General features: G+C 44.2%; 34 protein-coding genes and 2 pseudogenes (1 of these 36 running past the window's edge). 33 read left to right on the plus strand and 3 right to left on the minus strand.

All coding sequences use genetic code 11. The features are described 5' to 3' along the window. Positions 1-803, minus strand: an 803-nt coding sequence (locus J2Z48_RS14130) for a collagen-like domain-containing protein (protein WP_503128554.1), incomplete at its 3' end; no start/stop codon positions are given. Between the two features lie 441 nt (positions 804-1,244). Between J2Z48_RS14130 and J2Z48_RS14135 the strand changes: the two genes are divergently transcribed. From J2Z48_RS14135 to J2Z48_RS14150, 4 genes are all read left to right on the plus strand, one after another. Then, on the plus strand, positions 1,245-3,962 hold the full coding sequence (locus tag J2Z48_RS14135) for a DNRLRE domain-containing protein (protein WP_307254577.1): 2,718 nt from the start codon (positions 1,245-1,247) through the stop codon (positions 3,960-3,962). 66 nt (positions 3,963-4,028) lie between these two features. Further along, positions 4,029-9,707 carry an RHS repeat-associated core domain-containing protein gene (locus J2Z48_RS14140; RefSeq protein ID WP_307254578.1) on the plus strand — a complete coding sequence of 1,893 codons (5,679 nt, stop codon included), beginning with the start codon at positions 4,029-4,031 and terminating at the stop codon, positions 9,705-9,707. Positions 9,708-9,741: 34 nt separating this feature from the next. Next, positions 9,742-10,314, plus strand: a complete 573-nt coding sequence (locus J2Z48_RS14145; protein ID WP_307254580.1) for an imm11 family protein — start codon at positions 9,742-9,744, stop codon at positions 10,312-10,314. A gap of 108 nt (positions 10,315-10,422) precedes the next feature. After that, the gene (locus J2Z48_RS14150; RefSeq protein ID WP_307254581.1) at positions 10,423-10,962 is read left to right on the plus strand and encodes a hypothetical protein; all 540 of its coding nucleotides are present in this window, start codon (positions 10,423-10,425) and stop codon (positions 10,960-10,962) included. Between the two features lie 215 nt (positions 10,963-11,177). On the opposite strand, the gene J2Z48_RS14155 is transcribed toward J2Z48_RS14150, so the two are convergent. Then, complete coding sequence (locus J2Z48_RS14155) at positions 11,178-11,534, minus strand: hypothetical protein (RefSeq protein WP_307254582.1); 357 nt, start codon at positions 11,532-11,534, stop codon at positions 11,178-11,180. Between the two features lie 319 nt (positions 11,535-11,853). On the opposite strand from J2Z48_RS14155, the gene J2Z48_RS14160 reads away from it, so the two are divergent. From J2Z48_RS14160 to J2Z48_RS14235, 18 genes and pseudogenes are all read left to right on the plus strand, one after another. After that, complete coding sequence (locus tag J2Z48_RS14160; protein ID WP_307254584.1) at positions 11,854-12,060, plus strand: hypothetical protein; 207 nt, start codon at positions 11,854-11,856, stop codon at positions 12,058-12,060. Between the two features lie 613 nt (positions 12,061-12,673). Beyond that, positions 12,674-13,510, plus strand: coding sequence for a pyrroline-5-carboxylate reductase (proC, locus tag J2Z48_RS14165; protein ID WP_307254586.1), 837 nt, complete (start codon positions 12,674-12,676; stop codon positions 13,508-13,510). A gap of 149 nt (positions 13,511-13,659) precedes the next feature. Next, on the plus strand, positions 13,660-15,033 hold the full coding sequence (gene gabT, locus J2Z48_RS14170) for a 4-aminobutyrate--2-oxoglutarate transaminase (protein WP_307254588.1): 1,374 nt from the start codon (positions 13,660-13,662) through the stop codon (positions 15,031-15,033). Between the two features lie 38 nt (positions 15,034-15,071). Next, complete coding sequence (locus tag J2Z48_RS14175; RefSeq protein ID WP_307254590.1) at positions 15,072-21,611, plus strand: non-ribosomal peptide synthetase; 6,540 nt, start codon at positions 15,072-15,074, stop codon at positions 21,609-21,611. A 41-nt stretch (positions 21,612-21,652) separates the two neighbouring features. After that, positions 21,653-22,918, plus strand: coding sequence for an MFS transporter (locus J2Z48_RS14180; RefSeq protein WP_307254592.1), 1,266 nt, complete (start codon positions 21,653-21,655; stop codon positions 22,916-22,918). Between the two features lie 97 nt (positions 22,919-23,015). Beyond that, positions 23,016-23,198 carry a hypothetical protein gene (locus J2Z48_RS14185; protein ID WP_307254593.1) on the plus strand — a complete coding sequence of 61 codons (183 nt, stop codon included), beginning with the start codon at positions 23,016-23,018 and terminating at the stop codon, positions 23,196-23,198. 403 nt (positions 23,199-23,601) lie between these two features. Next, complete coding sequence (locus J2Z48_RS14190; protein WP_307254594.1) at positions 23,602-28,701, plus strand: non-ribosomal peptide synthetase; 5,100 nt, start codon at positions 23,602-23,604, stop codon at positions 28,699-28,701. 80 nt (positions 28,702-28,781) lie between these two features. Further along, a pseudogene (locus J2Z48_RS15805) lies at positions 28,782-30,122 on the plus strand (condensation domain-containing protein); the annotation flags it as partial. Between the two features lie 72 nt (positions 30,123-30,194). Continuing rightward, positions 30,195-31,691: pseudogene (locus J2Z48_RS15810) on the plus strand (amino acid adenylation domain-containing protein); the annotation flags it as partial. Positions 31,692-31,775: 84 nt separating this feature from the next. Next, complete coding sequence (locus J2Z48_RS15815) at positions 31,776-35,999, plus strand: non-ribosomal peptide synthetase (RefSeq protein WP_442342012.1); 4,224 nt, start codon at positions 31,776-31,778, stop codon at positions 35,997-35,999. 288 nt (positions 36,000-36,287) lie between these two features. Beyond that, positions 36,288-37,211, plus strand: coding sequence for a GHMP family kinase ATP-binding protein (locus J2Z48_RS14200; protein WP_307254596.1), 924 nt, complete (start codon positions 36,288-36,290; stop codon positions 37,209-37,211). Positions 37,212-37,216: 5 nt separating this feature from the next. Further along, positions 37,217-38,245, plus strand: a complete 1,029-nt coding sequence (locus tag J2Z48_RS14205; protein ID WP_307254597.1) for a PLP-dependent cysteine synthase family protein — start codon at positions 37,217-37,219, stop codon at positions 38,243-38,245. A 23-nt stretch (positions 38,246-38,268) separates the two neighbouring features. Further along, complete coding sequence (ltaE, locus tag J2Z48_RS14210; RefSeq protein WP_307254599.1) at positions 38,269-39,315, plus strand: low-specificity L-threonine aldolase; 1,047 nt, start codon at positions 38,269-38,271, stop codon at positions 39,313-39,315. A 29-nt stretch (positions 39,316-39,344) separates the two neighbouring features. Next, positions 39,345-40,376, plus strand: coding sequence for a 2-ketoarginine methyltransferase (locus J2Z48_RS14215; RefSeq protein ID WP_307254601.1), 1,032 nt, complete (start codon positions 39,345-39,347; stop codon positions 40,374-40,376). A gap of 4 nt (positions 40,377-40,380) precedes the next feature. After that, the gene (locus tag J2Z48_RS14220; RefSeq protein ID WP_307254602.1) at positions 40,381-41,541 is read left to right on the plus strand and encodes a beta-methylarginine biosynthesis bifunctional aminotransferase; all 1,161 of its coding nucleotides are present in this window, start codon (positions 40,381-40,383) and stop codon (positions 41,539-41,541) included. A gap of 722 nt (positions 41,542-42,263) precedes the next feature. Next, positions 42,264-43,301 carry a UCP032817 domain-containing protein gene (locus J2Z48_RS14225; protein ID WP_503128555.1) on the plus strand — a complete coding sequence of 346 codons (1,038 nt, stop codon included), beginning with the start codon at positions 42,264-42,266 and terminating at the stop codon, positions 43,299-43,301. 45 nt (positions 43,302-43,346) lie between these two features. Then, on the plus strand, positions 43,347-44,012 hold the full coding sequence (locus tag J2Z48_RS14230) for an AIM24 family protein (RefSeq protein ID WP_307254606.1): 666 nt from the start codon (positions 43,347-43,349) through the stop codon (positions 44,010-44,012). A 5-nt stretch (positions 44,013-44,017) separates the two neighbouring features. Next, entirely contained in the window at positions 44,018-44,461 is a 444-nt protein-coding gene (locus J2Z48_RS14235; protein ID WP_307254607.1) for an NUDIX domain-containing protein, read from the plus strand. Between the two features lie 64 nt (positions 44,462-44,525). On the opposite strand, the gene J2Z48_RS14240 is transcribed toward J2Z48_RS14235, so the two are convergent. Further along, the gene (locus J2Z48_RS14240) at positions 44,526-45,257 is read right to left on the minus strand and encodes an alpha/beta hydrolase (RefSeq protein ID WP_307254608.1); all 732 of its coding nucleotides are present in this window, start codon (positions 45,255-45,257) and stop codon (positions 44,526-44,528) included. Positions 45,258-45,415: 158 nt separating this feature from the next. Between J2Z48_RS14240 and J2Z48_RS14245 the strand changes: the two genes are divergently transcribed. From J2Z48_RS14245 to J2Z48_RS14295, 11 genes are all read left to right on the plus strand, one after another. Next, entirely contained in the window at positions 45,416-47,365 is a 1,950-nt protein-coding gene (locus J2Z48_RS14245) for an AMP-binding protein (RefSeq protein WP_307254610.1), read from the plus strand. A 313-nt stretch (positions 47,366-47,678) separates the two neighbouring features. Next, positions 47,679-48,431, plus strand: a complete 753-nt coding sequence (locus J2Z48_RS14250; protein WP_307254612.1) for a sigma factor — start codon at positions 47,679-47,681, stop codon at positions 48,429-48,431. Continuing rightward, positions 48,428-49,486, plus strand: coding sequence for an anti-sigma factor domain-containing protein (locus tag J2Z48_RS14255; protein ID WP_307254613.1), 1,059 nt, complete (start codon positions 48,428-48,430; stop codon positions 49,484-49,486). Before J2Z48_RS14250 ends, J2Z48_RS14255 begins: the two co-directional genes overlap by 4 nt. 204 nt (positions 49,487-49,690) lie before the next feature. After that, positions 49,691-50,437, plus strand: coding sequence for an enoyl-CoA hydratase-related protein (locus J2Z48_RS14260; protein ID WP_307254626.1), 747 nt, complete (start codon positions 49,691-49,693; stop codon positions 50,435-50,437). 20 nt (positions 50,438-50,457) lie between these two features. Further along, positions 50,458-51,246, plus strand: a complete 789-nt coding sequence (locus tag J2Z48_RS14265; RefSeq protein ID WP_307254615.1) for an enoyl-CoA hydratase/isomerase family protein — start codon at positions 50,458-50,460, stop codon at positions 51,244-51,246. Between the two features lie 98 nt (positions 51,247-51,344). Continuing rightward, positions 51,345-52,451, plus strand: coding sequence for a Glu/Leu/Phe/Val family dehydrogenase (locus tag J2Z48_RS14270; protein WP_307254617.1), 1,107 nt, complete (start codon positions 51,345-51,347; stop codon positions 52,449-52,451). Positions 52,452-52,480: 29 nt separating this feature from the next. Further along, a complete protein-coding gene (gene pdhA, locus J2Z48_RS14275; RefSeq protein WP_307254619.1) occupies positions 52,481-53,539 on the plus strand; it encodes a pyruvate dehydrogenase (acetyl-transferring) E1 component subunit alpha in 1,059 nt (352 codons plus the stop codon). After that, positions 53,527-54,513 (plus strand): alpha-ketoacid dehydrogenase subunit beta, encoded by a 987-nt coding sequence (locus J2Z48_RS14280; RefSeq protein WP_307254620.1) that lies wholly within the window; start codon positions 53,527-53,529, stop codon positions 54,511-54,513. The genes pdhA and J2Z48_RS14280 overlap by 13 nt, the downstream gene beginning before the upstream one ends. A 2-nt stretch (positions 54,514-54,515) precedes the next feature. Next, positions 54,516-55,787: a dihydrolipoamide acetyltransferase family protein gene (locus J2Z48_RS14285; RefSeq protein WP_307254621.1), complete on the plus strand. Its 1,272-nt coding sequence runs from the start codon at positions 54,516-54,518 to the stop codon at positions 55,785-55,787. A gap of 221 nt (positions 55,788-56,008) precedes the next feature. Further along, positions 56,009-57,253, plus strand: coding sequence for an MFS transporter (locus tag J2Z48_RS14290; protein WP_307254622.1), 1,245 nt, complete (start codon positions 56,009-56,011; stop codon positions 57,251-57,253). A gap of 120 nt (positions 57,254-57,373) precedes the next feature. Further along, on the plus strand, positions 57,374-57,671 hold the beginning of the coding sequence (locus tag J2Z48_RS14295; protein WP_307254623.1) for a cytochrome ubiquinol oxidase subunit I. Its footprint extends 1,046 nt past the window's final position; only the first 298 of its 1,344 coding nucleotides appear in the window; it begins with the start codon at positions 57,374-57,376; the stop codon falls past the right edge of the window.

Raw genomic sequence — 57,671 nt, forward strand, 5'->3', positions numbered from 1 at the left:
GTCACACCGTCAATGCCATCAGTGCCCGATGGCCCTGTTGATCCAGTTGGTCCTGGAGTCCCAGCGCCGGTCGGCCCTGTAATGCCATCAGCGCCTGTCGGTCCCGTCACACCATCAGTGCCCGATGGCCCTGTTGATCCAGTTGCCCCCGGAGTCCCAGCGCCGGTCGGCCCTGTAATACCATCAGCGCCGGTCGGTCCTGTCACACCGTCAATGCCATCAATGCCCGATGGTCCTGTTGATCCAGTTGCCCCCGGAGTCCCAGCGCCGGTCGGTCCTGTAATACCATCAGCGCCGGTCGGTCCTGTCACACCGTCAATGCCGTCAATGCCCGATGGTCCAGTCGGCCCTGGAGTACCAGCTCCCGTAATACCGGTCGGTCCAGTTACTCCATCAATGCCCGTTGGCCCAGTCGCTCCAGTTGCCCCCGGAGTCCCAGCCCCTGTTGGTCCCGTTACGCCGTCAATACCTCTACTCCCAGTTGCCCCCGTCGATCCAGTTGAACCTGTAGACCCAGCGCCGGTCGATGTTGATCCTCCGATGGGTCCTTGAGGTCCTTGGGCACCCTGTAAGCCTGTTGGTCCTACTACTCCGTCTATACCAGTTAGACCAGTTAGGCCAGTTCGTCCCCTACCTTGAGGTCCTCTAGGTCCTTTTGGTCCTTGAGGTCCACGGAGTCCATATCGACCCCGGCACCCTTTAGGACCCTTAGGACCTTGAGGTCCTTGAGGTCCGCGTCGACCTCTGTATTTTCTAGAATAACCATGTAAGAAAGGAAGGATATATCTCCTACGTTGGCTCATCTCCTCACTCCTAAACTTTTGATATAACAGGATACGAATTCATAGCAGGAAGTGATATAAATAAATGACTATTTTTTATGTTTCGAGGATGAAACAATAGGGTCATAGACCAACGTCTGTCTGGTATCCCCATTGCTGAACACAAATAAATAATCCCTGCTCTATTAAAGAACAGGGAATTTCGTTGTACTATATTTCAGCAAGGAATCTACTACCATCCTCCTCGCCCTTTTTTGCTAGTCTACATATTTGTACATGCTTTTAAACAGAGAATCACTTACTGCAAGCGGACCACCTTGAACAAAGATCTGATCGATTCCTCCATTTATTCTTTATTGACGATTTTTCATATTTTTATTGACGAATTATTGTAAAATGAAATATATTTTTAGTGTATTTTAAACAATTTTATATATATCTATGAAAAGGGGAGTATCGAGGATGAGAAAGAAGAAACGAATGTTTCTCCGTAGAATGTTATTAATGATAATGTCATTTTTTATATTCTTTGGAACAGCATTCCCTACTTCTACCCATGCAGCTGATTTTGCTAGTACGACGTATAAAGCTGCTGAGTGGGGTTTTCTATCTGTTTACATGAATGCGAAAGATGCATGGAACAAGATGACGGATCAGTGGACCGTAGCATCGGAGAAGAGTAATGGAAGTAAGGAACTTACCGAGAATCAGAAGAGTCTACCAGTAAAAGAAACTACTCCTAAAGGAAAGAAGGTGGAAGATCCTAAGAGGACTAAGGAGTTAGTGGAACAAAGGAAGCTAAATGCGAAGTTCTACGAGCTTTCAGATAGTCGGATTGAAGCGGAGATAAGCTCAGATCCCGTCCACTATCGAGATTCGAATGGAAAATTACAAGATATAAAAAATGATATCTCGAAAGCGAACCAAAAGGGATATGTATATAGTAACGAAAAAAATCAATTTAAGACGTTCTTTAGCGATAGAGCAAATGAATTAGTCAAGATTACGAGTGGAAAACATGCTATATCGATGGGATTAAAAACTCCAGATAAATCGCAAGCCTCCCCGACTGTAAAAGGGAACATCATCTCGTTTCCAGATATCTTGAATAAAAGTAAAATCGAATATCAAACTGAAAATAGCAAAGTAAAAGAACGGATTATCTTAAACTCGAAACCAGAGAATAATGTATTTGACTTTGTACTAGAAACAGGCGATTTAGAGCCAAAGGTACAATCAGATGGTACGATTTTATTTGTAGATAAAGGCGATGTTGGCGTTTTTAAGATTCCAAAGCCATTTATGTACGATAGTAAAAAAGAAGAAGATTCTCCTTATGGCTATGCTTGGAGCCATGATGTGAAGCAAGAAATTGTACACGTGGATGGTAAAAACATTTTACGTGTGACTGCCAATAAAGAATGGTTAAGCGATAGTAGTAGAAGTTTTCCAATTATTTTGGACCCCACATTAGAAATACAGCCAACTCCAGGTCACGGAGCCCAAAGTAGTAAAGATACGATGATTAACAGTTCCTCACCTACCACAAACTATAATGATAACTGGAAACTATCTGTAGGTGCAGATTCGTCGCAAACTTCACGCTCTCTTGTTAAATTTGATACTTCTGTTATTCCATCAGGAAGTAAGATTGATTTTGCACAGGTACAGCTTTATTACGATCAAAACTTCTGTTCGGGTTGTAAGGATACGGACCACGATGTAACCTTTAGCCTTCACCGAGTCCTTCAAGACTGGAATCCAGCCGAGGCTACTTGGAAGGAAGCGAAGAAAGGGGAGGCGTGGAAAACGCCAGGTGGAACGTTTCAGTCTAATGTAGAAGCAAGTACGTACGTGTTAGATAATACTGATTCAGATGGAGTCACGAAGAATGGTACATGGAACTTATCTTCCAATGTATCAGGCGGGGTCAATGGTAGTTATCATGCGGCACAGCCAAATGATAAGAGTGCGACTAACACCTTCACATGGAAGCCATACCTGAATGAAAGTGGAACATTTAATGTCGCGGCATCAAACGTAAAGGCATCCGACCGTGCGACTTCTGCCCCGTATACCATTGTTCATAATGGCGGGACATCGAAAGTCTACATCAATCAACGGACTGCCGATACCACCTATCAATGGCTCGGGCAATTCAAATTTGCCGCTGGAGATAGTCACAGTATCACGCTTTCTAACTATGATTCGAGTAAAAAAGTAGATGGAGCCGTGATTGCTGATGCGATTCGTTTTACTAAGGTAGCCGAAGTGGACAAATCCGCCAACGTGAATAACCGCTGGCATGATTACACAGCGCGCGACCTCGTTCAATCTTGGGTCGATGGAAGCCAAGAAAACTATGGAGTCCTCATCAAAGCGAAGGATGAATCGAAAAAAGTAGGAGGCGTGCGGTATACGGCCAGTCAGAACTACGATGAAAACGCCGTTCGACCGAAGCTAAAAGTAGTTTACGGTAAGCCATCCGTTTTACTATCGGAGCCTACTAAGATTTATGCCAACGGTGCAGAATTGAAATGGACAAAGTATAGCCGTACTGACTTTGTGGAGTACCAAATCCATCGAAGTACAGATCAGGCTTTTATCCCAGACGAGACTACCCTTGTCGCACCGATTCCGAATCAAAATACACTTACTTTCACCGATACCACAGCAACGCCAACACCTTCTTATAGCAGTAATCCATTTGGACGAGCCTATTTCTATCAGATTGCGGTGAAAACAGTAGACGGCACCATTGTTCCCTCTACGACTCAGCTTGTCCGGCTACCTAAATCGGGTATGACCATTCAAGTCTTGCAAAATGCTATTGATACTACTATATCGAGTGAGCATAAAAATACGAGCTTTAACTATCTAGATGAAAAAGGGAACCCGTGGGCATCCGTAGGGAACAACAGTGCGACATTTGGCAACACCCGCTCTCTTTACAAGTTTGACCTCTCTTCCATTCCTAATACAGCGAAAGTGGTCGATGCTGACTTTAGTCTGTGGAGTTGGCAACGGGATAGCACAGGTACAACCAATGCTATCTATAACGCGCACTATCTATGGAAGGATTTTGAATCAGTTCCCAAGACCACATGGTCCAGTCACAATGATGCCTTTCATAACTCGGTTCTCGATTTTGTTACCAACGTTACCAATGATCCTAAGTGACTCAATTGGGACGTCACGTCCGCCGCTGCCAGATGGGTCAAAGATGGTTCGAGCAATAGAGGTCTCATGATTCGCCAAAGTGACGAAGGAAGCAAGACAGCGAAAGAAAAACTACTTACGGTTAGTAGTGAGATGACCCTAGCTCCACAGCTGAAGCCGAAGCTAAAGGTTGTCTATATCGATAAAAAAGCCGCTAATTCATACTACGCACCAAAAACGCCTACTACGATGAAGGCAGGCGAAACGTATCCTGTGGAGATTACTCTCTCCAACCCGACGGATACCGCATGGAGCGGTAGTACTGATTCTCTTGGTTGCCACTGGGCATTACCGAATGGAACCGATCGCACCACCGAAGATAACTGTGTCGGGGCGCAATTTAAGCCGATTGATGCGAACGGCAATGAGTCTGTTACCACGGTCAATATCCCAGCGGGGGACACGATTACCGTTCGAGGAAATGTAAAAGCTCCTGCCATTAGCCAGCCGAACAAACTCCGTGAGGGGTTAGTCCTTCAGTGGGATTTGAAATTAAATGGCACATGGTTATCCAAGAGTGCAGATCCGATTCCTACTCTTAACCAGTTTGTTATGGTTGAAGACCCAAATGGAGCAAAGGATTTAGGGAATGACGATAATCATGCTTCCACAGATGAAGCAACAGGTACAGGCAGTAGCGCGAGCATGAACTTATATCGCGGAAATGCCAACTTTAGCTATTCTGTTTTTAGCAACCCATCCCGCGGCGATTTTATAAGCTCTGTGGACCTTACGTATAACAGTTTAGACACGAGTGATTCTGTGATCGGAGCGGGTTGGTCTCTTGATACCTCTAGTTTCGTTCGCCTCGGATCTTCGATGGAAGACCTAGTCTATATGGATAAACAGGGTCAAATTGTACAAGGCTCTATGAATCTATCAGATAGTGATGGGACAAGCCATACCTTTACATGGGACTCCAAAGCAAAAGAGTTCAAGTCTCAACCGGGAGATGAGCTGTACCTTCAATATCTACAAGGTGGTTCCAGTAGTAAGAAATGGGTGATTACAGAACCGAACCGTAGCCAATTCTTCTTTGATGAAAAAGGATACATGACGGAGGCATCCGATCAAACGGGGAACCTCCTTAAGTACACGTATGAGGAGAGAGCCGTTAACAATAAGCCTGTGAAGATGCTCCGTTACATCACAGATGCAGCGGGCAGGCAAACCGTAACCATTGACTACAACGACAACAACAAAGTCTCTCGGATCAAAGCAGTTAAACCAACTCTGTCCGATGTACCACAACAAGTAGTTGAATTTACCTATGATGCATCGAACCGCTTAGTGAAATTTACTGACGGGGCAGGGACCGATGTAGCGAAGTCGTACGAGTTTGTTTACGACTTGCTTTCTACTAACGTAATCAACCAAATCAAGGACCCAAAAGGAAACATTACCAAGTTTGACTACTATACGGATGGCGAGAACAAGCACCGTGTGAGTAAGATGACCAACCGGAAAAACGAAGTCATCACGTACACGTATAACGATAAAGAGAAAGAACGGATTGAAACCGACCTAAAAGGAAATTCCACCAAGTATCTCATGGATGATAAGGGGAACCTCATCAAATCTACCGATGCGAAAGGGAACGTGACAGAGTATCAGTACGATGCCAATCGAAACCTGACGTGGAAAAAAGACCCGAATGGAGCTATTACGACTTGGACCTATGATGAACTGGGTAATGTTCTAACCATGACTGACCCAGTCAATAATGCCATCTCGGACACAAGCAAGCGAAAATTCGTCCGCTACAATTACCAGTATTCGATGAATAAGCATGTAGCCGAATTGATTCAAATCACTTCGCCAGAAGGACGTGTTACGAAGAATACCTATGACACACTGGGTAACCTGATTTCGGTCGAAGATACCGAAGGAAATAAGACAACGACCGCTTATTACGGAAATACCGATCTTGTCAAAAGCATCACCAATGCCAACGGAAAAACCACAACCTTTGGCGATCCGGATGCACCCGACTTTGGCTACGATGTGACAGGAAAGCCGAAGAAAGTGACGAATTCCTTAGGAGAGACGACGCTCACCCAGTATGATGATTTTGGACAGGTGATCTCATCTACCAATTCGCAAGGAAAAACGTCTACTTTCAACTTCGACGTCTTCGGTCGTCCACTCGATTCCAAAATACCGAAGGATCAGGCTAAGGGAGAATACATTGTCAATCCAGCACCCGTCTATGATGCCAGTGATAATGTAATTGAGAAAACAACCCCAACGGGTGCAAAATTCCGCTACAAATATGATGAATATGATCGAATGATCGAAGAAATTGAACCGAAAGACAATCCAAGCGATCCAGAAAAGAAAACCACGTATTTCTATGATGTACTTGGGAATCTGGTCAAAGAAGTGGAGCCGAAAGGGAACCTCACTGACGACCCAGACGACTATACCACCAAGTATGAGTACAACGAGCTAAATAAACTTGTATCGATAACCAATAGTCAAGGGTATAAGATTACCTATGAATATGACTCTGTCGGAAATCAAGTGAAAGTGACCCAGCCAAAGGGAAACCTCACTCCTGACAATCCGAATGACTATGTCACCACCACTACCTTTGATCTAAACAACAATCCGATCAAAGCAACGGACATTGATGGAAAATCGATTGAAACCGTGTACGATGCAGACGGCAAGACCATCGAAAACAAAGATAAACAGGGTAATGTTCACAAAGTCTCGTATAACATCCGAGGGCTTGTAGCAGAAGAGCAGACCCCCTATCAGTCAGGAAAGACCCGAACCACTCGCTATACGTATGACAAACTGGGCAATGTCACTCAAGTCGATCCACCACGTGGAACCGCTACACCGTATGCTGACGACTTCGTGCAAAAGAAAACCTACGATGATCTCGGTCGTGTGAAAGAAATCATATTCCCACGTGATCCGAATAGCCCGAACCCACGCTTCAAGGAAGAGCAGAAAATCATCTACAACTATGATGAAGTGGGCAACGTCACGTCGGTTAGCACCCCGCCTTCCGAGGGACAAACCGAGCGTAACGTCTCTACCTTCACCTATTATGACAACGGCTTGCTGAAAACCGTTACGGATGGCTGGGGTGTAAAAACCACCTATGATTACAACCAAATCGGGAGCCAAGTAGAACGTGTTGTAACCAGTTCCGATGGGAAAGTCGAACGGAAAATGACGTGGGATTATTACCAAGACGGCAAACTGAAGAAAAACGTAGATGAAGGTCTACAAAACAAAGGTAGCTCAGCAGATACCGAGCGGAAACAGTTTGAGTATGTTTACGATATAAATGGCAACATTCTTTCCATGAAAGATTCCAGTAGCAACAAAAAAGTAGACGAATATCGTACTGCCTACACCCCTCTCAACCAAGTGAAAGAGGTACAGGAAGTCGTAGATGGCATCGTCAAACGAGGGATCCAATACGACTACGATGTTCACGGGAACTTGCTCAAGCAAGAGTACTCGGACAACATCTCCGAATACAGTTACAACGGCTTGGATCAAGTAACACAGTTCTCACAAAAGAAATCCGCTCAGGACAACAAACCGCAAATCTACAACTATCAGTACACGGTGAGCGGAAAGACCAAGCAAGAAACCAAGCCAAATGGAACCGTAACCGATTATCAATACAACCTAGACGGCTCCATGGCACAATGGGAAACCAAGAAAACAAATGGGACATCCTTACAAAAGCATACCTATGAGTATGACTTGCATGGAAACCCAACCAAGGATGTTTATACCGGTCTCGATGCGAACAACAAGACGATCAATAACACGTACGCATACACCTACGACCCACGAGATCGCCTCGTCCGCTATGACAAATCGGGAACCCAATCCTCCACAGAGGAATATGTCCTCGATGCGAATAGCAACCTCGTGCAAAAAACGAAGGACGGTGTACTCTCCACCTACAAATACGATAAAAATCGTCTTATCGAGGAAACCGAAGCAGGGCTTGCATCCAAGTACATCTACGATGCAATGGGTCGTATTGAAAAGATTACGTCCGATGGGAAAGACAAAGAAACCTTCGTCTATGACCAATTTGATCGTACCGTCGAGCATACGAAACTAGACAAAGATAAAGCTACCACCATCAAATCCCGTTTCACCTATGACCCACTCGATCGAACTACTTCTAAAGTAGAAAAAGCAGGTACAGATAACGAAAAGGCAACTGCTTTTAACTATCTAGGTACAAGCGACCAAGTCCTATCAGAAGAAGTCGCCGGTAAGATGACTAGATCCTACACCTACTCCGCATGGGGCGAGCGGATGACCATGCTAAAAGAGGATACGAAGGAGCTTTCCTACTTCGAAGCAGGGAACCGTGGCGTTGAGATGCTCACCGACGAGCAGGGAAATGTCCGTTCCACATACGGATATACGCCTTATGGTGAAGACGATAAGGACATGTTTACCGGTGTAGACAAGATCGATGCAACCAAGCCCGATCAGGACATGTACAACCCATTCCGCTACGAAGGCAAGCGCTGGGATCCAAATACCAAGTCCTACGACCTCGGATTCCGTGATTATCGCCCGGGAGAAGGAAGATTCCTCAGTAGTGACTCCTATAATGGAGCCGGTGCACACCTAGCTCTTATGATGGACGCAGGAAACTACAACCTGTACGGCTACGCTGGAGGAAATCCGATTTCCAATAGTGACCCAGATGGTCATTTCTGGGGCGAATTATGGGACAAAGCCAAGTCAGCAGGAAGCGCTATTGTTTCAGGCATATCTGAAGGTGTTTCATGGGCTTATGATAAAGTTTCCACAGGAATTAAAAAGGCTTACAATACCGTTTCTTCTGGTGTGAAAAAAATCTACAATAAAGTGAAGAGCGGAGTTAAGAAAGTTTACAACAAGGTCAAAAAGTTAGCAAAGAAAGTCTACAATACCGTCAAGAAGGCCTATAATAAGGTTAAGAAAACGGTCAAAAAGATTGTGAACAAGGTCAAGAACTACGTCAAAAATGTGGTCAAGCCTGCCGTCAAGAGAATCGTTAATAGCGTCAAGAAAGCGGTTCAGTCTGCTCCAAAATCGGCTTCGCAGTTTATTAGAGGGGCTAGTGATAGGGCGTTTAGTAATACTCTTACCTTTGGAATTGCAGATATAAGTGACCCTCACGAAGAAAAGGGGTTAGCCTATCATCTAGGAGCAATAGCAGGAGATGTCCTCACCATGGTAGGTGGCATATCTGCCACAGTTGGTGGTGGAGGCGAAGTCATTGTAGCCTGTGGAACAACTGCATGTGCCGCCGCCGCTCCAGGTGCCGCCGCAGCCTCTTGGGGTGTTGGTGCTACAGGTGGCGGAGCCAAGAATCTTGGTCAGGATATTTCCTCTTTGATCAATATGTTTTCTAGTGGTGGAGGCTCTAAGCCTATACAGGTTCACCACTATGTAACAAATAAAAGTAAAACCTATACACCCAAAATGAAAGAAATTACAGATAAGTATGGACTTGATTTAGATGATGCTTGGAATAAAGAGGCATTGCCACATCAAGGAAGACATCCGTATGCTTATCATGATCATGTTTTATCTCAATTGGAAAAATTTGATGGTATTGCGAAAGGGGATAGAAATACATTCTTGAACCTATTTGAAGGTCTTAAAAGTGAAATAAGAACGAATCCTGATATGCTGTATAAAAACTATTGGAGAAATCAATAAGATTTCTCCAATTACTAAGCGGTGGTGAATGTTGATGAAGTATTACAAAGTGTTAACAAGTGATAAAGGTAGTGAGGATATCATTGTATGTTACTGCAGTGATAGTGGTGGATTTGAAAGTTATGAGTTGAAGGAAGGGAAGTATGTTGACTTTCAAACTGAAAAAGAAATAGTATTCAACTTCGATCCGGCTGAAGGGAAATGCTCAACTGATTATTTAGTATGTGACAAAAATTGGTTTCTTGTGTCCGAGAGAGTGAAGATGGTGCTTGATTCATTGGAAGAACGTGGAGTGCAGTATATCCCTGTTAGAATTTACAATAAAGAGACAGATGAGAGCTTAGGAGGATATTCTGTGGCGAATGTGGTCAATGTCCTAGATGCTTTAAATCTGGAGTATTCAGATTACAGTATATTTGAATATGGTGAGAACCAGAAACTGGTTTCTGTGAAAAAGTATGCTTTGAACAGACAGTGTTTGGAGAATAAGCATGTTTTTAAATTACATGGTGATGAGTTTCCTTTGTTCGTGTCTGAAGAGTTCAAGAAAGAAGTTGAGAAGAATAAACTGACTGGGTTTGATTTTTTAGAGGTAAAGGTAATTTGAGCCTCAATAACCTCAAATCTTGATGGTTGCAAATGGAATGTTGTGGAGGGTAGAGTCAATTTAAGGCTCTTTCTTCACTTGTTTCCATAGATTGAAGGAGGGGATGAATTGAGTATATTTAAGTATCTGCATGAATTTCAGGAAGATATTTTATTCTTAGATGCGATCCAACAGGTAGAATGTAAATACTATGATCTATGTGTTGACTTTGCGTCAAAGGAAGATGCAGAACGCATCAAAGCAATGAATTTAGAAACGTACAAAGGAGAGTTAGAAACGTCTTTGTTGCAAGCAATGAAGTTGTCTAAGAAGAAACAGGCTAGGGCTATATATTATGAATATGATCTTGATAATAATTGGGACAGCCATTTCTTCCTTTGTAGTGACTATCGTCCTCTTGCTGAACAAGATGATGATTGGGCTTGTGATTGGGAGGATGTAGTCAAAGGGCCATATCTACCAGAATTTGCTAGAATTTACTCTGAGAATGGATTTGATTCTTCTAGAAAAGCAATCGGAATTACATTGTATTTAATTGCTAGAACTGTATGCGCATTCGCGAGTGTTTGTTATGGAACAGACAGGAGTGTTCCTCTATGTATTGGATTTCATGATCAAGATCCTATAGTACGGATTAATACGGATTAAAATTATTAGTTTGCATTGGCGGGCTTCTTCATGTAGAGGAAGCCGTTTTTCTTATATAACCATTAGTTTAGAAAGAGATTCTGTGGTTAGAAAGGATCCAAGATATCAGATGGAAAGAAGATGAGACGTTCTATAATCCATTAGGAGTATTGCTTTTGAAACCACTAGAAGATGAAGAGAATCCACTATGAACTTTATAGTGGATTCTCTTCATACTATCTCCGCAGGTCATTGGCAACAAATGAATTAAATAATGAATGGAAGAGATCTCCAGAAATTGAACTTACTGCGATCTCTGGTTTTGAATTCATAGCTTCATGGAGTTTTTCTACAGGGTCTATTGACAGGAGATTTAGAGAAAGCTTTGTGGCTAATTTAGTTTTCGACTTTCCGACTTCAATGTACTCTTCATTAGATTGAAGATAAATTAGAGTCTTTCTCATCTCGGCTAGTTGACCCTCTCCTGAAAATTTAAGTAAATCTGTCCAAAAAGGACAGGTAATCAAGATAAGAATAAACTCATCAAAACTTTTGGCAATTTTTCCTGCTGCTCCCTCAGAGCTTATATACACGACTGGTCGTTTCTCGATATTGCCTTCTCCCCATAAAGTAAAGAGACCGTCTGTACCGTTTTTGGCGATGATAATAGCTTGATCATCAACGACTATGTCTGACTCTAGTTCAATTGAATAAGGTTTAACAATTTCAAAGTCATAGGGCCATGCAAGTAGATTTGTAGCTTCAGCATCACTTGCTATTTTGTTGTATAAATTTGGAATTTCTAAATTAATTACCTCCCATTAAGTACGAACAAATTAATATTCCCATTCTACCATGAGTTAGTTAGAAATTGTGAATGTAATAGCTGAAACTTTGTTAGGAGCGGAGGTAGTGAAAGGGCCAGATTTGCTGGAGTTTTCTAGAATCTACTCTGAGAATGGATTTGATTCATCTAGAAAAGCAATTGGAAATACCTTATATTTAGTTGCTAGAACGGTATGTTCATTTGCTAATGCTTGTTATGGAATAGAGAGGACCATCCCTGTATGTATTGCATTTCATGATCAAGATCCTATATTACGGATTAGTAGAGATTAAAATTATTAATTTGCATTAACGGTTTCTCAATTTTGGGGATTCCGTTTTTTGTTTTTAATAAACCATTAAATGGAAATTAACAATTAAGTAGTATGATGACTACACTACTAAGTATGAGTACAACGAGCTAAACAAACTTGTATCAATAACCAGTAGTCAAGGGCATAAAATTACGTATGAATATGATTCTGTCGGAAATCAAGTGAAAGTGACCCAGACAAAGGGGAACCTCACTCCTGACAATCCGAATGACTATGTCACCACCTGTTGTCATTGCTTCAGCAGGTAATTTTTTTGTATTTTTTTCTATGAACCGGTAAGTTGACGATGAGGGGAGCGAAGTATGTTATTTACTATGAAAATAAAATAATCAAAAATAATGTTTGTTTAATTTATAAAGAAAATATAGAATGTTACATATAGATGTTTGGAGATTCGTAATCGAATTCCTACTTATTTTACAAAATGTTTGCAATCATATATGTATGGAAAACACAATCCGCCATTGTCCATGATGGCGGATATAAAATGTAATCATCAGGATAATAGGATGAAGGGCGTTCTTCTATGCTGGAATGGAACTAGGGAATTCAGTTGGTAGGATGTAAGGATATTGAGTGGATGGAGAGGGTTATTTGTGAAGAGGTACCGCGTTTTAGTAATCGGTGCAGGGAGAATGGCCGAGGCGATTTTTGCTGGATTGTTACGTACACAAGTGGAACATGTAGAGGGAATTGTGGTAACGAATCGCAATAATTCGGCTCGTTTGATAGAGATAAAAGAGAAGTATGATGTGACGGTGACTCATGATTGGCGGGAGTATATTGAGTCTGTGGATGTGGTGTTACTATCTGTGCCGCCACAACAACATCGTGAGTTATTGACTGAGATTGCCCCGTATATTCGTAAGCAGTTAGTGATAACGGTAGCGGCGGGTATTGGGCTTGATTTGTTAGAAGAACTTCTACCGATGAACACGCCTATTGCATGGGTTATGCCAAACACAGCTTCTCGTATTGGCGAGTCCATTTCCTTGTATACATGTGGACAACATGTCAGCCCAGATCATCGTAGGATGCTGGAGGTCATCGTGGCCGGGATTGGTGAGGCAGCGGAGTGTACTGAGGAGCAAGTGCACAACTTGACTGCGATTACGGGAAGCGCTCCGGCGTTTTTATATCTTTTTACAGAAGTGCTAGAAGAAGTCACTCAGGAATATGGTGTAAAACCCGAAATGGCTCGCAAGCTAGTCGTCCAAATGTTATTTGGCTCTGTGGCAATGCTGAAGCAAGGCGAAGAACCAGCCAAACTGCGTGACGATGTGACTACCCCAGGAGGCGTGACGGCGGCCGGGATAGAGGTACTAGAGAAGCGCGGATTCCACGATATTCTCCGTCAAACGATCTATGCCACCAATTCACGTGCCCGAGAGATGTTAGATCAATCATAAAATCAATCAGGCTAAAGAAGGACGGAGCGGACTAAGCCAGATCCACCAACCACTAGGGGGTGCAAAAACTGAAGAAAAGCTTACCATAGTGAGCTTACCACGACTCATTTGAACCACAGGTCAACTAGAACCACAGGAGGAAACCAAACATGTCTTTCATACAACTGAAAACAGAACTACCAGGCCCGCGCTCCCAAGAATGGATGGAGAGAATGTATCAATCCGTCGGAAAAGCCAAAGCCGAAAAAACACTCGTACCCGCGATCATTGACCACGCAGAAGGCGCATTAATTAACGACATTGATGGGAATCGATTCATTGATCTTGCTGGCGGTGTCGGTTCACTAAACGTGGGGCATAGTCATCCTCTTGTTGTACAGGCGATTCAAGAAGCAGCTACACGCTTTACCCATACCGATTATACCGTTGTACCTTACTCTTCCTATATTGAATTGGCTGAAGAGCTATGCCGCCGAGCTCCGGGTGACTTTTCGAAGAAGGCAGTCTTCATGAATTCAGGTGCGGAGGCTGTGGAGAGTGCGATTAAAATTGCCCGGAAGGCTACAGGGAAGAAAGCGATTATCTGTTTTGATGGCGCGTTTCATGGTCGTACGATGATGGCGCTTACCCTTACTTCCAAGGTCCGTCCGTACAAGGAAGGAATGGGACCTTTTGCGCCGGATGTGTATCGTGTTCCGTTTCCATATGTGTACCGTTGGCCGGGTTCTCCTTCTGAAGAGGAAGTGTGTCGGCAAGCGTTGGAATATCTGGAGAATACGTTTTCTACACAAGTATCGCCCGATGAGACTGCCGCGATCATCATGGAACCGATTCAAGGAGAAAATGGCTTTATCGTTCCACCAGCAGGCTATTTGAAAGGCGTGCAAGAGATCTGCTATAAATACAAAATATTGCTAATTTGTGATGAAGTACAGACAGGTTTTGGGCGAACGGGCGAGTTTTTAGCTTCTACCATCTTTGGAATTGAGCCGGATTTGATTACGCTGGGTAAATCCATTGCAGGTGGTCTTCCGTTATCCGGAGTGGTGGGGCGTACAGAGCTTCTGGATTCTGCGGGGGATGGCTCCATAGGCGGGACGTTTGTAGGAAATCCGGTCGCTTGTTCAGCGGCATTGGCTGTTTTGAAAGTGTATGATGCTGAGCAATTGGGCGAACGTGCGAAGCAGATCGGGGAGCAGATCGTTGAAGCGTTGATGCGATTTGCGGAACGTTCGATGATGATTGGTGAGATTCGTGGGATGGGTGCGATGCGTGCGGTTGAATTGGTACGAAACCAAGAGACGAGAGAGCCAGCGACTGAGGAGACGAATCAAATTATCAAGCGTTGTTTAGCTCGTGGTGTGATTATCTTTAAAGCTGGATTACATGGGAATGTGATTCGCTTCTTAACACCTCTGGTCATTACTCCGGAACAACTAGCTGAAGCGCTACAGGTGTTGCTTAACACGATGCGAGAAGTAGAAGAAGAGTTTACCCCTGGTAAGGAAATAACGGCTGTATAGTTTGTTTCATAAGTACGTTTCTGAACGGAGGAGTAGGATTGGAAAAGGATTTCCGCCGAGATCAATGGTCGTTATCGAAACAAGAACTTCTCGCTAAGATCCTAGAAGGCAAGAAAAGCTTATCGAAGGAGGAATCGATTCAACGTTATGAAGGAGACCGAGTTCCAGTCTCTTTTGCACAAAAGCGTTTATGGTTTCTAGATCAATTGTATCCGGGAAGCCCTGCATATAACGTTACGTATACGATGCGCCTTCGGGGTGTATTTCATATAGAGGCAATGCGCCGGAGTATCGAGGAGTTAGTAGCTCGACACGAGGGATTGCGAACTACCTTTCATAAGGAGCATGATCAACCATTTCAAGTAATTGCGGAAAAGGTTGAGTTAGCCATGCCGTGTGTGGATGTAACGCATATGCCTACAGAAAAGCGTGAAACAAAGGCGATGCAGCTCCTTTTGGAAGAGATGAAAACACCATTTGTTTTGGACAACGGTCCCTTGATTCGTGTGGTGTTTGTGAAATTGGATGAGCAGGACCATTTCTTCCTCCTTAATATTCATCATATCGTTTTTGATGGATGGTCAGCTGGAGTCTTTTTTAAGGATCTATCCACGCTTTACGAAGCTTATAGTAGAAGACAAGAGCTTGTCCAGCTACCGGAGTTGCCTCTTCGATACGTGGACTATACACATTGGCAACAAAACTGGTTCAAAGGTGGAGAGTTGGATCGTCAGCTTGAATATTGGGAAGAGCAACTGGGTGGAGAGTTACCTGTGCTCAATTTACCGTATGATCGCCCGAGACCCACTCAGCAAACTTTTCAGGGATCTTTGCAACATTTTACGATTCCTGCCTCCTTGTTAGAGAAATTGAAAGAGTTGAGCCAACAAGAAGGGGTTTCGTTGTTCATGACGTTGTTATCTGCCTTTAAAGCATTGATGTATCGTTATACCCGGCAGGAAGACATCTTAATAGCCTCCCCGATTGCGAATCGGACGCGAAGTGAGTGGGAGAAGGTTGTGGGATTCTTTGCAAATACGCTGGTTCTACGGACAGATTTGTCAGGGACACCGTCATTTCGAGAGTTATTACAACGGGTTCAGCAGGTGACACTTAGTGCCTATTCAAACCAAGATGTTCCGTTTGAGCAGATCGTGGAAAAGCTGATGCCGAATCGGGATTTAAGTATGAATCCGATATTTCAGATTATGTTTAATTTTGTAGATTTGCCAGAAGAAACTCAGTTCCATGGTCTGGAAACACAATTTCTCGATATCGATAATGGCACAACTAAGTTTGACTTCGAAGTCCAATTAACGGAAAACAAAGATGGGATCCACGGAAGGTTTGAATATAGTACGGATTTGTTCGATGAGTCAACAATTCAGCGTATGATGGCGCATTACCATACGCTATTAGAAGGAATCGCCCAAGATCGAGAGCAATCGATTGCTGAATATAACTTGCTACAAGAGGAAGAGCGACATCTGCTGTTACATGAGTGGAATGAAACCGATGCCGATTATCCAGCAGATATGTGTTTACATCAATTGTTTGAAGAGCAAGTGGAGAAAACACCTGATGAGATAGCGGTGATTTTTGAGGGGAAGTCGACTAGCTATCGTGAGCTGAATCAGAGGGCGAATGGATTTGCACAGCGTTTGCGCCAATTGGGTGTGGGAGCAGAGGTGAAGGTAGGGGTTTGTCTAAGGCGTTCGTTAGAAACAGTTGTGGCGGTGCTCGGGATTTTGAAAGCGGGCGGAGCGTACGTATCGCTTGATCCGAATGAGCAAACGGAACGACTTCAGCACTTCATGGAGGATGCACAGCTTTCTCTCATCATCACCAATCAACACTTGGATTCGGTTATTCCGGACTCTACTGTGCCGAGGATCCATATCGATCAGATGTGGAATGAGCTAGAGCTTCTGGACGAGAATGTAGTGAGTAGGAATCCCGATAGTCTGATTTATATCGTATATACCTCGGGCACTACAGGGAAACCCAAAGGGATTGCGATGACGCATCGTCCCTTGATGAATTTGATTACGTGGCAGACAAAGAAGTGGATTCATCCTGCGAAGGCGCGTTCTCTGCAATTTTCAAGCCTTGGCTTTGATATGTCTTGTTTCGAGTTTTTTACCACTTTTATAGCTGGAGGGACGCTTGTCATTCCAACAGATGAGGAGCGGAATGATCCCGAGAGATTGTTAGCATTGCTGACGGAAGAGAGAGTGGAACGTGCTTACTTTCCGTATGTGGCGCTTCAACAGTTGGCTGAGTTGTCGTTGCAAAGCAACAGCAATGTGATGTTAGCGATTAAACTCAGGGAGATCGCGGTGGCAGGGGAACAGCTCCGTCTTTCGCCCAATATTGTTGATTTTCTGAAGCGGCTGGATGGCTGTGTGCTTCATAATCACTATGGTCCTTCTGAAGCACATGTCATAGCATCTTACCCTGTCATGATTGAGGAGGAACAGCGAGTTCTTGCCCCCGTTGGCCGTCCCATTGCCAATACGAAAATCTATCTTCTAGATCAGCAGATGAAACCTGTCCCAATTGGTGTGTCAGGTGAGGTGTATGTAGCAGGTGTCTGTTTGGCAAGGGGATACATCAATTTGCCGGATAAGACGGAAGAGCGATTTGTAAGCAATCCATTTAGCACAGATCCACATGCAAAAATGTACCGAACGGGGGATTTAGCTAGGTATCTTCCGGATGGCAATATTCAATTCCTCGGTCGGGTGGATGACCAAGTCAAAATTCGTGGCTATCGAGTTGAGCCTGGGGAGATTGAAGTCGTTCTGCAAAAGGCTCCAGCTATCCAAGAAGTGATCGTCATCGCGAAAGAAGAAGCACCGGGGCGTATGGAACTGATTGCCTACTATGTGGCGAGTCAAAAGCTAGAGAGCGAGGAATTGAGAACCTATCTGCTAAGCAAACTTCCCGACTACATGGTGCCTGTTTTTTATGTTCAATTGGAAGAAATGCCGTTAACCTCAGGTGGTAAGGTGAATCGAAGGGCTCTCCCTGAGCCAGATCGGACCTCAGGCCATCAAGCAATGTGGCAGGAACCAGAGACACCCGTTGAACAGAAATTAGCCCTTATTTGGGAAGAGGTGCTAGGGCGGACTGCGGTGAGTCGTGAGGATCACTTTTTCCGTTTGGGAGGTCACTCGCTTTTGGCAACGCAAGTGATATCCCGGGTACGTACCCGATTTCAGGTCGAAGTCCCGCTTCGGTTAATCTTTGAAGTGCCGATTTTAAAAGATTTGGCAAAGCGTATCGAGCAAGAGGTAGCGCAACAACCATTATCATCAAAGGAAGCGATTCAGCCGTATCCGAGAGAACACACTATGTTAGCCTCTTATGCGCAACATCGTCTGTGGTTTTTAGACCAATTGAACCCAGCAAGTACAGCTTACCATATGCCGTATGCGGTTCATCTACAAGGTCATGTTGATATAGAAGCAATGAGGCGGAGTGTGCAAATGCTGGTCGATCGGCATGAAGGTCTTCGTACTAACTTTGTAAAGAAGGATGATCAACCGTTTCAAGTGATTGCGGAGAAGTTGGAATTAGATATGCCTTGCATTGATGTAACCCATCTTCCGAAAGAAGAACGTGAAGCTGAAGCGATGCGTCTCCTTGTGGAAGATGCCAAAGCTCCGTTTGACTTGCAACAGGATCCGTTAATCAGGGTGAAATTGATTCGCTTAGATGAGCAAGCGTATTTCGTTTCGATTCATTTTCATCACATCATTATGGATGGTTGGTCAGCAGGGATCTTTTTTAAGGAGCTAGCAGCTCTCTATGAAGGAGAAATCCTGCAAACAAAGGTACATTTGCCAGAGCTAGATCTTCAATATGTGGATTATGCAGAGTGGCAACGGGAGTGGTTACGAGGAGAAGTGTTAGAGAGTCAGCTGAAGTATTGGGAGAAGCAATTGGATGGGGAATTGGCTGTTTTAGCCTTGCCATATGACTACACACGACCTTCTAAGCAATGGTTCCATGGGGATGTACACTATTTTACCCTTCCGGCATCGCTTCATCAGAAGCTAAAAGAGTTGAGTCAACAAGAAGAGGCTTCGTTGTACATGACCTTGCTGGCGGCTTTTAAGGTTTTGGTGTATCGCTATACCCATCAGGAGGACATCGTAGTTGCCGCCCCGATAGCCAACCGGACTCGTAGTGAGTGGGATGGAGTTATTGGATTTTTCGCCAATACCGTTGTCCTGCGCACGGATTTGTCCGGGATTCCCTCTTTCCGCGAGTTGCTACAACGCGTTCGTAGGATGACGTTGGATGCGTATTCGAACCAAGATGTGCCGTTTGAGAAGGTTGTCGAGAAGCTAATGCCGAATCGCGATGTAAGTATGAATCCATTGTTTCAAGTGATGTTTAACTATATTGAATCCACCTATGAAACGGAGTTTTACGGGCTGAAGAGTAAGTTTGTCGATGTGGATAATGATACAGCAAAGTTTGATTTTGAAGTGCAGATCATGGAAACGAGCGATGGAATAGAAGGAAGGGTGGAGTATAGTACAGATTTATTCGATGGTACATCGATTGAGCGGATGATTATGCACTATCACACTCTTTTGGAAGAGTTAGTGGTAGCTCCAGAGCAGTCGATTTTGGAGTATAACTTGCTACAAGCGGAAGAGCGACATCTGCTGTTACACGAATGGAATCAAACAGCGGTCGATTATCCAGCTGATCGATGCCTCCATCACGTGTTTGAGGAGCAAGTGATTCGAACGCCGGATGAGGTTGCTGTTATCTTCCGAGATGAGTCGATTACCTATCGTGAGCTGAATCAACGAGCGAATGGACTCGCCCAACGATTACGCCAGTTTGGGGTAGGGGCTGAGACGCGAGTAGGGATTTGCCTGAGCCGATCGATTGAGATGGTCGTTAGCGTACTTGCGACGTTGAAAGCGGGAGGGGCTTATGTCTCGCTTGATCCACAAGATCATAGAGCACGCCTTCAATATATCGTTGAGGATGCACAGCTGATTCTCGTGTTGACCCAGATGGAGTTAGATTCCCTTATTCCGAGCACAACGGCAGCTCAAAAAGTGTACCTAGATCTCATTTGGGACGAATTAGATTGGAACGATGAGAATAGGGATAGTTGTACTCCGGAGAATCTGATGTATCTCGTTTATACGTCAGGATCGACGGGTAAGCCTAAAGGGGTTGAGTTGACACATCGAGCGATGGTGAATTTGGTAACGTGGCAAAAAGAAAAATGGGTACATTCCCAAAAAGCGCGAGTTCTCCAATTTGCTAGTTTAAGCTTTGATATGTCGTGCCTCGAGTTTTTTGCAACGTTTGATACGGGATCTACCTTAATCCTGACGAGTGAAGATGATCGTACGGATCCAGAACGATTGCTATCATTGTTATCTGAGCAAGAAGTGGAGCGTTCTTATTTTCCTTATGTAGCCTTGCAACAATTGGCCGAAGTGGCAATTCAGCGGGACGTGTTAGACCTCAAGTTGCGTGAGATTTTGGTAGCGGGCGAACAGCTGAATCTCACCACGCAGATCGTCCAATTTTTAAAGCGACTTGATGGTTGTGTACTTCATAATCACTATGGTCCTTCGGAGACACATGTGGTCACAACTTATCCAGTATGTCCCTTCAAGGAGAAGCGAACTCTTCCGCCGATTGGTAGACCGATCGCCAATACAAAAGTGTACATCTTAGACAGTAAAATGCGCCCTGTCCCGATTGGAGTGCCAGGTGAATTATATTTTTCGGGATTTTGTTTGGCGAGAGGGTACTTTCATCAACCAGAAATGACCCAAGAAAGATTTATCATGAATCCGTTCAGTGGAGATCCGAGCGAAAAACTATATAAAACCGGTGATCTAGCCCGCTATTTGCTAGATGGAAACATCCAGTATCTGGGTCGCGTCGATGATCAGGTTAAGATTCGTGGATACCGGGTCGAGTCGGGAGAGATTGAAGTGACGATGCTGAGGTATCCGGGCTTGGTGGAAGCCGTCGTTGTGGCTCGAACAGACTTATCCAGTAGAATCGAGCTGGTTGCTTACTATGTGGCGAATGAGAAAATGGATCCAGACTCGGAAAAGATAAGATCCTACCTAGTAAGCCAATTGCCCGATTACATGGTTCCTACCTTTTATATTCAACTTGCTGAGATGCCGCTAACATCAAGTGGTAAGATCGATCGACGCTCGCTTCCTAAGCCTGATCTCAGCGCCAACAACCACACGGCTAGATGGACAGAACCAGCAACACCGATCGAACAAAAACTAGCCTTGATCTGGGAAGACGTACTCGAACGCACCTCCATTGGTCGTGACGATCATTTCTTCCGCCTAGGAGGTCACTCCCTCTTAGCGACTCGCATCATTTCCCGTATCCGCCGAGATTTCCAAATCGACGTGCCTCTGCAACTCATCTTTGAGGCACCTATTTTAAAAGACTTGGCGATCCGCATTGAACAGGCAACGACAACAGCAGGCAACGCACAAGCCCCGCGTGCCATCAAGCGCCAACCGAGGAAAATCAATTCTCGAATCAAGAAACAGCCGTAAAGGACCATTAACTCATCTACGCAGAATAGGAGGTACTCAAGATGAGAAAATATTCGTTTGGATTACTAAAACAAGCTGACTTCCGTAACTTTTGGCTTGGATACACCATTTCCATGTTTGGTGTCCAAATTACACTAATCGCTTTACCGTTAGTAGCAGCCATTAGTCTAGGAGCAACCCCACTACAGATGGGGATCTTGCAAGCAGTCGAGTTTTTACCGTTTTTAATTTTAAGTCTATTCGTTGGCGTATGGGTAGACCGTAAGCCAAAGCGGCCGATTCTAATCGTGACCGATATGTTGCGAGCCGTGATTTTATTAGGAGTCCCAGTATGTATGTACTTTGATGTATTAACCGTGCCTGTCTTATATCTCATTGCCGGGTTAGTAGGGATTAATACCGTGTTCTTTGACATTGCCCATACTGCGTATCTCCCTTCCCTCGTTAAACGGGACGAATTAATTGAGGGGAATAGCAAATTGGAGTTTAGTAGTTCCAGTGCAACTACCGTTGGTCAAAGCTTGGGTGGGATTGTCATCCAGCTGCTTTCTGCTCCGTTTGCCATCTTATTTAATGTGGGGACGTATCTGTTTTCTGCTCTCTTTTTAAGCTTTATTAAGCAGAAAGAGGTTGTGGTGGAAAAGCCGCCAGAAGAGCAAAACATGTGGACTGAGATTCGAGAAGGCACCTCTTTTGTTTTTAACAATAGAGTGATTCGTCCGATCTTGATTGCAACTGTGATCTTTAATTTATTTACCTATTTCATTGAGCCGATCTTTATTCTGTATCTAACTCGTTCGCTGAAACTGGAACCAATCTATATTGGTTTGATTTTTGCTATGTCAGGGGTAGGGGCCCTCTTGGGAGCTATGATCGCCGGACCTTTTGCTAAGAAGCTAGGCGTTGGGAGAGCACTTGTTGCTTCGTTACTTATCGCAGGAGTCGTCTCACTTCTAATCCCACTTGCTACATTCTTGCCTCTGATCCCAGCTGTTATCCTGATTATGACGATGTATTTGATTGATGCGGCGATGGTGATTGTGTACAACATTAACCAACGAAGCCTGCGGACTGCGATTACACCAGATCATCTGCAAGGGAGAATGAATGCATCGATTCGTGTGTTTGCGATGGGAGTTGTTCCGATCGGTGCGTTGCTGGGTGGTTGGTTAGGTGGGGAAATCGGGACGACACCTACGCTTATTGTAGGGGCAGTTGGGATTATGGTTTCGGCTATTTTCATTCTTTTTTCAACTGTGAGAAGGTTGAAAAAGGCAGAAGAGGTTATAGCGGAGGAATTAGGATAGTGGTTTTGAAAAGCGTAGTTTCAAAATGATAGAGAGAAACAGAGAGAGTAGGCTTTATCGGGTGTTTGTAAGTTTACGGTTGGAGTAGGCTTACTGATTGATGGGTCATTGGACGATCGAGGGCAGGAGGATCTGTTCGATTCCTGCTCAAATACCGATCCAGCAGGGAAGTAGAACTCTCCGCTTCGCAATCCGTAGCCTAGGGCAGGTGCAAAACTCGCAAAGTACGCTCAAACATGTTGCACCAAAAAGCGCCCTACACTACGGATCGCTACGCTAAGTAGGATCGCTAACATCGCACGGAATCGAACAGGCCACCCTCCCCATATATCATACTCTCTGCCCCCCTCAACAGCTTGGTGGAGGGAATGAAGATTGATCAAATGAGAAAAGAAAAGGGACGATGTATCTGCCTGCTAGGATGTTAGTGATTCGAATCAATCTCAAGATCCCAGCAAATGAGAAAAGAGTAGAGGCAATGTATCTGGCCACTGCAATGTTAGTGAGCCTACCTAGCGCAGTCCTTCGAAGCAGACTTGCTTTTCCACATCCTTGCAGGCTCACTATTGAGCTGTGGACAGATACATGCCCCGGTCTTACTCCATAGCAAATCCCATCCCTATCTCTTAAGAAATCAAAATCACACGAATTTGCATCATATACAAAAATCGAGGTGTTCTTCCTTGGAACAGCATCAGTTGATACAACAAATGATGGCATGGAACGATACAAAAATAGACTTCCCTCAGATTTGTTTACATCAAATGTTTGAACAGCAAGCCCGACAACGTCCCGATCAGATCGCAGTTGTCATGGGTAGCGAGCAGATTACCTATCAACAACTAAACCAACGCGCTAACCAATTAGCCCATTATTTACAGCCATTCGGTGTAGGTCCAGACGTACCCGTTGGAGTATGCATGAATCGCTCGATCGAACTTGTTATCGCCTTACTGGGGATCTTAAAAGCAGGTGGCGCCTATGTTCCAATCGATGTGGAAGCACCCACTCGCAGAATCGAACAAATTTTGACCGAAGCAAAGGCTCCCGTCTGCTTATCACAGTCAGAGCTTAAAGAATCGTTACCAATCTGTGAGGTTCAGCTTGTATTCGTAAACGAGTTGGAGGATAAAATCGCATCCTTTCCAACCGAGACATCTCCTGATTCAGGAGTTGGACCTGAGCATGCTGTCGCCATCTACTATACATCTGGATCAACCGGTCGCCCCAAAGGAGTTATTAATCTCCATAAGGGCTGGGGGAATAAGATGCACACCCTGCAACGTCGCTTCCAACTACAACCAGAGGAAACAATCCTGCATAAGACGACGATTACGTTTGACGATACAGCGATCGAAATCTTTTGGACCCTGTCGGTAGGAGCACGCATTGCCTTGATCGAGCCGGGATTACATCGGGATCCGGAAGCGATTGTGGATGCATTGATTCATTACCAAGCATGTGGTCTCCTTGCTGTGCCAAGCGTGTTAAATCGCGTGATGGATGTGATGGATCACAAAAAGAAGCTCCAACTATCCAAGTTTCGTTTTGCCTATGTAGGGGGTGAGACGCTGACCTCGAGCATGGTACGTCGTCACGCTGAGCTACTGCCAGGCAAGTTGTACAATACGTGGGGAGCCACGGAAGTATCCGTTGATTCGACGATCCATGAGTGTTCGGAAGCTGATTATAACGAAGAAGGGGCCGTCTGCATCGGTAAGCCGGTTGATAATAATCGTGTCTATATCCTAGATGGAAACATGCAACCAGTCGATGTGGGGATAGTAGGCGATTTGTATATTGCTGGGATCGGTGTCGGAAAGGGCTACATTAACGATCCGGAGAGAACGGCGAAATCATTTATGGAGGATCCGTTTGTATCTGGGGAGATGATGTACCGTACAGGCGACCGTGGGATTTTTCGCGAAGATGGTTCGATTAAATTTCTGGGAAGGGAAGACTTCCAAGTTAAAATTCGTGGAATCCGTGTAGAGTTGGGAGAGATCGAAGCGACCCTTTTGAAACATGAGAAGGTAAAAGAAGCGGTTGTGCTCCTACGTGAAGATACTCCTGGTAATAAGCGATTGGTCGCTTATGTAGTGATGAAAGCGGACCAAAGTGAGGGGGATAAACACGAACTACGAGAGCATCTGAAAGAATGGTTGCCTCTTTATATGATCCCGCATTTTATGATGTTTCTAGAGAAATTGCCCCTAAATCAGAATAGTAAATTAGATCGGAAAGCGCTCCCAACACCTAGTAGTACGCGCCCCGATCTGGGAACGGATTATATAGAGCCTCGCAATGAAATGGAGTCCTATTTAGCGGGTGTTTTTGAAGATGTTTTGAAGATGGAAGAAGTGGGCGTTTACGATGATTTCTTTGAATTAGGCGGGGACTCGATCACAGCTACATTGGTGATGACTCGTCTGCGACTAACGATTCATCCGAAAATTCCCTTGAAAGTGTTGTTTGATCTTAAACATATTGCTGGTTTGACCCATTATTTTCAAGAGAATGGATGGAGTCTTATATTAGAAGGTATTATGGGACTCCAACGGGTAGATCGCGATCAGGAGTTGCCACTCTCTTTTGCACAAGAGCGGTTATGGTTTATTCATAAGTTAGACGAAGAGAAGCCAACGTATAATGAGCCTGTAGCGTATCGTATTTGCGGGGATTTGCAGATACCCGCCCTGCATAAAGCGCTCTGTGAAATGGTCCAACGTCACGAAAGCTTACGCACCACTTTTATCACGATAGGCGATCATCCGGTTCAGTTTATCGCTCAGGAAGAAAAGGTGGAACTTCCTCTAGAGGATCTCTCGTCAGTTCCAGCAGGTGAGCGAGAAAAGACTCTGCAAATGGGACTAACCAAGGAATCACGCATCCCGTTTCGTCTGGATAAGGCTCCGCTCATGAGGTCGAAATTGTTCAAGATGGATACGGAAGAATACGTGCTATTTATTAACATGCATCATATCATCACAGATGCATGGTCGGGTGTTCTTTTCTTGGAAGAGCTAGGCATTTTGTATGACGCGGTGCTAAAAAAGAAACCGAATCCAATGGATGAACCATCGTTCCAATATGCAGATTTTGCCGCATGGCAACGAGAGTGGTTACAAGGGACGACATTGGAAGAGCAAGTTGATTTTTGGAAGCAGGAACTTGCGGGAGAACTTCCCGTTCTGCAATTACCAACCGATTATCCTAGACCCGCTGTACAAACGTTTGAAGGGAACCGCTTTACATTTCATCTGGATGCGGAGTTAGTTGATCAGATTAAGCAACTGGGGCAACAAAATGAAGCATCAGCCTATATGGTGTTGCTCGCTGCGTTTAACATTTTGTTACACCGCTACTCTAGACAGCCAGATATCTTGGTTGGTTCACCCATTGCGAACCGGAACTACCCTGGATTAGAGCAGATGATTGGCTTTTTCGTTAATACGATCATCGTTCGAAGCGAGTACTCAGGTGATTGCGCTTTTCATGAATATGTAAATCAGATGAAAGAAAAATGCCTAAATATTTATAACCATCAAGATGTTCCGTTTGAGCAATTGGTACGTGAGCTTCAGCCTGAGAGGAATCCTGCTTATTCTCCATTGGTACAAGTGGTGTTTGCCTTTCAAAATAATTTAGAAGAAGTGCTTCATCTAACCGACTTGCAAGTTTCTCCGGTAAATGTAAACACACATACAGCTCGGTATGATTTGACGTTATTCTTGACGGAGACGAAGCAAGGGAAGTACGCAGGGATTTTTGAATATAATACTGCCTTATTCAAACAGGAGACCATTGAGCGATTATGTGAGAATTTTACCACTCTATTGAAAAAAATTGTTGCGGATCCCACACAATCCTTAGCCCAGCTCCCGATTACTTCCGAGAATCAGCGCACAGACATACTGAAATGGAACGAGACTCGTGTGCCATTTCCGGAGAATGGCACGCTACATGAATCGATTCAAAAACAAGTGGAACGAACGCCAGATGCCCCAGCGGTTGTTTTCAAAGGAAAATCGTTAACGTATCGCGAGCTAGATGAATGTGCAAATCAATTGGCTCACTACTTGGTAGAAAAAGGTGTGGGACCTAAGCGTGTTGTGGGGATTTGTATGGAGCGTTCCTTGGATTTGATAGTTGGACTATATGCCATTCTCAAGGCTGGAGGAGCGTTTTTGCCACTTGACCCGGAAGCACCTAAAGCTCGTCTGAGTCAGATTCTAGAAGATTCGGAGGCTGTCGTTTGCTTGTCAGAGTTAGCTTTTCAGGAGCGAGTGCCACATGACACCGTTTCAACAACCTGGCTAGATGTGGAATGGGATCGGATTACGTTGATGTCTTCTCATACACTCAAAGGTAAAATTGCTCCCGACGATCCGATTTCGGTGTACTACACTTCAGGCTCAACAGGCAAGCCAAAGGGCGTTGTAAACACACAGTCAGGTTGGATGAATCGGATGTGCTGGATGCAGAATCATTTTCAGTTACAGCCGGGCGAGACTGTTCTCCAGAAGACAACCCTTACGTTTGACGATGCGGCTGTAGAGGTGTTTTGGCCTCTGATGCAGGGTGGTCGAGTTGCTCTGATTGAGCCTGGCATGCACCGTGATCCTCGGGCGATTATCGATGCGGCGATCCAATACGAAGCAGTACATCTCCAGTTTGTGCCGAGCATGTTGAATTTAGTGTTGGATGAAATAACAGAGGAAGATCGCAGACAATTACACGCAGTACGAAGTACCATCTCTTCCGGGGAAGCGTTAAGCGCTACGACCGTACGTCGATTCTTTGAAAAGATACCCGGCACGCTTAACAACACATGGGGCGCAACGGAAGTCTCCATTGACTCCACCATTCATGTGTGTTGTCCGGAGGATGTGGAGGAAGAAGGCGCAGTCTGCATTGGGAAACCGATTGACAATAACCGCTGCTACGTTTTAGATGAGCATCTGCATCCTGTTCCAGTTGGTGTGGTCGGAGATTTATATTTAGCTGGCGTAGGAGTTGCAATGGGATATCTAAATAATCCGGAGCGGACAGCCAAGTCATTTTCCGCCGATCCATTTATGCCGAGTGAACGCATGTACAAGACGGGAGACCTTGGTTATCATCGGCCGGACGGTTCGCTCATGTTTGTAGGTCGTGCCGATAACCAAGTAAAAATTCGAGGGATGCGTGTAGAGCTGGGAGAGATCGAGGCAGTTCTCTTAAAGCATGAAAATGTGAAAGAAGCGGTCGTGCTCGTTCAAGAAGATGAACCGGGATTGAAGCGACTTCTTGCTTACGTAGTGCCACTCAATCCCAAAATGCCTCTCATCAGCGAAGAGATGCGCGAGTTGGTAAAACAGTCGCTACCAGACTATATGGTTCCTTCCTTCGTGATGATCCTAGAGCAGATGCCGTTAAATGCAAACGGAAAAGTAGACCGCCCGCAACTGCCTAGACCCGATCGAATCCAGCATTATACCGGAGTGGACTATATCGAGCCTCAGGGACCCGTAGAGATTATGCTTACCGAGTTTTGGAGAGAGATGCTACAAATCGAGAAAATCGGTATCCACGACAACTTTTTCGATCTAGGTGGACATTCCCTACTCGCCACCCAAATTGTCTCCCGCATCCGCAGACAACTCGGCGTAGAACTCCCCCTACGAGACGTATTTATGAAGCCAACCATCTTTGAACTAGCAAAAATAGTAGAAGGTATCCTCATGGAAATGATAGAGGGTCTATCTGAAGAAGAGGTAAGTTCTCTATTAGACAAAGAGTAAGGGCATACAATTCTGACAGATTCTCCTGCTCTCGATTGCCCAATGATTTTAAAAGATTGCACCAGAAAGGACTGATTCCATTGTCGTCCAACGAAGGATACTTCATTTTCCCAGCATCCTACACCCAAAAACGACTATGGTTCTTGGATGAACTCCTACTTCACACCCCAGCATACACACTATCGTTTCCATTACGGATTCGGGGTCAACTAAACGAGGAAGCATTAAAACAAAGCATACAAAAAATAGTCCAAAGACATGAATCACTACGCACCTTTTTCACCTATGATGCTGGCGAGCTCATGCAAGCGATCGTACCGGATCTGGAGCTATCGATTCCATTATGTCATAAGGAGGGTTTATCAGATGCGGAGCGTCGTGAGCAAGCAGTAGAACTTGCACATGGAGATGCTCTGGAGCCTTTTGTGTTATCGAAAGGACCACTCATTCGAGCTTCAATCGTTCGTTTTGCTGAGGATGATCATGTATTGCTTCTATCGATCCATCATATTATTTTTGATGGTTGGTCGGGTAACGTGTTCTTTCGAGAGTTGGAAGAAGGGTACCGATCTCTTTGTTTAAACGAATCACTTGAAGTAGAAGAGTTAGAGATTCAATACGGAGACTATGCTGTGTGGCAACAAGAATGGGTGGAGTCGGACGAATTTGGAGAGCAGTTGCAGTATTGGAAAGAACGGCTAAAGGGGCACCATCCTCTACTCGAAATCCCAACGGATCGACCACGCTTGGCCAAGTCAAATCTAAAAGGCGGAAGCTATGAGTTTGTGATCCCTGCTTCCGTTGCAGAGAAGACAGCCGAGCTGGGACGTGCGGAAGGTACGACACTTTTTATGACGTATTTGACTGCATTTCAATTATTTCTCTTTCGATATAGTGGTCAGGATGATTTCTGTGTGGGTTCTCTTCATGCAAATCGCAATCTAGATGGAGTGGAAGGCGTAATCGGATTTTTTGTGAATACGTTGGTACATCGGGCTCAGATGAAGCAAGGTGTTACATTTCGTGAGCGATTGCAACAGGTGGGACAAGAATGTATAGACGCTCTTTCCTATGCGGATGTGCCATTTGACAAGATTGTAGAAGAGGTTTGTACAGAGAGAAATTACCATCACACTCCCATCGTACAAGTGCTATTCGAATGCCAGAATGAATGGATCAGTGGAGATTCATTTCATCTGCTAGATACCGAGATTGAGCAGATTGATACCCCAAGCTCGACCAGTAAGTTCGATCTTTCTCTCTATATTCATCCGAGTGAAGAAGCGGTTTCAGGGATGTTCGAATACAACAGCGATTTGTTTGATCATGACACGATCAAACGAATGACGGAGCATTTTCTGATCTTGTTGGAACGAATGGTAGAATCTCCTGAAAAAGAAGTAGAGAAAATCTCTCTCTTAACAAAGGATGAATGGTTGCGATTTGAAAGTGAAGTAGGCAGGGTGATAGCGAGAAATCGTTCTACTGCCTGTATCCATACATGGTTTGAGGATCAGGTAGAGAGTAGTCCAGATTCGATCGCGATTGTGTATGAAGGGGACTCTATTTCGTATAGCGAGTTAAATAGGCGAGCGAATCGTGTAGCGCATTATCTGCATAGCCGAGGGGTGGGAAAAGGGGATCTAGTTGGGATGTGGTTGGATCGTTCGATTGAGATGATCGTGGCGATTTTAGGTGCTTTGAAGGCAGGCGCAGCGTATGTTCCGATCGATCCATCCGCACCGTCAGAACGTGCCGCTTATATTTTAGAAGATGCCAATGTATCTGTGTTACTTACGGATAATGAGATCATGCCACCTTTCGCAACTCAGCTAGGTATAGAAGTGATCGATTTATCTGATTGGACGAAGCTAGAGTCCTTCTCTATAGAGAATCCGCGTTACGATGTGAACCCAAATGACGTAGCGTATGTCATTTATACATCAGGTTCTACAGGTAAGCCTAAGGGTGTCATGGTGGAGCATGGCAATGTATACCGGTTATTTACAAGTACCGAACATTGGTATCACTTTGATGAGCATGATGTATGGACATTATTCCATTCTTACGCGTTTGATTTCTCTGTATGGGAGATTTGGGGTGCATTGCTGTACGGAGGAAAACTGGTCGTGGTTCCGTATGAGGTAACTCGCTCGCCAGAGTCCTTTTATCGCTTGCTGATCGATCAGCAAGTTACAGTGCTGAATCAGACGCCGTCTAGTTTTCGGCAGTTAATCCAAGTCGATCTCCAGAAATCATCACCCCATCTTTCCTTGCGATACGTCATCTTTGGCGGAGAAGCGCTTGATTTTCGGACATTGTCCCCTTGGTTCGAACGTCATGGGGATACGAAACCCCAATTAATCAATATGTATGGGATTACAGAGACTACGGTCCATGTTACGTATCGAACGATTTGGTATCAAGATGCAATGGAGCCTGGTGGAAGCTACATTGGAGTCCCTATCCCGGATTTGAAGGTTTATATCCTTGATCCATATTTACAACCTGTCCCAACAGGCGTGTTTGGTGAGATGTATATCGAGGGTTCCGGCTTAACACGAGGATATCTAAATCGCCCAGAACTGACCGCAGAACGATTCATTCCCCATCCATTTCACAAGGATGATTCAAAACGGAAACTTTATAAAACGGGTGATCTCGCACGGCTATTGCCAAGTAGCGAGCTTGATTATCGTGGCAGAGCCGATTCACAAGTTAAGATTCGTGGTTTCCGCATGGAATTGGGCGAGATTGAAGCAACTTTGCTGGAACATCCATCAGTGGCTGAAGCTGTGGTAGCGGTGAAACAGTTTCCAGGTGGGCAAGAGGGATTAGTTGGCTATGTGTGTGTGGCTCCTTTGTACCAACAAACGATCCAGCCAGACCAGCTACGTAGCTTTCTAGCGGAAAAGCTTCCGGAGTATATGGTGCCGACGATCATCATGGTGATCGATCAGGTTCCGCTTACGGTGAATGGTAAGACAGATCTTCGTGCGCTGCCTGATCCTGATTTCGGAAGCATGACGCGTGCTCATACGTATATCCCACCTGAATCGGCTGAAGAGCGGATCATGACGGAAATCTGGGAACGTGTCCTTCAAGTGGAGCGTGTGGGAGTAGAAGATAACTATTTTGAACTAGGCGGGGATTCGATTCGTTCGCTTCAGATCCTATACCAAGCGCGTGAAGCAGGGATTGATTTTGCTATGCAGGATCTTTTCAAGTATCGAACCGTACGAACGCTGGTAGAAGCATGGAGGAAACGAGATCAGATCAAAGAAGACGAACCAAGCGAAATGAATGTGCCAATGGTGGAAATGGAAGACGCATATCAGCCACACGGGGATATAGAAGATATATATCCGATGTCTCAATCACAGATCGGTATGATCTATCATAGCAAATTAGACTCGACTCAAGATCTCTACCACAACATACACAGCTTCCATCTACAAGCCGAGTACGATGAGCAGGCTTGGACGAAGGCGATTGAGGAATTAGTCTCCCGACATCCGATTTTGCGCACATCGTTTGATCTCGTTCATTCCAATCAGCCTGTGCAACGGGTCCATCGGCAGGTAGAGGTGCCGTTACGCTTTTTTGATATTCGCTCTTTGTCTCAAAGCGAGCAAGACGAGCAGATCCATCTTTATATAGAGAGCGAACGGAATAAGCCGTTTGATTGGACGGAAGCCCCAATCATTCGCTTGTCTATTCATCAACGGAGCGAGAATACATTTCAACTTGTGATCACAGAGCATCATGCGGTTCTAGATGGCTGGAGCGTGGCTACGATGCAGATCGAGCTTTTTCAACTGTATCTACACCAGCTTCATCTTGCGGAACCGTTATCCAGTGCACCGATTGCGAAATACAAAGACTTTATTGCTCTAGAACAAAAAGCGATCCGCTCTGATTCAAGTAAACCATTCTGGGAACAGCAATTGTCCGATCATCATCATAACCAGCTTCCGCGCTTGCTTTCCCAAGAGAAGACGTTATCTGGGGCTGATATGAAGTACGAGAATGTTGCGATTTCAAGTGACGTATCACAGCAATTGAAGGACTTATCTCTTCGCTTACAAGTTCCGATCAAAAGCGTATTGTTGGCGGCTCATCTTCGAGTGATCTCATTCTTATGTAACCAGAAAGCAATGATAACAGGAGTTGTATGGAATGGACGACCCGAACAGGAAGATAGCGAACGTGCATTAGGCATGTTTCTAAATACATTGCCATTTTGTATGCAATTGAAGGATGAAGCATGGAATGATCTCATCTGCAGAGTGTTTGATCGAGAGCAAGAGATCATGCCACATCGTCACTATCCGTTGGCGCAGATCCAACGGGACGTGGGAGGTCAGCCTCTCTTTGAAACCTTCTTCAACTTTACTAGTTTCTATGTTTTACAGGAGATGGAACAGAGCCCCTATATCCAAATACTAGATGAATGTTCCCATGCAGACACGAATTTCACATTTGGCGTAGAGTTTTCACTCGATCATACGACTTCCAATGTGCATCTTCATCTACGTTGGGATGGTAGACAATTCCCATTGGAACAAATAGAACGATTTGCTGGCTATTATCAAACAGCCCTTTACCAAATGGCAAACGAACCAGAGAGTCGCTACTTACTAACCCATCTGCTATCTGAGGTGGAGCGAACCCGACTGATTGAGGATTGGAATGATACTGGACGGGATTATCCGGTACGTTCCCTGCATGAGTTGTTTGAAGAACAAGTTTGGAAAACCCCGGATCGCATGGCTTTACACTTTGAAGGAACCGAGTGGACGTATCAGCAGTTAAATACACAAGCCAACAAAGTGGCAGGTGTGCTTAAACAGCAAGGGGTACAGGACAATGTGAAAGTAGGGCTTCTCTTCGATCGTTCCCTTGAGCTTGTCGCAAGTCTCTATGGAGTTATCAAAGCAGGTGGTACCTATGTGCCTTTTGATCCCGAATCTCCAGCTGATCGCTTAGCATTTTTACTAGAGGATGCTGACATTTCTGTCCTCATTACACAGAAAAAATGGTTAGACAGCTTGCCATCTACGGCCACACAAATTTTAACGGTAGAAGATATATGGGCATCGGATCAAACAGAGAGTAATCTTTCAATTTCAGGACCCTCACATCCAGATTGTATCGCCTATATGATCTACACTTCTGGATCCACTGGAAAGCCAAAAGGAGTGATGATTTCACATCGTAGTATTCATAACCGTCTACTGTGGATGCAGGAACAGTATTCATTGACAGAAGAGGATCGGGTGCTACAGAAAACGCCCTATAGCTTTGACGTTTCCGTATGGGAGTTTTTCTGGCCGCTCATCACAGGGGCAAGTCTAGTGATTGCAAGTCCCAATGGACATAAAGATCCACACTATTTAGCCGATCTAATCGAGTCACAAAGAATTACCACGCTTCATTTTGTTCCCTCTATGCTTCGCTTGTTTGTAGAAGAGGCAGCACCAGGCAAATGTCTAAGTATGAAGCGTGTATTTTGTAGCGGGGAGGCTTTGTCTTATCCACTACAGCAGAAATTTTTCGGGCGCTTTCAAGCTTCGTTACATAATCTGTATGGTCCCACAGAGACTACAGTGGATGTAACATACTGGGAATGTCGCCCTGATACTGAACTGGCAGTCGTCCCTATCGGTCGACCCGTTGCCAATACACAAGCTTATATTTTAGATGATCAATACCAACCGCTTCCGCTAGGCACACCAGGTGAACTATTTATCGGGGGCGTACAGGTTGGATCAGGCTACCATAATCGAGAACAAATGACAGCGGAGAGATTTATCGCGAATCCCTTTATAAACGGGGAACGTCTGTATAAGACGGGCGATTTAGTACGCTTTCAACCCGATGGAAATATAGAATACCTGGGGCGCAACGATGACCAAGTCAAGATACGAGGCTTTCGAATTGAACTGGGTGAGATTGTAAGTGTACTTAGCGAACATACTGCGGTACACGAGTCCGTTGTCATGGCCCAAAAAGGTAGGGATGATGAACCGTATCTCGTTGCTTATGTCATTGCATGTCTAGACAAAAAAGCAGAGATTGAGGCATTTTTAAGCAACAGATTACCTAACTACATGATCCCTCATCTCGTTCTGCTTGACCGGTTTCCTGTCACCCAAAACGGAAAACTAGATCGAAAAGTGCTCGCCACTCTTGAAACAGACATACACCAGAGTCAAGAACAGAATCTAGTGAAGCCCCGTAATGATGTCGAGTCCGAGTTGGTGGGCATCTGGGAAGAAGTACTGGGACGTTCTCCAATCAGCGTTCAAGATCACTTCTTTAAACTAGGTGGGCACTCCATCGCCGCAGTTCGACTCATATCACGGATTAACCAACATTTTCATATAGAGCTACCTCTGTCCGTTTTACTTCAAAAAACAACCATTCAAGATTTAGCTATTCGTATTCGACACAGCGAAAGCTCACCAGAACTAGCATCCCCCCTTGTTCCATTTGGTTCAGAGGATGGTAGGGACGAAAAAATTCCTCTCTTCTTCGTTCATCCAATCGGGGGTAGCGCCTTTTGTTATACAGGCTTAGCCGCACATTTGGAACCAGCGTTTGCCGTCTATGCTTTTCAGTCGTTACATTTGGAAGGTATGTATGAACTGCAAACATCAGTTGAAGAGATGGCTAAAACCTATCTGGAAGCAATGCGAACCGTGCAAAAAAAAGGACCCTATTCCCTTGGCGGTTGGTCCTTTGGCGGTGTCATCGCCTACGAAATTGTGAATCAGCTACAACAGCAAGGCGAAGAGATTGCCCATCTAATATTGTTGGACTCTTATGCTCCCACGGGATCCAACCAACAAACCGATTGGACCGAAGAAGAGCTGATTCATAGCTTCCTCCAAGATCTTCTTCACACCACCACATCAAGTGAAGAGAAAGGAACTACAAAGCAGTTAACCCAGTCCAAAACTTCTTCACAGTCTGTCTTCACTCGCTTACTGGAACAAGGGAATGTGCCACCAGACATGGATGAGCAAAGAATCGAACGACTCTATCAAGTTTTCCAAGCAAATGTACGTGCAGGTGGAAACTACATTCCCCAAACTGGATGTAAAGCTCCAACCATACTCATTCGTGCACAGGAAGAAGGATCTGAGGAGGATGACAACCTAACCCTAGCTTGGGATCAGCTCATCCAGACCCCAATCGAAGTAGTAACTGCCTCAGGCAATCACTACACTATACTACAAGATCCTTACGTAAAAGAACTCGCTGAAACGATGCAGCAACGCATTAATCATTGATGAGCGACTCATTTAATGTTGAAGATAAGCAGCTTTGACCAAACGATGTAAGCCTGAAAGTACTTAGTATTTGATCTCCAAAATGTTTTTAAATAACTTTAGCAAATGAAAGTAGATCTAGGGGCAATGTATCTGACCACTAACATCGCAGGCTCACTATTTGAGCTGAGGTCAGATACATGCCCCGGGATCACTCCCACGTAAAGCGAATCAATATCTCTTTATCCTTTTAACAGTCAATCTCTATCATCATGCTCCTTTGCTACAAAGTTAAAGGAAGGTAACCCAATGAATAAAAATGCTCAACCTAGATCCACCGGATTCGGACAATCGTTCGGAACATTTGGAGAGCTACTACAAGGAGTTTTACCAGAAAACAACCTAGACTTCCTAGTCTCATTTCCAATCACCCGATCTTCCCAAGTTACCTTTGTACCCGACTCTAGTAAAGACTTCATCGAAGTAAGTCCCTCTTACAAAACCAAGACCCAAAAACTAGCCGAGCAAATGCTAGCTTGGTATAAACTTCCGGCAGGGGGGAGAATCACGATTGAGAGCACACTTCCAGTCGGGAAAGGCTTAGCCAGCTCCTCAGCTGACTTAGTTGCATGTGCTCGGGCCATTGATAACTGCTACGACCTAGGGATCAACGAAGAAGAGATAGGCCGTTTTTTAGCCGAAATTGAGCCATCTGATGGAGTGATGTACCCAGGAGTCACTTCGTTTTACCATAAAAAGGTCCAACTTCGAGAATTCATGGGCCCGTTACCGAACCTGACAGTCGTGAGTATTGATGAAGGCGGGATGGTTGATACACTCCGCTTTAACCAACAAGAAAAGCCGTTTACCTCAGAAGATAAGATGGAGTATCAACGATTGCTAGATGAGATCACGGTTGCCATTCAACAACGCGACTATGCCCGTGTGGGGCAAATTTCAACGCAAAGTGCCCGAAAGAATCAGAAGCTTCTCGCCAAACAATCTTTTTCGAAAATAGTGAAGATATGCGAGCAAGTAGCGGCCTTAGGTGTCATTGTCACACATAGTGGTACATGTATCGGATTGTTGCTTTCTCCTCTTTTTCCAGACTATCCAAATAAGCTTCAGAAAACCACTCATCTACTCAATGAAATATCAGGTGAAGTAAGCATTTACTACTCATGGGAAGAAGATTGTGTTTGGGAGAATTCACCTATTTTGCAGAGAGGATGAGCTGTGTGAAGTTGAAGAGCCTTATTGATTCCATCGGAAATACCCCGACTGTCCGTTTACGCTTGGATGATCAGGCAAGAGGGCAAGTTTACGCCAAGCTGGAGATGCAGAATCCATTTGGCATGAAAGACCGAGTGGCTAAGCGAATTTTACTAGAAGCAAAACGAACGGGGGAGTTGAAAGAAGGAGCACCTATTATAGAAAGTTCTTCAGGAACGATGGCGTGTGGGGTTGCGCTAGTTGGAACGTATTTAGGGCACGAAGTTCATATCGTTACCGATCCACGGATGGATCCCGTTACCTTTGCCAAACTTGAATCCTTAGGATGCACCGTTCACGTTGTGGAACAAATGGGAGTAAATGGTTGGCAGAGTGCAAGGCTGGAGCTTCTGCATCAGTTGCTAGATGACTTACCCGGAGCTTTCTTCCCACGGCAATACGAAAATCCAGATAATCCTGCCGCTTACCAATTGCTTGCAGAAGAACTGATCGAAGATCTAGGGCGTGTAGATGTATTGGTTGCTTCGGTGGGGAGTGGTGGTTCCATGTCAGGAACAGCCCGGGCCTTGCAACAGTACAACCCGAATTTAAAGGTGATAGCGGTGGATTGCACAGGAAGTGTGATTTTCGGTCAACCAGACGAACCTTGGAGATTGCAGGGCGGTCTCGGGAACTCCTTAGTTGCGCCCAACGTGGATCATTCCATTGTAGATGAGGTTCATTGGTTAAACGATGAAGAGGCATTTTCCGCCACACTCCGACTAGCAAAAGAGGAAAAAATATTTGCCGGCAACTCATCCGGTTCTGTTTATGCGGTAGCAAAATGGGTCAGCTCACAAGTATCTCCTGACATGAAGATTGTAGCCGTTTTCCCAGACCGCGGGGATCGCTACGTTCATACCATCTATAACCCAAACTATCGAATGGAAAAGGGGATTAATAGTCTACGACTTCCCAAAGCCCCTGAGCGAGTTATAGCAGATACAGTGGTTGAATCATGGTCATATCAAGCATTATTGCGGAGTAGCAGATGATCAATTAAAGGAGGAAGGTCAGAATGAGCAAGAAAATTGAATTGCGAAGCGATACATTTACCTTGCCTACGCCAGAAATGTTAGATGCGATGATTCACGCTGAACTGGGTGATGATGTATACGGTGAAGACCCAACCGTGAAGAAGTTAGAAGAACGGGCGGCAGAGATGTTTGGCAAAGAAGCGGCCATTCTCGTTCCAAGCGGCACGATGGCAAACTTAGCTTCTTTGATGGCCCATTGCCCGCGAGGTTCAAAAGTACTAGTGGGAGACGAGTCCGATATTTATATCTACGAAGCAGGCGGCGCGACAGTATGTGGAGGGATTATGTATGAGCCGATTCCAACACAGCCAGATGGTCGTCTAGCCATAGATGATCTGCAAAAGGGTTTTCCAAACGATCTAGCAGACCCACAGTTTGCCTTGCCTGCCCTCATTTGCTTGGAGAATCCACATAATCGTATGGGAGGTCGTGTGTTACCTCTTACCTATTTGGCAGAAGTGCAAGCCTTCGCTAAAGAAAGGGGAATCCCGGTCCATATGGATGGAGCTCGTGTATGTAATGCGGCTGTAGCTCTAACTGTTTCTGTTGCCGAAGTGGCTCAGTATGCAGATTCGCTCCAGTTTTGTTTATCCAAAGGATTGTCAGCGCCGATTGGCTCCATAGTGGTAGGGGATCGAGAATTTATTCAAAAAGTATATCGGATTCGTAAAATGCTAGGTGGCGGTATGCGTCAGGCAGGAGTGATCGCCGCAGCAGGATACGTTTCTCTAAATAGCATGATAAAACGGTTAGAAGACGATCATACCCACGCCAAGCAGTTAGCGACCGGTCTAGATTCTATAAAAGGAATCGAATGTGATGTGAAAACGGTGGATACCAACATTGTTTTCTTCCGTGTACAAGATAAACGCTTTACTTGGCAAACGTTCGTAGAAGCAGTACGTCAGCAGGGATTATATATCGATGAACTAGGGCATGGACGAATTCGTGCCGTAACCCATTCTGGTATTACTTCTCAAGATATCAATCAAGCGCTACTCATTATACAAAACGTCCTCAATTCGTAAAATACCGTGCTACTAAGGGAGAGATTCATATGTTTAAGGGGAATTTAGAAGGTAGATTAATCGAGGCAATTGAACCGATTCGCCAGCACGTGTTAGCCGTTTCGATCTATCATTTATTTGATACAGGGTTGTTCGACCTGATAAATGAACGCGGCGAAATATCCGCTTCCCAAGCGGCAGAGAAATTGAACATGGACGAGTCCAAATTAGAAGGATTCTGTAAATATTTGAAAGTCGAAGGAATCGTATGGGAGGAAGGGCAACTCTTTTCTCTTACTGAGAAGGGAAAGGAGCTTTCTGACTTCCGTGCGTGGTACATCATGCTAATTGGAGGCTACGCGAACACATTTTTCCAAGTCGGTGAAAAGCTGTACAAAGAATCCGGTTGGGCTACTCGCGATGCGATGAAAGTAGGCATTGGCTCTTGCGGCATTAGCCATTACGATTCGATTCCACTCACCCGCCGCCTGATGGAACAAATTCCGGGTCAATGTAATAAATTGTTAGATCTCGGTTGTGGAAATGGGATGTACTTAGTGGAATTCTGTGAGCAATTTCCACACATTGAAGCATGGGGCACAGAGCCTAGCGAAGGAGGATACAACGAAGCAGTACGTCTCATTCAAGAGAGAGGCCTAGAGAATCGGATTCGCCTCTCTAATTTGAATGCCATTGACTTCTTTCATCAAAAAATAGATTATGAGCCCGATTTTCTCGTGTTAGGTTTCGTTTTACATGAAATCCTAGGCCAAGAAGGCGAAGAAGGCGTTGCCCAATTCTTACAGATGGTAACAGACCGTTTTCCAGACATTCACCTCATCGTTATTGAAGTAGACAATCGAATTGATGATCCACAGATTATGCGTCACGGATTATCACGTGCCTACTATAATCCATATTACTTGCTTCATTACTTCACAGAACAAAAAATGGAGACAGAAGCCTTTTGGGATCAGCTCTTTGGACGTTGTGGGTTAACCATTGTCTCCAAAGATACAACAGATCAAAATGTGGACTCTACAGGTCTTGAAATCGGTTATTTATTAAAGAAAAGAGGCTGAAAGCATGCTCAGAATCACGAGTCAAAACAGTCCATACACCTTACTCCAACAACGCCTTCAATACATCGCCCTACATCCAGATCGTCCGTTTACGATCTTAATTGAAAATGTGCCCCAGTGGGATACGCCCCTTCAGCCCGTGACAAGCAAACAGTCCTATATCTGTGACTATGCACCGTGCAATGGCTATGATTTTTTGTTGAATGGACTGAAGGAACGGGATCAGAGTAAATATCAGTCCTACGTTCAAAATGAAAATATGTTGATTACAAATGGGGCAATGCATGCGTTATCTCTCATCTTCCGTTCTTTGTACAAGCCGGGAGGAATCGCCCTTGTCCAAGCCCCTGTATTAGGGAACATTGCCGATATCTTAAAAGCTTCTGGGTATCAAATAGTCTATTTTTCATCTGATCAAGCCGAAATGCTAGGACAATTGGAACCATTGTACACAGACGACGTGCGGTTTATATACATCAACACACCGCATAATCCCTTCGGCGGCATATTATCGGAGAGTGTAGTGAAGGAGTTAGTCAACTTTGCACAGGAACGCAACGTTGCCCTAATCGCCGATATGATCTACGATTCCTACACATTTGATGGGAACGTTACATACTCCCCTCTCGTTGTGAGTACAGATTGGCAACATCTTTATACCGTGAACTCGATGTCAAAGAACTACGGTGCCCCTGGTTTGCGGATTGGTTGGATTACTTCCGATATGGAAAATATTAAGAAATTGTCCGGGTTATGTGAGGCGGAATGTGTTGCGATTAGTGGACTATCTCAATTACAAGCTTATGACTTGATTCAAAAAGGAAACGATGAGCTGGTAGCGATTGTCCGGCACCGTAAGGAATATGTGGAGCAGCAACTGGCTAAGATTGAGAACATCCAATACCACATTCCAGCTGGAGGAACCCAATTCTTCGTAAAACTGCCAGTGGATGATATTGACCTGTTTGCGGACTTTGTGTTGTTAGAATACGGGCTTGCCTTGACTACAACGAGTAATTACGACGGGATCGAGTGCTCGTATATTCGGGTTCCGATTATTCATTCGGTTGAAATGATTGAGAAAGCGCTTGAGTTGTTGGTAAAGGGGATGGAGGAGTTTGGTAGGTTGTGTCATTCGGATTCGGTATTAGGTGCTAGAAACTAGGTACTAGATATGCCTAGTCTACTATGTTTACTGTTTACAAAAGAACAAAAGGTTTATGTAGTCTGTTAGGAACTAGACTAGATAGCCCGGGGCATGTATCTGCCCACAGCTCAAATAGTAAGCCTGCGAGGATGTGGAAAAGCAAGTCCGCTCCATCCTTCTCCGCTTCGGGCAAGTGGCAAAACTCGCAAAGAACGCTCAGACATTGCCACAAAACACCCTAGCTACGAAGGACTACGCTAAGTAGGCTTACTAACCTCGCAGTGGTCAGATACATTGCCCCTATTCTATTTATCCTTACTGCTCTATCAAAAGTTTGCTGTATATCAGATCTGTTAGTCTTCTAGTCTATGTATGTTCACTCGTTTACCAAAAAAACCTTTGATTAATAGGAGTAGGGGAGTTGTCAAATCGACACTCCCAGCTCCCGATTCCCCAATATCCCAATGAGACGTTACTATTTTGTTGTGAAAGGCTTTTTTTAAATAAAAGAATGGATAGCAAAAAAGTGGAGAGTTCGAACAGAAATGTTTCACAATATCCTACTATGTTACAGTAAGATATAAGGAATGACTTTAGTCTTGATTAGGGCTAAAGTCATATTATTTGTAATCTAAAAGTTACATTACGGATGTGTAGCTGTGGGTAATAGTAAGTAGATCATGATTGAATGGTCTAAATCATACAGTAGGACGAAACAGGGGGGAAATGATTTGGAGCTAATGATCGGTGTCTTATTGTTTATGTTTATCATGGTAACCATTATCGTAAATGTCGTCGTACGTAATAATAAAAAAAGAGGGAAGAACATCGGTTTACATGTGTTGCCTGATTTAGGACTACAAAAGAATGAGGAACCGTTCCAAGCTGAGATGAAGAAGCTAGTGGAGCATATCGAACAATCGATTCCTGAGCACTATGCCAGCCAGGTAAGAGAGCGAGTGATTCGTGAATATCAAATCTCACAACACGATTTTCAAAATCGTTGGTTTGAGTGGAAGCGCTACTTAGCGATGGTCTCCATTCTCCCGTATGTACCGATGTATAGTCGAGACGTTGATGTAATCTGGCATGAGATGTTAATGTTCACCAAAGACTATGAACAATTCTCCAAAAAACTATTAGGGACGACTCTCCATCACCAACCGCATGGTCCAGAAGAGCAGAAACTCGTTCCAAACGATCGTGCATGGTTTGATCTTATCTTTCATCTACTATTTGCACCAACTAAATATACGAACTACACATGGGGAAAGTTCTTGAAACACCCAGTCTCGGTTCAAGTCATTCATGATTTTCGAACCCTCTCAACAGAGAAGCTACAGGAAAGGTATTTTAATACAGACACTGCAACCCATTTCCCCGTGATAGAAAACATACAAAAGCTGTTAATCACACAAGTAAAGCAAAAATTAGAGAAGTTGGACCAATTTTACGTGACTCACGGATCCAATGTAAGAACGTTTAAAAAGTACCATAACATGAAATCACCTGATTACATCTTTATGGGTTTCCTGTTTTTATCTGCCTATCATTATGATGCGTTTCTTGCTCAATATGCTCTCCTTAATGCGCAATCAAGTTCCTATAGTAGTAACTATGTGTTCGGTACAGGTGATAGTGATTCAGGCAGTAGCGATTCAGGCGGTAGCGACTCAGGAAGTAGTGACTCAGGAAGTAGTGACTCAGGAAGTAGCGGAGGAAGCAGTTGTGGTGGCAGTAGCGGATGTGGCGGCGGTGGCTGTGGTGGTGGAAGTTAGATAAAGAATGGACATGACTATGATTTCAAATAGGGAGGAATTAGAATGTCTGATTCTCTAGATCAGTTATTGCACCGCGCGGAAGAAGTGGATAGTTCTCAAGCCTTTACCCTTCAAAATTCAAAAGCATTAAAAATCCGCCTAACCGATTCCGTATTTTGTCGGGCGGGGAGCATGGTTGCTTACCAAGGAAACATCAAATTTGAAAGCACCACGGGCGGCGGGCTTAGCAAATGGATTAAAAAGAAGATAACAGGCGAAGGTGTGCCTTTGATGAAGGCAGTTGGAAATGGCGATTTATTCTTAGCAAATCAAGCGGCTGATATTATGGTGATTGAACTGAAAGGAGAAACCCTCTTTGTAGAAAGTAGAAATCTCCTTGCCTTTGAAAAGACAATCGATTGGGATGTTACCTTATTAAAAGGCGGAGGATCCATGTCCGGTGGCCTCTTTACCTGTAAATTAAGCGGTCATGGCTGCATTGCGATCACTTCCTTTGGCCAGCCCATTGCTCTAGAGGCTCCCTGCGTCGTAGATCCCGACTCCGTTCTCGGTTGGACTTCTGGAACCTCTCCTACCATTCGTACCGATATCAACTTCAAAACATTAATCGGCAAATCTTCTGGTGAGACCTTTCAGCTAGCATTTAATGGCAAAGGCAAAGTGCTTGTTCAGCCCTATGAAAATGACCAACAAAACCTAAAAGGATGATGCATATGTTTGACCATTCTCTCCTCACCCAGCTCACTGATCAAGCCATTTGCGAAGGTGTACAACAGTTTGCAGTGGGTGCGGTGATACAGAAAGATGGCAAGGTACTCATCCTCCGGCGATTACCAGATGATTTCATGGGCGGGATCTATGAGTTGCCGAGTGGTAAGGTCGAAGCGAACGAATCACTAGACAAGGCACTGATCCGTGAAGTGAAGGAAGAAACAGGGCTTGATGTGGTTGCGATCCGTAGTTACATCGATTCTTTTGACTATACGGGTCGTAGTGGTAAGAAGAGCCGTCAATTCAACTTTGCTGTGGATGTAAATACTTCGGATCCGATTATTCTAGAGGAGCACGATTTGTACGAGTGGGTAGCACTAACAGGAGAGTTGCCCGTTACGGAAACAGTGAAGGAAGTGTTGAGGAAGTTTCAAGAAGGTAGCTAGTAACTAAGCCCAATATGGATCATCCAACAAAAGGGACAGAACCAATCTGCCCCTTTTCCTTATGTTAATTTGTAGGGAAGAAAAACTTCAATGCCCTCGGGAGTTCCCGTTGCCAGAAGCCCCACGTATGGTCGCCTTCTTCTTCGTGGTAGGCTACATGAGCACGCTTCTCTAATAGAATCTGATGGACCTCACGATTTCGAGCCACGAGATCCAAGGTTCCCATATGTGTTTCAATCGCCGTTTCGGATAGCCCGATCGACTGATAGATTTCGAGAAACTGTAGAGAGTACACGCGCGAGAGATCATGTACCGTTTGTTCGAGAAAAGCCCCCGATTGAGATAGCACCCGATTACAAATTTCTGGATACTCAAGGGCGATATGTAAAGAGGCTGTCCCGCCTAAAGAAGAGCCTCCTATTACCAATTTGTCAGTCGCGGTATCCACCGAATACCTTTCCTGCATAAGCGGTAACAACTCTTCGACGATCATTAGTTTATGTGCTTCATGAAGCTCCCTAGTGGGCGAATACTGCGCTGTTCGTTTCATTTTATCCACCGGCACAAATGCTATCACCACTGGTACCATCTCATTTTGTGATAGTAATTGATTTGCCTGTGTAGCAATCCTGCCTAAATTAAGATAATCAGGTCCATCATGGAGAATAAGGAGAGGATAGGATATGGAGTCATCATAATCCGGTGGCAGATAAACGTGAATATCCTTCGTCTCCTCTAAATGAGAACTTGTCAGCTTCTCTTTCTTAATCGTTCTAGTTAGATATTTGGTATCCATTTCTCATTGCCCTTTCTATACAAAAACAATGCTTTCATTACAATATACCCAAATAATCCTCCCATCGCGAATAAAAGATTTGGATTCCTCTTTGACCGAAAGTTATCAATACATATAAAATACATACTAGGGTGACCTTACGAAAGGGGATCTACTAAATGATGCAACCAGCATGGACTCCTAGTCAACAAACAATAGAACAAAGCAGACTGTATCAATTTATGAAAAAGCATGGCTTTTCCGATGTGGAAGAATTTCGAAAGCAATCCATTCAAGATGTAGCATGGTTTTGGGAGAAAGTCGTTCAAGATTTAGGGATTCATTGGACATCTCCATACCGTCAGGTCTTAGAGCAAGCAGACGGAATCGAGCATGCGAAGTTCTTTGTAGATGGCAAGATGAATCTAGCGTATAACGCATTGGATCGATTTTTAGAAGATCCTGTTTCCCGTGACAGAGTGGCGGTCGTGTATGAAAATGAATCAGGAAAACAGGACCAGTGGACTTACCAACAGTTGTGGGAAGAAGTAAATAAGTGTGCCAATGGATTACTCAAGCTGGGCCTACACGCAGGTGACCGTGTAGCAATCTATTTGCCCATGATTGTAGAAAATGTAGTAACTATGCTAGCGATTGCGAAAATCGGAGCTATCTTCACTCCTTGCTTCTCTGGCTTTGGAGCCGATGCATTATCTACCCGGATCAATGACTGTCAAGCTAGATTCCTTATTACAGCAGATGGCTTTACCCGTCGCGGTAAGGTAGTGTCGATGAAAGAGGAAGCCGATCGTGCTGTGGAACAATCACCGTCCATTGAAAAAGTCATCGTTGTATCTAATTTAGGTAATGATGCCTCTATGACCGATGATAGAGATCTTTTTTGGGCTTCTGTGATGACAGATATGAAACCGCTTCCATGTCATCTAACGGATGCCAATGATCCGTTTATGATTATCTATACGTCTGGTACTACAGGCCGTCCAAAGGGAACGGTTCATGTACACGCAGGATTTCCGATTAAGGCAGCATTTGACGAAGGGTATTGTATGGATGTGCGTAGTGAGGATGTGATTTGTTGGGTTACCGATATGGGTTGGATGATGGGACCGTGGAAAGTGTTTGGGACTCTGCTAAACGGTGCCACAATGGTATTGTTTGATGGAACACCTGACTATCCGAATCCAGGGAGACTGTGGGAGTTAGTAGAGAAGTACCAAATTACGCATCTTGGCATCTCACCTACTTTGATTCGCGTGTTGATGAAACAAGGAGAGAGCTGGGTGGAAGCGCGTGATATAAGCAGTCTGCGTGTTTTTGGATCTACGGGTGAGCCTTGGAATCCAGATCCATGGCATTGGCTATTTGAAAAAGTAGGAAAGAAACAAGTTCCGATTTTTAACTATTCAGGAGGAACGGAAATATCAGGCGGTATTCTTGGAAATGTAATCGTAAAACCACAAGTTCCATGTGGGTTTAATATGGCGATTCCGGGGATGGATATTGAGATATATGATGAAGAGGGTCAGCCAGTTCGTGGCGAAGTAGGAGAGTTGGTAATCAGGAAGCCGTGGGTGGGAATGACACAAGGCTTTTGGCAGGATGATTTACGATATCTAGAAGCTTATTGGAGTCGTTGGCCGAAGACATGGGTGCATGGCGATTGGGTTCAGATGGATGAATCAGGCATGTACTACATTACCGGTCGCTCGGATGACACGATCAAAATTGCCGGGAAGCGACTGGGACCTGCTGAGATGGAATCCGTTCTAGTGGCGCATCCGGGGGTGATTGAAGCCGTCACCATCGGGGTTCCAGATGCGGATAAAGGAGAGGTGGCCGTTTGCTTCGTAGTGGGTAAAGCCAATCCAGATCATTCGCCAGAAGAACTTGCTTTCGAAATACGCAACTTTGTTGGGGAGCGAATGGGGAAAGCATTAAGTCCAAAAAGAGTCTATTTGATTCAGGAACTTCCTAAGACTCGAAATGGAAAAATCCTGCGTCGTGTAGTGAAAGCGGCTTATATGGGGAAAGCGCTAGGAGATTTATCCTCTCTAGAAAACCCCGATTCGGTTGAAGAAATACACAAATTGTCGATGGTACTGGACTAAATAAGTGAGAATTTGAGAGAGCTATGTAGAAATTCTACTAGGCTCTTTCTATTTATAAGCTAATATAAGGTAAATAAGGGAAAAAAGAAGTTAGTTTTGGTAATATAAAAATGGGTAGAGTATAATTATATTTTCATATTATTAACAGCTAGTGGTTGATTTACATAGTTTAAACTTAAAATAAAATACTTATATTAATCTGATATTTAAATAAAGTAGTTCGTAATATAAAATTCATATTTTCGTCAACTAAAATCTGACTCAAATAAGACCTTGCTTACGTATTAATATATAGAGAGGTGTCGGTTATCGAATGTTCCGGGTGTTTAAAGAGAACGTTATCAACCAGCCCGATTTAGAAAAGAGAGTAAAACAGATCCAATCTACCGACTCTCCACAGCAACGAGATCAACTATTACGCGAATTAGAGCCTCATGTGGCACGGATGGCCTCACGAGTTTGTCAAAGAGTAATCACCAAGCATGATGATGAATATATGATTGCCTACTCTGCTATGGATGAGGCGATTGAACGATTTCAAACTATAGAAGAGGGTTCATTTCTAGCATTTGCTTTCGTAGTGATTAGAGGACGGCTCATTGATTATTATCGTCATGAAAAGAAACACAAGAATCAAATATCGCTAGAAGTACCGGGGTATGCCGATTCTGAGAGTGAAATGATTCATCCAGAATTAAATCATCACTCAGTTGAACAATATCAAGCGATGGGTCAAGCTGAGCAAGTACGCAACGATATTGCGTTTTTCACAAGTGCTTTAGAGGTACATGGCATCACGTTGGAAGAAGTAGTGAAAAAGTGTCCGAAACACCGAGACACTCGCGAGAGTATGTTTGAAATTGCCAAGACGATTGTGTCAAAGCCTACATACCTTCAGTCTTTTTATCAATCAACCAAGCTAGATAAAGAATTAATGAAAGAGTTAGGATATCATCGTCGAACGCTTACGAGACATCGTGTCTATTTAATTGCTTTGACGATCATCTTGTCGGAAGATGTTCCGTATATGAAAAGTTACCTTGTCAATAGAAATGAGGAGCAATGATGCGTCGGGGTATCATTTTAGAGATTAAAGAAAAACATTGGATCGTCATGAGTGCCGATGGTTCTTTTGAAAAAGTAAACAACATAGACCCACTGGCCAAAGTGGGAGAAGAAGTAGAACTGCCTCTTGTGATAGAGAGAAAACCGTCTCTACTAAAGAAAAAGTGGCTGGCTCCAATTGGTGGAGTAGCAACTGCGGCGGCTTGTGCAGCGATGTTCCTTTTCTCTTCTCTTTTTTCAGAAGAAACACATGCAGCCGAAACGTATTTCTATGTAGATATTAATGCTGGAATGAAGATTGGAATGAATGACGAAAACGATGTCGTTTCTATCACAGCCATGGATCAAAGCGATGAAAAAGCTCAAAACTTAGCTACTAAGTTGAATAAGACGCTGAAACAAGATAAACAGAGTATAAGTGGATTTACAAAACAAATGATTCGTGAGGCGGAGAACGAAGGATTAATTGATGCAAACGATACGATTATTCTCTCGTTATTTGATGATGATGAGCATCGGTCGGAGCAAAAAAAGATACAGAAGGAATTTATCGCCCAAACCGATTTCCATCACGTTACACTAGCTGCGATTACTCTCCCAGCAGAAGCGAAGCGTCAGGTAAAGTCTAAAAATTTGACGCCTAGTAAATATGCTGTATGGGCATTGGCCAAAAAAGAGGGACAGCCGATTCCGATTAAGGAGCTAAAAAGTAAGCCTATTTCAGAAGTCGTTCAAGAGAACAAGTCGATCGAGAATATACTAGCAGACAAGAAGCAAATTGAATTAAAGCTATTCAATCCACTAGGTCCTCAGACAGAAGGAAACGATCTACTTAAAAAACAGTCTGATGGTAAACGGAACAATGAACTAGCCCCAGCTCCAGTAAGCCAGCAAAAAGAGAATGAGGAAAGTTCAAAACAACGGAAACCGGAATCTAGTAATCCAGCAGATCCAGTATCTGCGCCATCCGCGTCGAAAACGGATGACAAGCCAGATGATGATCAGACAAGCAATGACGAACTTAGTAAAAAGAGTGAACAAAACAAAGGAAAATGATCGATTAAGGGAGCCATAGTAGGCTCCTTTTCCTTTTCCAAGTACTTAAAAGCATAACCGTGTTAATATAATTACCTGACACTAGCAAGCATATTTGATAAAATAATGATGTCTGAATACATCTATTTTTTGTGATAATGTTTATCAACATTATAATAATAAGAGGGGCGATCCAAGCTGGAGAACCGTTGGTTAATCACAGAAATAAATGATGGAGTCTGTAGAGTTCAGATCAATCGACCTGAAGCGTTAAACGCACTTAATACGGAATTGATTCGTGCGATTGCAGATACATTGGAGACATGTGATCGAAACGGAGAGATTCGTTGTATGATTCTGACGGGAATCGACCAGGCATTTGCTGCTGGAGCTGATATCCATGAGATGCAATCGCTTTCTCCGAGTGATTTCCTTCATTCCCATTTTTTTAAAGATTGGGAACGAATTCGTCGCATTAAGAAGCCCGTTATTGCTCAAGTAAGCGGATTTGTCTTGGGTGGTGGATGTGAGTTGGCGATGATTTGCGATTGCATTATAGCCTCAGAGACAGCCGTGTTTGGTCAACCAGAGATTCGTCTCGGTGTCATTCCCGGTGCAGGCGGCACACAACGTCTCACCCGAGCGCTTGGTAAATCGAAGGCAATGGAAATGATTTTAACCGGCCGAACGATCACAGCCCAGGAAGCAGAGGCGACGGGATTAATTAGTAGAGTGGTCCCAGCGGATCAGCTTGAAGAAGAGACTAGATCATTAGCTAAGGTCATAGCTGCTCATGCTCCACTCGCGGTTCAACTAGCTAAGCAATCCGTATTAAATGCGGCGGAAGTTGGTTTTGCTGAGGGTTTATTGCTTGAACAAAATAGCTTTTATCTCTTATTTTCAACGAATGACCAAGATGAAGGATTCGAAGCTTTTTTAGAGAAACGGAAGCCCCAATTTCATGGAAACTAACGCGCCAGGAGGAATATGACATGACTTTTTCAACATTGTTATATCAATTAGAGGACGGTGTTGCCACAATCACCCTAAACCGTCCAGAATTATTTAATGCTCTTAACACAGATTTATTAAAAGAGTTAACTGAAGCATTTCGTATGGCAAATCAAGATCCAGAAGTACGTGTAGTGGTCTTAACTGGTTCTGGAAAAGCATTCTGCTCGGGCCAAGATTTGAGAGAAGCAGGCCAATTGTTGACCGAACAGCCAAAGCTTGAGGTAGAAGTTCGCGAACGCTATAACCCTCTCATTCAGCAGATGTATGCGATGGATAAACCGACGATTGCCGCAGTAAATGGGGTTGCCGCTGGAGCTGGATGTAGTTTGGCTTTGGCATGTGATATGCGTATTGTCGCTTCCCAAACGAAATTTACACTTGCCTTTGTACGGATCGGATTAGTCCCAGATAGTGGAGCTTCCTTCTTCTTACCGCGTCTGGTAGGAGTGGGTCGTGCTCTAGAGCTTCTGACTACAGGTAGAGATGTTTCTGCAACAGAAGCAGTGGAAATCGGGATGGCGAATAAATTGGTTCCAGCTTCCGAATTGGAAAACGAAACCATGCAATTGGCGAAGCAACTTGCCAAAGGTCCTACTAGAGCCATTGCCATGACTAGAAAAATGGCGTATCAATCCATGGAGTCTTCATTGGATGAAATGTTAGAGCAAGAAGCAATCCATCAAGGTGAGTCTGGACGTACTAGAGATTTCCTTGAAGGAGTACGTTCATTTGCTGAGAAGCGTTTGCCGGATTTCAAAGGGAAATAACTCATCGAAACGCTTTTCAAGCAAGTCCTAAACCGCCCATCATCGTATGGGCAGAATCTATTTTTTCTGAGTATTAAAACAGAAGAGGTGAAGGACTGGTGGAAGAGAATCGAACTGAGTATGTGATGAAGGATATATTTGCTTGTATGGAGGAAGGCGGTCATGAGCAAGTAACCTTCTTTTGCCATGGTAAATCGGGGTTGCGTGCGATTGTAGCGATTCATGATTCTACTTTAGGACCAGCACTAGGTGGTTGCCGAATGATTCCCTACTCTACTACCCAAGAGGCTCTTGATGATGTACTGCAACTATCACAGGGGATGACTCGTAAATGTGCCCTTGCAGATGTGGATTTCGGTGGTGGGAAAATGGTGATCTTACCTGATACTTCTCCTACTGAAAAGTCCCCTGAGTTATTTCGAGCAGTGGGTCGATTTGTAAGTAGTTTACAAGGGCGATTTTATACGGGAACCGATATGGGTACTTCCCCGGAAGACTTTATTCATGCGGCAAAAGAATCAAAGTATATTGTAGGCCTACCCGAATATTACGGTGGGAGTGGAGATACTTCCATTTCCACAGCGATGGGTGTGCTACAAGGCATGCGCGCCACGGCTCAATATTTGTATGGATCTGAATCATTAGAGGGAAAAGTGGTCGCTATTCAAGGAATCGGAAAAGTAGGTGCGAGACTTGCTGGCCTTTTGTTGGCTGAAGGTGCCGAACTAATTATTGCCGATGTACATCTTCCATCTTGTTTAATCATTCAACGGATGTCTCCAGAATCGGTTGAGATTACAACGACCCATAAAATTTTGGAGACACCTTGTGACTTCTTGGTTCCTTGTGCCAGAGGAGGGATTGTGAATACCTCTAACATACATCGATTTCAGTGCAGAGCGATTATCGGTTCGGCCAACAATCAGTTAGAAAGTGATGAATGTGCGGATTTATTAGCCCAAAGAGAAATTTTATATGCCCCAGACTATTTGGTAAATGCGGGTGGTTTGATCCAAGTAGCGATGGAGATCTTGCAGAAAACAAAAGAATGCGCAGAAGAAAAAGCTCGCTTTATATACGAGATGCTTCTTCTGGTATACAAACGAGCTGAACAACATCAGATCTCAACCTGTCAGGCTGCCAACGAAATAGTAGAGGAACGGTTAGAAAAAATAGCCGATATTCGCAGGATTTATCTTGGTTAGTCATAGACATAAACCGGGAGGAGATAACCTTGATTCAGTGGGTGACACCAAAAGGTAAATTGACCAAACAGGGTTTAAAGCATTGGTCAAAGTTCTCAAACGAGGAGAAAAGAGAGTGGCTTCGTTGGATGATACTGGCTCGTCAATTTGATCGTCGTGCGATTTTGTTACAACGGCAGGGACGGATCGGGACGTATGCCCCTTTGGAAGGACAAGAAGCGGCTCAGATAGGGAGTTCGATGGCGCTTCATTCAGAAGATTGGGTCTTTCCGAGCTACAGAGAGCATGGGGTTGCGCTTAAAGTAGGGATGCCGATTTCACAGGTATTTCTCTATTGGATGGGCAGAGTAGAAGGTTGTAAGCCACCGGAAGGAGTACGATTGATGCCTCCAACGGTGCCCATTGCCACCCAGATTCCTCAAGCAGTAGGCGCGGCTTGGGCGAGTAAATTACGAAAAGAAACGTTTGTCTCTGTTGCCTATTTTGGGGATGGAGCTACATCTGAAGGAGACTTTCATGAGGGCTTAAACTTTGCTGGTGTGTTTAAATTACCCGTTATCTTTTTTTGCCAAAATAACGGATATGCGATCAGTGTTCCTTTTAACCGTCAATCTGCTAGCGAAACGATTGCGGAGCGTGCGAAAGCGTATCAAATTCCAGGCGTTCTCGTAGATGGAAACGATGTATTAGCCGTACGCGGTGTAATGGAAGAAGCGATTACAAGGGCCCGTAATGGAGATGGTCCCACGCTCATCGAAGCCGTTACGTATCGAAAAGGCTCTCATACGACGGCAGATGATGCTACCCGATATCGCCCTTCGGATGAAGTAAAGGAATGGATTGAAGCGAGGGATCCCGTGGAAAGATGGCAAACTTGCCTCTTGCATGAAGGATTAATTAGCTTAGAAGAAATCGAAAATTGGACTCATCAATGTGACGAGCAGGTTGACGAAGGAATAAAAGAAGCCGAATCTTCCACTCCTGCACGAGCCACCCATTTATTTGAACACGTCTATCACCAAGTATCTCGAAAAATAATGCGGCAAAAAACTGAATGTGAAACGAGGGAGATACCATGGCTCAACTAACGATGGTACAAGCGATTTGCGATGCTTTGCAAGTTGCTCTTGAGGAGATGCCAGAGGTACTTCTCTTAGGAGAGGATATTGGGAAAAACGGCGGTGTATTTCGTGCTACGGATGGTTTGTGGGAACATTTTGGTGATGAGAGAGTCATCGATACCCCTCTAGCAGAAGCGGGAATCATCGGTAGTTCCATCGGTTTAGCGGTCAATGGCTTTAAACCCGTTGCAGAAGTCCAGTTTCTTACTTTTATCTATCCGGCTTTTGAACAAATCATTTCGCATATTGCGAGGCTTCATACTCGAACGCAAGGAGCATTTCCCAACTCGATCGTCATTCGCGCTCCTTATGGTGGCGGGATTCGTGCACCTGAATTACATTCCGATTCCACAGAGACCTTCTTTATCCATACCCCTGGCTTAAAAGTAGTTGTACCTTCTACCCCTAGTGATGCAAAGGGACTTTTGTTAGCAGCGATTAAACAACCGGATCCCGTTATTTTTCTGGAGCCAATGAAGTTATACCGTGCTTTCAAAGAAGAGGTTCCGGCTGGTTGGTATGAGATACCCCTAGGCTCAGCTCGATTGGTGCAAACCGGAACGGATGTAACGATCTTAGCATGGGGAGCCATGGTTCCAGTTGCGATGCAGGGAGCAAGTGAGTGTGAAAAAAGTGGCATCTCCTGTGAGGTGATCGATCTTCGCACATTAGATCCCATAGATGAAGAGACGATTATTCAATCGGTTACCAAAACAGGACGCGTTGTTATTGTTCAAGAAGCGCCCCGTACGCTCGGGCTTGGTTCTGAATTGATGGCGATGATTCAAGAGCAGGCTTTTTACTCCTTGGAAGCACCGATGGTCCGAGTAACCAGCTATGATGTGCCCGTGCCAATGTACGCCCTAGAAGACGAATTTCGGCCAACGGCTGAGAAAGTTGCCCAAGCAGTGTATAAAGTGGTTCAAGAGGGAGGGATGTAAAATTGATTCCATTCCGATTGCCCGATATCGGAGAGGGTGTGACGGAGGCTGAGATTGTAAAGTGGCTTGTCCAAGAAGGGGAAATCGTATTGCAGGATCAAGCCGTAGTAGAAGTGCAAACCGATAAGGCGGTTGTCGAACTACCTTCTCCCCAAGCAGGACGTATTTGCCAGCTATATGGTCAGGTAAATGAGACGGTAAAAGTAGGAGAAGCTTTATTCTATATTGATTCCGTAACACATCCGGATCAAGCCGATGACACTCATCCCTTATCCGAAACCAGTATCCAGCAACCAGTCACTGTCTTGAGTCAAAAATCTACACCATCCCAATCCCCAAAAGCATTGGCCTCACCTGCACTCAGAAAACGAGCCAGACAACTAGGCATTGATTTAAATCTCCTAAAAGGTTCGGGTCCAAGAGGCAGGATCTTACAAAGTGATCTAGAACGACAGCTAAATATCGCATCTTCCCCCATCCACGTTACTCAAGCAGAAGAATTCCACGATCTTCCTATCTCAAGCTCCAGTTACCCTAATTCCTCTAACCAACCAATCAACCGATCAGAAACAGAAACGGAATCCATTCAATTACCGCTGACACCCATTCGAAAAGTCATTTCCAGACGACTACTTTTATCCACCACCACCAAACCCCATGCTACCCACTTTGACCAGCTGGATGTCTCAGGACTGGTTAGATGGAGAGCCCAATCAACCCAATCAAATGGTTCTAAGATTTCGTACACAGCTGTTTTGCTAAAAATGATTTCCTGTGTATTGAAACAATACCCGATGTGGAATTCCCATTTTGATGAAGAAAAGCACATGATTCATCAACACTCATCAATTCATATCGGAATTGCTACCGATACGCCACAAGGATTATTGGTTCCTGTTTTGAAGGAAATCGGACAGAAAAATATGAATGACATCTCTAACGAATTACAAGACCTTACCACTTTAGCACGATCAGGAAAGCTAGGGCCTCATCAAATGACTGGGAGTACGTTTACCATCAGCAATGCAGGCGTGCTAGGGGGAGAGTGGGCGACACCTATCATCCAATCACCCGAAATCGGGATTTTAGCAATTCATCCGATCCGGCGAATGCCCATTGTAAATGAATCAGGTGAATTGGCTGTGGGTTGGAGAATGAACGTATCGCTTAGTTTTGATCATCGGATTGTAGATGGAGCGGATGCGATTCGTTTTACAGAGGCATTACAGATCTTCACCCAAGAGCCCAGCAAAATGCTTTCTATGTTATCTTAACTAATTGAGTAGAAGGGAGAGAGTAGACCCTTCTATTTTTATTTGTACCATTTTCCGCATTTTAACCTCAATGTATAGATGTATGCGGTTGAAATATAATTGATTTTCAAAAAATATTATGCAATAATAAACAAAAAATAATTTTTTAAAATATGGTATAAAAATATACTGAACCCATGGCAAATAATTTTCTACAAAATAAAGGGATTGAGAGAAAATTTATGAGAACCCAGCTTTCATTAGAGGCTAAAAAAATATTATTTTCTGTTTTTCTGACTAATATTGGTAATGGTACACATACCATTGCAATGAGTTTGCTAATGTATAGAAATACGGGTTCCGTCGTAGCTTTTGGTTTTGTTATTATATTTGAACATTTAGTCTCTTTCTTGCTGCAATTCATAGCAGGTTCGATGGTGGATCGTGGAAACCCAAAGTGGATCTGTGTGATCTGTGATGTAGGGAGAGGGATCGCCATCATGGTCATTGCGGCCGCGATGAGTTTGACGAATCATTGGTTTTACTATGTGCTGGCTCTTACGTTGGTGATTAATATATGTAAACCATTTTATCAATCTGCCACATTTAGTATCATACCCAATCTATGCAAAGGAGAGATGTTGCAAAAATTTAACGCCATGGTAGGCACTAGCTCTCAGCTGGGAACGATTATTGGGACCGTTTCAGCCGCACCACTTATTGCTTTTATGGATACGAGTTTTGTTATTTTGATCAACGGTGTTACTTACATCTTAGCTGGACTAGCCATTGCATGGGCGGTCATTCCTAAAATTGAGACCAAAGAGTCGGTCGTGACGGATATTTGGATCGGAAATCTGTGGAGTGATTGGAAAGAAGTCTTTTACCTACTCAAACGTGAGACATCGCTTTGGCTTCATTCGCTCATATCTGCTACTGACTTTCTCGTTATTATGTTTTTTAATTTGACACTTGTACCAATGGTGACTAAGAAATTTCAAGAGAACTATTTTTGGTTGTCTGCCTTTGAATTTAGCTTTGCAGCTGGAGCGGTTGTTACTTCCCTTTTTACGACTCGGATTATTCGACGAGTGGGGGCGACACAGCTATCCTTTATTGGGATTACGATGCAAGGCTTATTACTCTTTTTATACGCTTTCGTCGATCATTGGCTGGCGATTATGTTGATTAGTTTCTGGCTAGCCTCTTGGAATGTGCTTTCGATTGTCGTGATGCTTAGCACATTGCAACAACGCTGTGTAGGGCCCATTCGGGGGAGAATATCGTCACTCCGCCAGCTATCTGTATTATTTTTAACCAGCATCTTGGTGCCTATGGTCAGTTATGGTACCGATCAATCCCTTTCGACGGGATATTTCATAGCAGGTACCTTGTGCTTACTAATTGGAATGGGTGTCTGGATTTTAAGACATCCCAAACTGTTTGGCGAGAACCTATTCCATAAAAAAATAAAATCAGATCCGTGACAAGAGAGCCAACCACATTCGATTGAGATGAAGTTGGCTTTTTTGCTGACATTTGTATATCACAACCACCTATATCGCATAATATCAGCAAATTGGAACGATTAGATGAGGTTGGTTGTTATGGATACAGTTACATTAGCTCGTGCATTTTTTGGAACTTCTCTTGCCTTTCATATTATCTTTGCAACACTCGGCATCGGCTTATCGTTTATGGTTTTCCTAGCTGAAGTGCTTCATCTATGGAAAAAAGATAACGATTACTTTATCATGGCAAAGCGATGGACAAAGGCGATTGCCATTTTACTGGGTGTTGCTATCCCTAGCGGTACCATTGTAGGGGTGCAACTTTCCCTACTTTGGCCAGGATTTATGAAGATAGTAGGTCAAGTCATTGCAGTTCCATTTAAAATTGAGATCT

Source organism: Croceifilum oryzae, assembly GCF_030814315.1.
Lineage (GTDB): Bacteria > Bacillota > Bacilli > Thermoactinomycetales > Thermoactinomycetaceae > Baia > Baia oryzae.

Coding starts and splice junctions, on each gene's coding strand:
- J2Z48_RS14180 (WP_307254592.1), top strand. CDS start 21,653: ATGAGAAAATATTCGTTTGGATTACTAAAACAAGCTGACTTCCGTAAC.
- J2Z48_RS14290 (WP_307254622.1), top strand. CDS start 56,009: ATGAGAACCCAGCTTTCATTAGAGGCTAAAAAAATATTATTTTCTGTT.
- J2Z48_RS14245 (WP_307254610.1), top strand. CDS start 45,416: ATGATGCAACCAGCATGGACTCCTAGTCAACAAACAATAGAACAAAGC.
- ltaE (WP_307254599.1), top strand. CDS start 38,269: ATGAGCAAGAAAATTGAATTGCGAAGCGATACATTTACCTTGCCTACG.
- J2Z48_RS14280 (WP_307254620.1), top strand. CDS start 53,527: ATGGCTCAACTAACGATGGTACAAGCGATTTGCGATGCTTTGCAAGTT.
- J2Z48_RS14140 (WP_307254578.1), top strand. CDS start 4,029: ATGATTCGCCAAAGTGACGAAGGAAGCAAGACAGCGAAAGAAAAACTA.
- J2Z48_RS14220 (WP_307254602.1), top strand. CDS start 40,381: ATGCTCAGAATCACGAGTCAAAACAGTCCATACACCTTACTCCAACAA.
- J2Z48_RS15815 (WP_442342012.1), top strand. CDS start 31,776: ATGACGGAAATCTGGGAACGTGTCCTTCAAGTGGAGCGTGTGGGAGTA.
- J2Z48_RS14135 (WP_307254577.1), top strand. CDS start 1,245: ATGAGAAAGAAGAAACGAATGTTTCTCCGTAGAATGTTATTAATGATA.
- J2Z48_RS14250 (WP_307254612.1), top strand. CDS start 47,679: ATGTTCCGGGTGTTTAAAGAGAACGTTATCAACCAGCCCGATTTAGAA.
- J2Z48_RS14230 (WP_307254606.1), top strand. CDS start 43,347: ATGTCTGATTCTCTAGATCAGTTATTGCACCGCGCGGAAGAAGTGGAT.
- J2Z48_RS14215 (WP_307254601.1), top strand. CDS start 39,345: ATGTTTAAGGGGAATTTAGAAGGTAGATTAATCGAGGCAATTGAACCG.
- J2Z48_RS14145 (WP_307254580.1), top strand. CDS start 9,742: ATGAAGTATTACAAAGTGTTAACAAGTGATAAAGGTAGTGAGGATATC.
- J2Z48_RS14235 (WP_307254607.1), top strand. CDS start 44,018: ATGTTTGACCATTCTCTCCTCACCCAGCTCACTGATCAAGCCATTTGC.
- gabT (WP_307254588.1), top strand. CDS start 13,660: ATGTCTTTCATACAACTGAAAACAGAACTACCAGGCCCGCGCTCCCAA.
- J2Z48_RS14200 (WP_307254596.1), top strand. CDS start 36,288: ATGAATAAAAATGCTCAACCTAGATCCACCGGATTCGGACAATCGTTC.
- J2Z48_RS14265 (WP_307254615.1), top strand. CDS start 50,458: ATGACTTTTTCAACATTGTTATATCAATTAGAGGACGGTGTTGCCACA.
- J2Z48_RS14225 (WP_503128555.1), top strand. CDS start 42,264: ATGATCGGTGTCTTATTGTTTATGTTTATCATGGTAACCATTATCGTA.
- J2Z48_RS14240 (WP_307254608.1), bottom strand. CDS start 45,257: ATGGATACCAAATATCTAACTAGAACGATTAAGAAAGAGAAGCTGACA.
- J2Z48_RS14255 (WP_307254613.1), top strand. CDS start 48,428: ATGATGCGTCGGGGTATCATTTTAGAGATTAAAGAAAAACATTGGATC.